At 39.4% G+C, this 48,190-nt stretch carries 31 protein-coding genes (1 of these 31 only partly in view); 25 read left to right on the plus strand and 6 right to left on the minus strand.

What is annotated here, in order from left to right; translation table 11 throughout:
* The 5 genes from BMY66_RS11350 to BMY66_RS11365 all read left to right on the plus strand — a co-directional run.
* A protein-coding gene (locus BMY66_RS11350; RefSeq protein WP_090395242.1) for an ABC transporter ATP-binding protein crosses the window boundary here: on the plus strand, positions 1–1,725 show its 3' portion. 186 nt of this gene lie to the left of the window's left edge; 1,725 of the gene's 1,911 nt are visible here — the last part of the coding sequence; the start codon falls outside the window, past its left edge; the stop codon is at positions 1,723–1,725.
* A 468-nt stretch (positions 1,726–2,193) separates the two neighbouring features.
* A complete protein-coding gene (locus BMY66_RS11355) occupies positions 2,194–2,766 on the plus strand; it encodes a winged helix-turn-helix domain-containing protein (protein WP_090395243.1) in 573 nt (190 codons plus the stop codon).
* Positions 2,767–2,808: 42 nt separating this feature from the next.
* Complete coding sequence (locus BMY66_RS11360; RefSeq protein WP_090395244.1) at positions 2,809–4,095, plus strand: MFS transporter; 1,287 nt, start codon at positions 2,809–2,811, stop codon at positions 4,093–4,095.
* 115 nt (positions 4,096–4,210) lie between these two features.
* Complete coding sequence (locus BMY66_RS13820; protein WP_155952521.1) at positions 4,211–4,375, plus strand: antitoxin VbhA family protein; 165 nt, start codon at positions 4,211–4,213, stop codon at positions 4,373–4,375.
* Positions 4,376–4,379: 4 nt separating this feature from the next.
* Positions 4,380–5,006: a Fic/DOC family protein gene (locus tag BMY66_RS11365; RefSeq protein ID WP_049960436.1), complete on the plus strand. Its 627-nt coding sequence runs from the start codon at positions 4,380–4,382 to the stop codon at positions 5,004–5,006.
* On the opposite strand, the gene BMY66_RS13945 is transcribed toward BMY66_RS11365, so the two are convergent.
* Positions 4,987–6,552, minus strand: coding sequence for a flagellin N-terminal helical domain-containing protein (locus BMY66_RS13945; protein ID WP_090395245.1), 1,566 nt, complete (start codon positions 6,550–6,552; stop codon positions 4,987–4,989). The genes BMY66_RS11365 and BMY66_RS13945 overlap by 20 nt on opposite strands.
* A gap of 180 nt (positions 6,553–6,732) precedes the next feature.
* Here BMY66_RS13945 and BMY66_RS13890 point away from each other — a divergent pair, with 180 nt between their 5' ends.
* From BMY66_RS13890 to BMY66_RS11395, 5 genes are all read left to right on the plus strand, one after another.
* A complete protein-coding gene (locus BMY66_RS13890) occupies positions 6,733–8,610 on the plus strand; it encodes a flagellinolysin (protein ID WP_090395246.1) in 1,878 nt (625 codons plus the stop codon).
* A gap of 167 nt (positions 8,611–8,777) precedes the next feature.
* Positions 8,778–19,277, plus strand: coding sequence for a hypothetical protein (locus tag BMY66_RS11380; RefSeq protein ID WP_090395247.1), 10,500 nt, complete (start codon positions 8,778–8,780; stop codon positions 19,275–19,277).
* A gap of 141 nt (positions 19,278–19,418) precedes the next feature.
* Positions 19,419–20,576: a class B sortase gene (locus BMY66_RS11385; protein ID WP_090395248.1), complete on the plus strand. Its 1,158-nt coding sequence runs from the start codon at positions 19,419–19,421 to the stop codon at positions 20,574–20,576.
* 44 nt (positions 20,577–20,620) lie between these two features.
* A complete protein-coding gene (locus BMY66_RS11390) occupies positions 20,621–22,738 on the plus strand; it encodes a hypothetical protein (protein WP_090395249.1) in 2,118 nt (705 codons plus the stop codon).
* Positions 22,739–22,752: 14 nt separating this feature from the next.
* Entirely contained in the window at positions 22,753–23,400 is a 648-nt protein-coding gene (locus BMY66_RS11395) for a lysoplasmalogenase family protein (RefSeq protein WP_090395250.1), read from the plus strand.
* 41 nt (positions 23,401–23,441) lie between these two features.
* On the opposite strand, the gene BMY66_RS11400 is transcribed toward BMY66_RS11395, so the two are convergent.
* Entirely contained in the window at positions 23,442–25,991 is a 2,550-nt protein-coding gene (locus BMY66_RS11400) for a hypothetical protein (RefSeq protein ID WP_090395251.1), read from the minus strand.
* Positions 25,992–26,190: 199 nt separating this feature from the next.
* Between BMY66_RS11400 and BMY66_RS11405 the strand changes: the two genes are divergently transcribed.
* Positions 26,191–28,383 carry an LTA synthase family protein gene (locus BMY66_RS11405; protein ID WP_090395252.1) on the plus strand — a complete coding sequence of 731 codons (2,193 nt, stop codon included), beginning with the start codon at positions 26,191–26,193 and terminating at the stop codon, positions 28,381–28,383.
* A 39-nt stretch (positions 28,384–28,422) separates the two neighbouring features.
* Here BMY66_RS11405 and BMY66_RS11410 read toward each other — a convergent pair whose 3' ends face one another.
* On the minus strand, positions 28,423–29,250 hold the full coding sequence (locus BMY66_RS11410; RefSeq protein ID WP_177175660.1) for an AraC family transcriptional regulator: 828 nt from the start codon (positions 29,248–29,250) through the stop codon (positions 28,423–28,425).
* Positions 29,251–29,363: 113 nt separating this feature from the next.
* On the opposite strand from BMY66_RS11410, the gene BMY66_RS11415 reads away from it, so the two are divergent.
* The 13 genes from BMY66_RS11415 to BMY66_RS11470 all read left to right on the plus strand — a co-directional run bounded on the left by BMY66_RS11415 (position 29,364) and on the right by BMY66_RS11470 (position 44,062).
* A complete protein-coding gene (locus BMY66_RS11415) occupies positions 29,364–31,577 on the plus strand; it encodes an alpha-galactosidase (protein WP_090395254.1) in 2,214 nt (737 codons plus the stop codon).
* Between the two features lie 94 nt (positions 31,578–31,671).
* Positions 31,672–32,988 (plus strand): ABC transporter substrate-binding protein, encoded by a 1,317-nt coding sequence (locus tag BMY66_RS11420; protein WP_090395255.1) that lies wholly within the window; start codon positions 31,672–31,674, stop codon positions 32,986–32,988.
* Between the two features lie 87 nt (positions 32,989–33,075).
* Entirely contained in the window at positions 33,076–33,966 is an 891-nt protein-coding gene (locus BMY66_RS11425) for a carbohydrate ABC transporter permease (RefSeq protein WP_090395256.1), read from the plus strand.
* Between the two features lie 15 nt (positions 33,967–33,981).
* Positions 33,982–34,803: a carbohydrate ABC transporter permease gene (locus BMY66_RS11430; RefSeq protein ID WP_044939063.1), complete on the plus strand. Its 822-nt coding sequence runs from the start codon at positions 33,982–33,984 to the stop codon at positions 34,801–34,803.
* A 216-nt stretch (positions 34,804–35,019) separates the two neighbouring features.
* Positions 35,020–36,495, plus strand: a complete 1,476-nt coding sequence (locus BMY66_RS11435) for a PTS transporter subunit EIIC (RefSeq protein ID WP_090395257.1) — start codon at positions 35,020–35,022, stop codon at positions 36,493–36,495.
* Between the two features lie 156 nt (positions 36,496–36,651).
* Positions 36,652–37,110: a GNAT family N-acetyltransferase gene (locus BMY66_RS11440; RefSeq protein WP_090395258.1), complete on the plus strand. Its 459-nt coding sequence runs from the start codon at positions 36,652–36,654 to the stop codon at positions 37,108–37,110.
* Entirely contained in the window at positions 37,111–38,736 is a 1,626-nt protein-coding gene (locus BMY66_RS11445; protein ID WP_090395259.1) for an ABC transporter ATP-binding protein, read from the plus strand.
* 161 nt (positions 38,737–38,897) lie between these two features.
* Positions 38,898–40,223, plus strand: a complete 1,326-nt coding sequence (locus BMY66_RS11450; protein ID WP_090395260.1) for a radical SAM/SPASM domain-containing protein — start codon at positions 38,898–38,900, stop codon at positions 40,221–40,223.
* Positions 40,224–40,237: 14 nt separating this feature from the next.
* Positions 40,238–40,738: a hypothetical protein gene (locus BMY66_RS11455; protein ID WP_143064534.1), complete on the plus strand. Its 501-nt coding sequence runs from the start codon at positions 40,238–40,240 to the stop codon at positions 40,736–40,738.
* A 288-nt stretch (positions 40,739–41,026) separates the two neighbouring features.
* Positions 41,027–41,143, plus strand: coding sequence for a Clo7bot family Cys-rich peptide (locus tag BMY66_RS13640; RefSeq protein WP_177175661.1), 117 nt, complete (start codon positions 41,027–41,029; stop codon positions 41,141–41,143).
* A 315-nt stretch (positions 41,144–41,458) separates the two neighbouring features.
* A complete protein-coding gene (locus BMY66_RS11460) occupies positions 41,459–41,944 on the plus strand; it encodes a hypothetical protein (RefSeq protein ID WP_143064536.1) in 486 nt (161 codons plus the stop codon).
* A gap of 145 nt (positions 41,945–42,089) precedes the next feature.
* The gene (locus tag BMY66_RS11465; RefSeq protein ID WP_090395263.1) at positions 42,090–42,827 is read left to right on the plus strand and encodes a LytR/AlgR family response regulator transcription factor; all 738 of its coding nucleotides are present in this window, start codon (positions 42,090–42,092) and stop codon (positions 42,825–42,827) included.
* Between the two features lie 170 nt (positions 42,828–42,997).
* Positions 42,998–44,062: a sensor histidine kinase gene (locus tag BMY66_RS11470; RefSeq protein ID WP_177175662.1), complete on the plus strand. Its 1,065-nt coding sequence runs from the start codon at positions 42,998–43,000 to the stop codon at positions 44,060–44,062.
* On the opposite strand, the gene BMY66_RS11475 is transcribed toward BMY66_RS11470, so the two are convergent.
* Genes BMY66_RS11475 through BMY66_RS11485 form a run of 3 tightly spaced genes read right to left on the minus strand, consistent with a single transcriptional unit; the run spans position 44,057 to position 46,740 of the window.
* A complete protein-coding gene (locus tag BMY66_RS11475; protein WP_044939039.1) occupies positions 44,057–44,902 on the minus strand; it encodes a MurR/RpiR family transcriptional regulator in 846 nt (281 codons plus the stop codon). The two genes, BMY66_RS11470 and BMY66_RS11475, sit on opposite strands and share 6 nt — an antisense overlap.
* Positions 44,889–46,043: an N-acetylglucosamine-6-phosphate deacetylase gene (nagA, locus tag BMY66_RS11480; RefSeq protein WP_090395265.1), complete on the minus strand. Its 1,155-nt coding sequence runs from the start codon at positions 46,041–46,043 to the stop codon at positions 44,889–44,891. Before nagA ends, BMY66_RS11475 begins: the two co-directional genes overlap by 14 nt.
* Positions 46,030–46,740, minus strand: a complete 711-nt coding sequence (locus BMY66_RS11485) for an N-acetylmannosamine-6-phosphate 2-epimerase (protein ID WP_090395266.1) — start codon at positions 46,738–46,740, stop codon at positions 46,030–46,032. The genes nagA and BMY66_RS11485 overlap by 14 nt, the downstream gene beginning before the upstream one ends.
* Positions 46,741–46,989: 249 nt before the next feature.
* Here BMY66_RS11485 and nagB point away from each other — a divergent pair, with 249 nt between their 5' ends.
* The gene (gene nagB / locus BMY66_RS11490; RefSeq protein ID WP_090395267.1) at positions 46,990–47,715 is read left to right on the plus strand and encodes a glucosamine-6-phosphate deaminase; all 726 of its coding nucleotides are present in this window, start codon (positions 46,990–46,992) and stop codon (positions 47,713–47,715) included.
* Positions 47,716–48,190 lie beyond the last annotated feature (475 nt).

Here is a 48,190-nt window from a genome sequence, read left to right on the forward strand (position 1 = left end):
GAGCTGATTGATTCATATATTTTGCCAATGATACAGACTGGCAGCACAGATTTTGGACCACTTGCAGATGCTATCAAGACTTTGATTGGATACTACGCAGTTGGTATCATCGCAATGTTCTCATACAATTTTATTATGATTTTCGTTGCCCAGGGCTCACTTAGAGACTTGAGAAACGAGATGTTTGAGAAGATGGAGGATTTACCAATCCGCTACTTCGATACACATGCACATGGCGACATCATGTCTGTTTACACAAACGATATTGATACACTTCGCCAGATGATTTCACAGAGCTTCCCACAGATGTTCAACAGTGCAATCACCATCATTACAGTATTTGTTTACATGCTTATGATGTCACCAACCCTTACAGGCGTGACAATCGTAATGATTGCTTTGATTACTCTTGTTACAAAGACACTTGCTGGTACATCTGGAAGATACTTCCGCAAGCAGCAGAAGGCCCTTGGTGCAGTAAACGGTAACATCGAGGAAATCATGAACGGACAGAAGGTTGTTAAGGTATTCTGTCACGAAGAAGAAGTAATGGAGAAGTTCAACGGACTTAACGAGGAGCTTTTCGAGAACGCTTATCGTGCAAACAGACTTGCAAACTGCTTAGGCCCAGTAAACATGCAGCTTGGTAATGTAAACTACGTTATCTGCGCAGTTGTTGGTGGAACACTTGCCCTCAACGGATGGACAGGACTTACACTTGGAGCGCTTGTTTCATTCCTTCAGTTTACTCGTTCATTTATCATGCCAATCCAGCAGGTATCACAGCAGTTCCAGTCAATCGTTCTTGCTATGGCCGGTGCTGAGCGTGTATTCGAGCTTATCGACCAGGTACCAGAGACAGACGATGGCTACGTAATGCTTGTTAATGCAAGAGAAGAGAATGGCGAAATTGTTGAGTGTGAAGAGCGTACAGGAATGTGGGCTTGGAAGCACATCCACAAGGCAGAAGGTACAACAACTTATCAGAAGCTTGAAGGTGATATCGTCTTTGATGACGTAGATTTTGCTTACAACCCTGACAAAACTGTCCTTCACAACATCAAGCTTTTCGCAACACCAGGCCAGAAGATTGCATTCGTTGGTGCAACTGGTGCCGGAAAGACAACTATTACAAACCTTATCAACAGATTCTACGATATCGCTGATGGAAAGATTCGTTACGACGGAATCAACATCAATAAGATTAAGAAGGCGGACCTTCGCCGATCACTTGGTATCGTACTTCAGGATACACATTTGTTTACAGGCACAATTGCTGACAACATCCGCTACGGTAAGCTTGATGCTACTGAAGAGGAAGTTATTGCAGCAGCAAAGCTTGCCAATGCAGACGGATTTATCCGTAGATTGCCTCAGGGTTACGATACAGTAATCAAGGGCGACGGCGGCAACCTTTCACAGGGCCAGCGCCAGCTCCTTGCAATCGCCCGCGCAGCTATCGCAGATCCACCAGTACTTATTCTTGACGAGGCAACATCATCTATCGATACTCGTACAGAGAAAATCGTACAGGACGGTATGGACAAGCTTATGCACGGCCGTACAACATTTGTTATCGCCCACAGACTTTCAACAATCAGAAACTCTGATTGCATCATGGTTCTCGACCAGGGACGCATCATCGAGCGCGGTAACCATGAAGAACTTATCCAGGAAGGCGGTAAGTATTACCAGCTTTACACCGGTAAGATTCAGAATGCGTAAAGCTTTGGATTTTGGGCTGCCTCAGGCCTGGTTTCAGGCTGAGTGAGTTGAATAGATTTTGAACCCTTCGCGGTGCTTCGGCGCCGCGGAGGTTTTTTGTTGTGTAGGGGAGTGTAGTTCGTGGCGCATTTGGCTGTGTGGGGGAAATAGGCCTGATTTTGGATGCTGGTGATTATCGGCTATATTGGTTGACAAGTTTGATTTCAGCAGGTATAGTATCAAACGAGTTTTTGAAAGATTTGTTTTCATATAACAATCTAATTTGTGGGTTCATGTATCGAACCCGAAATCCCATTAATACTTTAAATTAAATCAAATCATCGTAGATATACTCTCAGTCTGCCCGCACCAAGCCGGTAGCCTGAGGGAATGGGCTTTTCGTGCGCCCGTAGTAACAAATATGTAAAAATGATTGACGTTACATAAAATGTAACGTATAATGATGCAAACAAAATTACGAGGATAACTATGAAAGAGATAATCCTGGATACACCAGAAAAGAACAAAATTTATATGAATCCACAGCGCCAGCGGTTGATTCGTCTGATGCAGGTTAGCGGGGAAGCGATGACGCCGAAGCAGCTTTCAAATGAGCTTGGAATATCACCATCGGCGGCCACAGCCCACATCAAAAAGCTGGAAAGCCTGGGGGTACTGAGGCTTGATCACACGAAAAAGATAAATGGAATCACCGCCAAGTACTATGCGCTGGAGGATGTGAACATCTCCCTGAAAACTAATGAACAGCAGGATGATAGCGTAGTAAATGAGCAGGAAGTGTTCCTAAACTACATGATGAATGAAAACTGGCAGGGGTTCCTTGAATATAAGAGAAATCTTTGGGCTAGAGGCGAGAAAACCACAGACGTACATGCACCGGTCACGGGAGATGTGATAAGTTCAGTAGCGTTCCTCACAGACGAAGACGCCGCAGAGCTGAAGAACTATATAATAGATTTCCTAGCAGCCCACGCCGATAAACAACCAAATACTAAGCCATGGAGCACAACACTCCTGGCCTACCCAGTAGATAAGAAGTAACAAAACCAGAACTGTAAACAGCACACACAACGAGGTAGAGACATGAAAATTTTAACACAGTACAAAGGATTGACGAGGGCAAATTATGCATTAGCAATCGGAAGAATGGTCACAAACATGGGTGCTATGATTATGCCAATGCTTACGCTGATATTGAACCAGAAGTTCGGGCTGACTGCATCTAAGACAGCCTTATGGATAATGCTAGCGGGCCTGATCAACCTACCAGCGAATCTGATCGGTGGCCAGCTGGCAGATAGAATCAGCAAGAAAGCAATGATAATTGCTTGCGACTTGGTATCCATAACTATTTATCTTATCTGTGGAGTAAAGGCCTTCAACTTTGCATCCTTCATTATGATAATGGTGGCAAGCTTTTTCCAGACAATCGAAGGCCCAGCCTATAGCGCGCTAGTGGCCCTTGTTACCCCACCGGGCAAGGAGGATAAAGCCTTTTCCATCCAGTACATGGGCGCAAACGTTGGCTTCATTCTGGCTCCAATCATCGGAGGCTTTCTGTTCAACAATTACCTGTGGCTGTGCTTCATTATCGATGCGGTTACAATTGCCATGTCAACAGTGCTGATTATTCTGTTTGTAGATGAAAAAGGATACCAGACAGAAGAAGCAGAAACTACAACAAACAAAGCACCAGTAACCCAGGTAACTCCAACAACCCAGGCAAACCCAGCAGCTAAAGGTTTCATCAGCATGCTTATAAAGACTAACAAACCTGTAATCCTTTTCATGCTGGCCTTCGCATTGTACGAAGGTGGCTATAGTCAATTCTCGTACCTGATGCCAATCGACTTCGCCAAGTATCACGGAGATATGGGAGCTACCATCTACGGAACAGTAATGAGCGTAAGCTGCTTCCTGGTAGTCATCCTGACACCGATAATAACTCAAATAGTTGAATCAAGAAGCAACCAATGGAAGCTAGTTGCAGGCGTAGCCGCTCAAATCCTTAGTTTTGGCGTATTTCTAGTAAGTCTTGGCCACATTCCAGCCTACTATATCGCCATTGCAATCTTCATTGTGGGAGAAATCCTTACAATGCTTTGCTTCTCGCCATATATTGTTCAATCAGTGGGGCCAGAGTACAGGGGCCGAGCATTTGGTTGGATAAGCTTCCTCGGAGCCTTGGCTAGCGGTTATGTCATGTGGTACTCAGGCAGATATGTGGATGCAAACGATGATAGAAACGCCTGGATTTTCACCATCGTCATCTGCGTGGTAGCCCTCGCCCTATCGATTTTGCTTGATTTCGTCACCAAAACCAGGCCACAAACCGAAAATGCCACTCAAGCGGCCAGTTATAAACAATAACAAAACAATTAAAAAATGTGATATAATAAACCCATAGATTAACCACCAATTAACAGTCGTTTTAGAATAATAGGTGAAAAATATGGTTTTTAATCCGATAAATAAGGAGAGATTAATGTCTACAGATGAGAAGATAGCTAGCGTCTCTGCCTCGTTTGCAATGGAGGACATGATACTCACACCGCAGGAGCTTGAACGCGGGAGAATGATCATTGAAAAAGAGATTGATGTGGAAGATGTGGTCCGCGAAATCACATCTAGGTATGTTTCAGTAGGATAAGCCTATGATGGATGAATATTACCGCTATGAGTACGAGGATAACGGTCAGTATTGTTATCCCCACACTCACATTCTCAAAAACAAACTTGATATACACGACAAGGAGCAGCTCTTCAAAGCAGAACAGGAGCTTAGCTCCGCGCGGTACTTTGAAATCAGCCAGCGCCCGATTCCTGGAGATTTTTCTTTGCAACATCTTTGTGCCATTCACAGGTACTTGTTCCAGGATATTTACGAGTGGGCGGGGAAGATTCGCACAGTAGATATTTCAAAGGGCACGATCTTTTGCCTGACGCAATTCATAGAAATAGAATTTAAAAAGGTTCACGATTGGATTATTGCCAATAATTACCTGAAAGATATAGATGATAAAGAAGTGATGGCGAAAAAGCTGGCTTACCTGATTGGCGAGATAAACATGATTCATCCTTTCCGCGAAGGCAACGGCCGCGCCCAGCGCGTATTCATCGAATACATCTGCAAAAACAGCAATCACTTTGATATAGATTTTTCTAAAACAACTAAAAATGACATGATTCTGGCCAGCAAAGAAAGCTCCGTCCTGAACTACGGTCCATTCGAGGAGCTTTTGTATAAATGCCTGGTAGAAATCACTGAAGAAGATTCATAACTCCTTCGGTAGAATGGTTGGCTTGCGCGAGCATTGCCTGACCGGCCTGCTGAAGGATATTATTTTTTGAGAGACTAACCATTTCTTTTGCCATATCTGTGTCGCGGATTCTAGATTCTGCGGCTTGGGAATTCTCCGTAACATTATCTAGATTCTTTATAGTATGTTCCAAACGATTCTGATATGCTCCCATCCTTGATCGTTCATCGCTGAGGTAATTGATAGCGAAACCGATTCTTGTGATTGCATCCTCCGGACCATTAGGTACCATGAAATCGACTGTTGTAATATTCATAGCATCACAAGAAACATTAGGAAGAAGGATGTAAATCTTGTTGTCCATGTCTGCTTCCGCACCGCTGTGAATATTGATGTCTGCACTGCGACTTGAAGGTTTTGTACCGTAAGTTGCATCAACGGGAACTGTTTCAGCGTAACCGAGCCCGAAAAGTCCATATCGCGAGGTGGCACGAGTGTTATAAGAATTTACATTTTCCCATCCCGCACCAGTTGAAGCACTAAATTTTTCAAAAGTAACCTCAGTAACGGTACCGGTTGAATCAATTGAAGACCAAACGGTTGCTTGAGAAGCAGAAGAACGGTCATCGTATATTACAAGTGTACTGCCTTCGATGGCGTATTTTGTATAGTGATTATCTGGATTGCCAAGTTCGCCGGAAAAATCTTTTGTTCCTTCCATTATCCTATTCAAAACATCTGCAGCGGATGTGGCGCCTTTTATACCGATTGTATAAATGTGGTGCTGTCCACTTTGTGTCGCAGTATTTGTTTCGGAAGTGGCATCAAACTTGATACTATATCTGTTTTGACAAGAACAACAGGTAGAATATATACCTTTACCATCCAGCTGTGACACAGAATCTGCAGAAATGCCAGAGAAGTCAATATATGTTGCAGAGTGTGGTATGGTTGCGGTGCCAGTAAGCTCTTCATCAGAACCTTCTAGCTTGTAGGTTACATTAACTGTTGTGTTGTATGTGCTTGCCATATAGCCGTTAGTCAATGAAGCATTATCTATGCCGTTTTGTAACCATTCAGGTAAATCTGCACCTGAAGTTATAGTCTTTGTGTAGGCAGGAGTAATCATATCGCCCTGAATATTAACAGGGAGACCCTTAAGAACAGGAATTTTATTGAAAAATGTTCTAGAACGAACACCGTCGATTTCTTCTTTAATCTGATCAAGCTCGTCTTGGCATGTTTGACGGTCTGCCTGAGAAAGTGTGCCGTTTGCGGCGTGGATAGAAAGCTCATTGGCGCGCTGAAGCATGTCATGAATTTCTGACATAGCACCGTCCGCAATTTGAACTAGGGAGATGCCATTTTGAGAATTAACGGAACCTTCATTGAGACCACGAATTTGCTTTCTCATTTTTTCAGAGATAGCAAGACCTGCAGCGTCGTCTGCTGCACGGTTGATTTGATAGCCGGAAGAAAGCTTTTCCGTTGATTTCTCTATGAGGCCAGTAGTGTTACCAAGAACTCTGCTGCTATTTGATGATTGTAAATTGTGTGTAACAACCATTAAATAAATCTCCTTAATTAGTAACCAGTTATCTTTGATATCGACATTACATATTGAAATATTATAGAAATAATAAAGTTACAAAAAATAATTATCTGAGGTCATTTTTCTATAAAGAAAGCCGACATATGAAGTGTAACGTGGAAAAAGCCTAGAAAGGCGATACAAAGGGTGCGATTAATGGTAGTACAACACAATATGAACGCTAGTAATGCTAGCCGTATGTACAACTTAACAAATGATTCCCTTGGAAAGAGCATGGAAAAGCTTTCCAATGGATATCGTATTAATCGTGCAGCAGATGATGCTGCAGGCCTTTCTATTTCAGAAAAAATGCGTCGCCAGATACGTGGATTGAATCAGGCTTCAACTAATGGTGGTGATGGCATATCTTTGGTTCAAATCGCAGATGGCGCTCTCAATGAAGTGCACGATATGCTTCAGCGCAGCAACGAGTTGGCGGTTCAAGCAGCAAACGGTACACTGTCAGACAGCGACCGCAAGAACATCAACGCCGAAATTGAAAAGATTAAAGATGAAATAAATTCCATTACAGCAAGAACAAAATTTAATGATATACAGGTGTTCAGCAAGGATGGCTTTGTGCCAAAACTAAAGTCAATCGACGCTACATCAACACAGGAAACAGCAGTAGATAAGCTGGCTGCGAAGATTTCTGATGAGTATTTTCCAAACGCAGTAAGTCAGATTTTGTCTGCATTCCCATCTCTTGGAAATAAGATAAATGAGCTGGCATCAGGGGATAAAACACCTTATGATACAAAGCTTTCAATTGAATATATAGATGGAGTATATGGAACCTTAGCATATATGAGCGCAAGCTTTAGAATACTAGGCTCAACACAGGAATTTGCATCAGGTACCCTCGGCATGACCGTGGACGAGGCGGATTTTCCATCATTAAATTTAAGCGATTCTCAGTTGCAAGAATTAGAAAGTACCATCGCTCATGAGACCATGCACGGTATTATGGATGTAGCGATGCCAAGTGGAATGTATAGTCGCGATGGTTCTGCAAGTGATATGCCAACCTGGTTTGTTGAGGGTACTGCTCAGTTGGCAGGCGGCGGCTATACAACAGGATGGAATAACAGTCTCATAAATTTGGCTGTGAAGCTTACAAGCGCAGAGGATACCAGCCAGGATTCTGCAATCGCGGCATACCTGAGCCAGGGCGGTGACTATACGGTCGAAAGTAGACCATATGGTCATGGATATTTGGCGGCAGCCTATGCTAGTTACCTTGCAGCAGATGGCAATGGTGTGTCAGTAAGCAATCTGCGAAATGGTGCAGATAAGATTTTTGGAGCCTTGATTGATGATCAAACAGGCAGCTTCAGTTCGATTGTATCAGAGCAAACTGGAGTTGCAGTAAGCGATATCATTAGTGCTATTGATTCGGGAAGTACGTCAAGCTTTTCGGAAAAACCAGACAAGCTAAGCGCTGTTGAATTTGTTCGTCAACTATCCTATTACAGTGTGGGAGGCGCTGGCTCGCTCATAACTGACGATTTGAAGATTGGTGGAACAGCAATCCTTGGCGATACAGCTAATAAGGACACTCAACCAATACGAATTACGAATGTTGAAAAGAATTACAGCACACTTACATCCACAACCACAAGCGGGGGAAATGCCAATGTAATTCTTCATCTGGGAACAGATGCTGATATGACAAACAAGCTAGAAATCAGGCTTTATAACATGAATTGTGAAGCACTTACAATCGATACAACAGAGGTTTTGACGGAGGATACAGCCACATCGGCAATAGATGAATTCGGCAAAGCAATCAGGATTGTCAGTGGTGTTCGTAGTTATTTTGGAGCCATGCAGAATCGCTTGGAACATACCATCAAAAACCTTGACAACGTAGTGGAAAATACCGATGCAGCAGAATCTAGAATTCGCGATGCAGATATGGCAGATGAAATGGTGACTCTATCCAAGGATAAAATCCTTGCCCAGGCAGGCGAATCAATGCTTGCTCAGGCAAATTCAAGTACAGATGGAGTCATGGCACTATTACAATTCTAAACATTCAGTGAAAGCGTCCATTTTGGGCGCTTTTTTCACATTAAATTAACATATTTTTTCCTGAAACAAGCTAAAGTTAATAATAAGAAGTGCCGATAATGAAATCGTAAAACTATATTTACGTCTATTTTTGCGTGCAAAAAGCACGAGAAAAGGGGAATTGGCCTATGAACAACAGCATGAATATCTTGAAAAGGATGATGGCATTTTTGCTAGCCATGTTGCTACTTACAACCATGATGGGAGATGATTTCTCATCACTGGCAGATAGCGATTTGGACATGGTAACAGAAACCATCCAAGACGACGGGGCGGCAGCCGACGTAGAAACGACGGAAGGAGAAACTGCGGATACCGCTACGCCTGAGCCAGAGGTAACGGAAGAAGTGACAGAACCGGTTGAGACAGAACCGGAAGTGACAGAGCCAGAAGTAACTGATCCAGAAGTCACGGATGAAGTAACGAATTCAGAAGAAATAAATATAGACGATTCCCAAAATATAGATAAAACGGATGAGATTTTACCAGAGGAAGAGGTTCCTGAGGAGGACGCAGCAGAAGAGTGCGAGCACGATTGGAAAGCTGTGTCTAACGATGACGGAACACACACTTGGGTTTGCACAAAGTGCGAAGAGCAGGGCGAGACAGAAGACTGCGAATTCGGCGAAGACGGAATCTGCATCCACTGCGGATATGAGCAGCCAGCAGAAGAGGAAGAGTGCGACCACGAGTGGGAGTACACTTCAAACGATGATGGAACACACACAAAGCGCTGCACAAAGTGCGGTGAAGAAGAGGTAGAGGACTGCGAATTCGACGAAGATTGGGTTTGCGTTCACTGCAAATATGAGGATATGTCACTTGAGTATCAGGAATACTCAAAGACAATCCACGGTGTAAAGGTAACTGTAGCCGGCGAAATGCCAAGAAAGTCAAAGGTTACTATCTACACAAAATCACTTAAAAAAGTAAACGACATTGTAAATGAAACAATAGATGAAGGCACATTCGAAGCATACGAGGCCTTCGATATCACAATCTACGACCGTCATGGAGACAAGTATCAACCAAAGGACGATGGCAACTCAGTTTCAGTAACATTCGAAGGTGTCTCAGAGCTTGCCGACACTCCAGACGAAGAAATCGTTGCATACCGCATCGAGGACGACCAGGAAACAGTAACAGAAATTCCAACTGACGTAGCAGGTGAGGATGTTAGCTTTGATGCAGAGCATTTCTCAACTTATGTAGTTGGTTCTATTAATACAGAAAGCTACATTACGATATATCCTGACTTGATTGACGGAATAGGATATTTAAAGGAAAACGATGTAGCTTCAACATATACAAGTCCATATATAAGAATTAAATCTGCTGATTTTAGAATATATGCTGATACAAAAGGCACATATACTTTCACAGCTACAGTTTATAAAAACGTATCAACATCAAAGGCTTTAAGTTCTGCAACAGCAGTAGCGACTGGAACTAAAGACGTTACAGCTTCAAGTATTGGTTGGATTGATGTATCTATACCAGTAACAGTTAAATCTGGAGCAGATGAATACATCGCTTATGGAGACAACTATGCTGTAATCATCGAAGCAACAGCTACTCCAAATGGCTATGTAGATTTTGGATATGGAAATGGAAGTGTTGAAACATACATCTTAGAAGATGGATGGGAAAACGATGCTCCAGCGGGAGTATTTACAGAAACAACAAATATAAATGACTCGACTAACTATAATGTGGAAGTAGTTGAAACACCTAGTGATTCATATACTATTACAAGCATAACAGGACCAGACCCATCAAGTGCAACATCATCAGCTGAACAGTTGAATCCTTATACAACTGACACATATTTATATAGTGTAGGCGATACAGGAACCTTTACCGCTACATTATCTAATACATCAGCGACTAGAACTATAACATGGTCGACATCTAATAGTGATGTTGTTTCAGTAAATGCAACAACAGGAGCATTTGAAGCAAAGAAGTCTGGTGAAGCAAAAATTACAGCTACTTATAAAAGCAGCACGAAATCAATAACTGTAAAGGTTATCGAGTTTACAATTGCGGATTCAGATGACGGCACGACACCATCAGTTGATTATGCAGGTGAAGCAATTGTTCCAACAGTTGTAGCTTATTCAGATAAAGACCAAAATAAAACAGTATCAGTAGAAAGAAGTGCTTCAAACAATACTAATGCTACAACAAACGCGAAGTTAGCAATCAGCTACACACCAGTTAGTGGTAAAACATATACATTTAACAGAACATTTACGATTAGTAAGTTAGCCCTTTCTTCAGCTGCGTTTACCGATGCGACTACTATGACGATAGAGAGCGGCGCAATAACAGCTATTGACAATATTGATCCAACAAATGCTGTATATGGAGTAAAGGCTAAGCCAGTATTCGGAAAAGATTTTACTGCAACATATACAACTGCAACTACAATAGCAGGTAAGACATATACTGTTTCCATAGTTGCAACAAGCGATGGCAATTTCTCGGGAAGTACAAAATGGACTAAGACTGTAACAGCAGATGCTGGGTTAACAGTAGAATTTAGTAGCAATTCAGCTTTAGAAAATTGCACTTACACAGGAGATAAACTTGCGCTTGCGTCAGGATGGCCAGAAGTAGTCTTTAAAGATTCTGAAGGACAAGTAGTTGATTATGTAAATTCAGAAACTGCAGATTATGTAATAACTGATAGATCAGGTGCTACAAGTGATGCTATTTTAACTAATGCAGGAGAAAAAACAATCACATTCACAATCAAGGATGGATATGGATTGGCAGGTACAACCCTTTCACTTGATTTTGAAATGAAGAAAGCAGACATAGGTGCTGCTACAATTAATTGGATTAATCCTACATTTAATCATGATGGAAATGAACATAAAGCTAAAGCAGGCACAGATTTTACTGTCATATTCAATGAAAAGACTGTAAGTGAAGACGAGTACTCAGTTTCATATGATGAGACAGCTGATTATGTAAATATAACAGGTTCATCAAAGATACCTACAGTAATAATTACTGGTGCAGGTAAGAATTTTGATTCAGAGAGTAAACTAGAAGGAACCTATAAAATAGTTGCAAGCTATGCCAACGATATGAGGATTCGTATAACAGTTGGTTCGAACAATTATGACGGTACAAAAGAAAATAATTATGTAATTCCATATACTATGACATACGACGGTTCAAGCACTAGACCATCTACAATTCGTATGTATATGAATGGGACATACTATACTGTTGATACAGATTTTACACTAACTATATTAGATAAAAATTCAACAGAATTAACACCAAATGCTGGCACAAAGGTAATTACTGCAACACCAACATCTACTGGTGCGTTAAAAGATTATGTTAGTTCACCAATAACAGCTTACTATGAGATTGGTGCCAGATCGTTAACAACTAGCATGGTTGATTTATCAAAACTTTCATCAAAGACATACACAGGAAGTGCGATAACATTGACTACTGCAACATCATCTTCATCATCTACAGATAACTATGATATTAAAGTATCATATGGTTCAACTGTACTTACAGAAAGCAAGGATGGTGGAACAACTGGTGATTACATACTTACATGTGAAAACAATACTAATGCTGGAACAGCGACATTCTATATAGAAGGCGTAGGAAACTTTACTGGAAAACTTACATCATCAAGCTATAAGTTTACGATTGATCCAGCTGAACTATCATTAACTAATACAGATGTTACAAAAGCATATGTTACATGGAAGGATTCAGTAAGTAATTTAGTATATAACGGTAGTGAATTTACACCTGCTGTAAAGTTTATTATTGGCTCAAATGATATTACAAATAAGATTACTGAAAATGTAGACTATACAGTTAAATATGATAACAATATCAGTGTTGGAACAGAAACAGCAACAGTAACAGTAACTGGTAGCAATAACCTTACCGGTTCAGTTATATTGAAGTTTTCTATTCTTAGCAACACGTCTAGCGCCTATACAATTAAAATAAAAGGCGATTATGAAGCAACGTATCTCGGCGAGGCTAAAGATGTTACAGCCGGAAGTACAATAACAAGATATTATACTAGTGATGTTCCAATAACTTATACAGGAACAGCTTTTAATGGTAGTGTTGCGGTATATTTAGGAAGTACAAAACTAACATATAAGACCGACTATAAGTATTCCTATATAAATGCTACTAATGCAAAGATTTACAAAGAAGCAGATGGTAATTCAAACCCATATTTATACATTACAGGCCAAGGTAACTATAAAGGCAGCAATGCGATTGTTTATTTATCAATCAACCCAATCGACATTTCAAGCGATGATGTAACTGTTACATTAAGCGAAAAAAACAACTTCGAAAAAGCCTACACAGGCAGTGACGTTGCCCTTGAAGACCTGGTTGTATCTGTAAATAATAAAGAACTTACAGTAAGTACCGATGGAGGAACAACCGGAGATTACACAGTGACTTACAATGCTACTGATAAGAAATCCGCAGGTGAAAAAACTATCACTATTACTGGTATAAATAATTATAAAGGCGCCGTTGATAAAACATACACAGTCGGTACAGATATTAGCCAAGGTAAAGTATCTATCTTAGGTGCATACTATGACGCAAACAATAATGTTCAAGGCGAAGATTATGCCTGCATATTGGGAGAGATTTCTACATTAGAGGCTAACCCGGTATCTCTCATGTGGAGAAATAGTCAGGCTCCAAAGGTATTGTTATACGACAAAAATGGTACAAAGATTTATGATGCTGACGACGATACCGTAGGAACTGGAAATGTATCTACTCCAACTATTAAAAGTAGTTTAGACTTAACAGGGGACAAGTTATATGATGCAAGAGAAGCAAAGGGAACAGGTGCTTCCAACCTAATTACTATGGTTGTATCCGGCGATACCAGCATAGGTTTCTATGGAACTGCAAAGATTTGCTATTATATCAATCCTCAGCCATTGGGTGGACAGAGAGTTAATGCTATTGCAACAAAAGAGCAACATTATACAGGTAGCGACATAACCGTAGATCCAGCATTTATATTTACATATTCTTACAGTGATACAAAACAGGTTTATACAACGGTAGAAGCAGGCCATTCTATGGCATTAACTTCTGATGATTATACTTGTGAAGGCAATATTGGCTCAACAGTAGGTACTAATGCAACTTTAACAGTTACAGGTGTTGGAAATTATAGTGGCGATGCGTCTTTAGGATTTAAGATTGTAGAAGGTTATGAGAACGTATATGTTGACACAATCGCAGAAACTCAGTTAGTAGGAACAACTAATGCGGCTTCAAACGAATTTACAATAGCTGATACAGCACATAGATATATGTACACAGGTGAACCTATTGAACCTAAGATTATTGTTACTAATATGTCGGGTACACCTTTGAGCTCAACTGAATACAGCATTACTTATGCTAATAACGTGGAACCAACAACGGCTGACAATTTAGCTACTGCAACAATAACTGTTAATAGCTCTAACTACGCAACAAAGACAATTACAGTTAAGTATGCAATTAATACAAATGCAATCACGGGCTTTTATGGAACAATGAGTGATGTTACATACACTCAGACAACTCTTGATTTGAATGCAATCAATACATTAATTAACACAAATAAAGTCGAAGTACATTTGTATGAAACAAAGGGTGGTAAAGAGCTTACTAGAGGAACTGATTATGAAATAATTGGCGTCGAAACAACGTCGCTTCCTTCATATCAGACTAGTTATTTGACAGTAAAAGGTCTTAATACATACAGTGGAACAGAGAAGATTTACTTCAATATTGTATTGGATTTGACATCGACAACAGGTTCAAATTCTTTGGCAAGTGTATCCTTTGCATCTAGCAGAAATTTGCTTGTCAACGAGGATACAATAGTTCCAACAATCAAGTATAAGACATTGAATTCAACAGAGTATGATGGAACTATTCCTACAACTATTTCTATTGATGGAAAAGATGAACCTACATATTCTATAGCAAGAACAAATCCGGGAGAGCCAGGTGAAGATCCAGCAGTATCAGTAACTGGACAGTACCTCTGCGTAAATACTGCATCACATGTACTAGCAGCTGATGGTTCCGAGATTTACTTCTTGGCAGATTTAGCAACATACTCAGGTATTTCATTAAAGGCAACGACTATTGAATACACAGGCTCAGTGCTGGACCCAACTACATTATTCAATGGATTATTAGGTAATGCAGGTTCGGCAGATACAAATGGCGATTATACAATAAGCTACAACTATAAAAAGACATCGTCAGCAACAGAAACTTCAAATCCAGATGATGCCAAAGAAGTTGGTGTATATAATGTAGTAGTAACAGCAACAGATAATAGTAAGTATTATGCAAAAGACTCTAATACAGGAGCACGCTTTACTTTCTACATTAAATACAATCTAACAAATGCAACTATCAAGATATATGATGAAGCTAACAATGAGATTACAGAAACTTCATACACAGGAAGTGCATTCTCAATAGTTGATCATGTAAAAGTATTTGTAAAAGATACAAGTGAGGCATCAAAGACAAAGGTTATTTATCACAAGGCATCGAGCTTAGATAGTAATGCGTATATTTCTGTTACACCAGCGACAGTAACAAACATAGACACTTATACTATTAAGGCTCAAAAGGCTACTGGATATGATGATGTTGTATATGGTGAAAAAACATTACAATTTGATGTTTCAGGAGTTAGCTTAAAGACAAAGGGTACATTTACAATTACTACTCCTGATGATGGCTTTATATACACAGGATCAGGAATTGAGCCTAAGGTAACAGGAACAGTTGATGTAGGCGGAACACCAAAGACACTTACAGAAGGAAAAGACTTCTCTGTAACTTACTACAATAATACAAATGCAACTAATGGTGGTGATAAGGCATACATAGGTATTACTGGACTTGGTTCTTATAAGTGCCCAACATTCTATCCAGATAGTCTTAAGTTTGAAATAGAAAAACTTGACCTGTCAGATACAGACCATGTAGTTGTAGAGGTAGAAGATGCGACCTATAGCGGTTATTTCCTTGATCCAACTACAGGCGGAGATAAGGTTAAACTTACACCAGACTATGCTGTTTACTATGTTGATAAAGCTAATGGAATCAAGAACAAGCTTCAAGTCCAGACAGGAACAACAACTACAGGTGATTATTATGCACCAGGTGTTGTAGATGGATCGTTCTATTCAAATAATACAGTAGCAGCAAACAGCACAGATACTAATGCTCCTAAATTAACAGTAACTGCCGGTGCTTCTGGCAATACAAAGAATAGTGCATCAGGAACATTCAATATCAAAAAGCTTGATTTGAATAGTGGTTCAGTTTCCTTTGCACAGAGAACTGCAGAGTACACAGGTGGAGAAATAGATGTAGCCAATATTGTAAAAATGACAACAAGCTACACTGATGCATCAGGAAATGTAGTAACAGTTCCACTTACACAAAAAGGTGCATATCAAGCAGTGGATGATACTAAGTGTGACTACAATGTAACGATTAAGAAGGGTAATACAAATATTACCAATGGTAAGGTTACAGAGGTAGGAACTTACACTATTGAAATTAGTGGTTTAAATAGCTGTGAATCAAGTATTACTGATACATTTACAGTAACTGAGCGTTCACTTTCAAGCAATTATCACTACTACTATAGTGCTGGAAATGGATTCCAAGGAACTTGGACATATAAGAGTGATTTGGATACCAACACTACAACTGCAGAACCTGGATATATTACGACAGGTGGTCTTAAGGACTCAGCAGGTAACATAACTGATACTCTTACAATTATGGTATATGATGTGGTTACCAAAGATGCAAATGGTGGCGATAATGTACCAAAGATTGCCATTACAGATGTTTACAAAGGCGCAGGAACAAATGGCGCAGATGTAACCTATGAATTGGTTCAGAATAAAGACTTTACTCTATCTGTAGAAAATGCAAAGGATACAGGTTCTGCCGAGTGGAGTGCAACGGTTACAGATGATAAACATGCACCAGTTGCATCAACATCACCAAAAGTAATTATCACCGGTAAAGGTACATATACGGGCACTTTGGAATTACCATTTAATATTGGTAAGAATCTTAATAATTTAGGAATAACTGTAACATATAGGTATGGAAGCAACACTTATGAATACAATACTTCTGAGAATAATCCAGAGAAGTTTAAAGATCAGTGGACATACGATTATGATTCTAAAGCCCACAAGCCAGTAGTAGTAAGTGTTGGAAGTATATCAGCAAAGAATTACACAGTTACATATACAGATGAAAGTGGAAACACTGACGCATGTATAAATGCAGGTTACAAGAAAATTGTAATAACGGGTGAAGGCGATTACTGTGGAACAATAACACAGACGTACAAGGTAAATAAGAGAAAGATTAGTGATTCGACTACTTCTCTATTTGAGACTCAGAATCCAATGCAGTCATCTGATGGAATGTTGCAGTTCACAATTTCAGGAACAAATCTGTCAAGAATGACAGCTGCTGATGTTCAAACATATCTTGTGGACACAGGAAAGATTAAAACAACTGATACTGACAATCAGGGTATATTTGTAGGATACTATTACACTACTTACGATGGCGCTACAGTTAAACCAACCGTAAAGATAGAAGATTTAGGATTAAATACAGTTGTAGATAATACTAAAGATGTAAAGATTACATATGAACCTGATTGTGGTACCGCATCTACATTTATTTACGAAGGAAGTACATTAAAATACACCACTAGCACAATTAACATAGAGTTTAGGACAGATAACGATGCGGAGAATGTAGGAAACTATTATGCTCCTACAAATCCTATTACATTTACAATAAAATTCATTATTCTTGAAGATGCGCTAAGTGACTTTGATGTCAAGTTTGTAAATGGAACAGATGATAACATGTATGATTATGCTGATGGTGACGAGATTGAACCAGAGGTAACAGTATTTAATAATAAGAGAGAACTTGAATTAGGTACAGATTATACTCTTAAATATGATGATAATGTAATGCCTGGTAAGGCTACAGTCAAAGTGACAGGTATAGGTAATTATTCAGGGGACAAGAGCTTGAATTTCTACATAACAGGAGATTTAAGCAAAACATCTGTATACTATTACGATGAGAATAATAACTTCGTAAAAGCTGGAGATGATATTGGACCAGTTCAAACATATCACGGTGAAGGTATTACAAAGGGTGATCCACAAATGTATCTCGTATTAGAGCGAGATGGTGGAAATCCTGTAGATGATAAGCTTACCTATGATGTTGAGTATAGCTGTGTTAAATCCGATTCAGGCACTCGAACAGGTGAGGTTACATATAGAGGTATTACTGATGCTTCCAAGGATATCTATTGGTCAGGCGACAAGACAGTAACATTCAATGTTGATTTTGATATTTCAAACATTGGTATTACAAACTATAGGTCTGAATATCAGTACACAGGATATCCAATAATACCTGCATTTAAGCTTGACTATAGTGAGTCAGTTGCCTCAATAGAGGATATCACCTATAAGCGTGATGGAAATGTAATTACTTATACAGGAAAAGGTGAGACTGTTACAGAAGCACCAGACTTTGTAGAACCTGGAACAATTGAAGCTACAATCAACTATGAAGTAAATGGTGAAGCAGGATCGAAGACTATTAAGTACAAGATTACACCAAGAAATGTTTCAGTAGCTGAAAGTGATACAAGCTATTGTACAGTAGTATTGGCAAGTGAGCAGAGATATACAGGATTACCAGTTATCCCTTCTTACACAATATTTATTACATCGTACAATTTACAGACAGATAAGAAGCAGATTTTCAAAAAGCTTGTTAAATACGATTCAGAAACTGGTGTTGGTGATTACGAAATCAGCTATCCAACAAATAAGCCTTATTACAGTACTTCGAATGAAGATTTTTACACATTTACACTCACAGGTAAAGGTGGAAGACTTACTGGCACCTACACAAAGAGCTACACGATAAAGCTTCAAAGTGTTGCTAATCTTGTAGTAACAAGTAAGACTTCTGAATCAATATCAGTAGAATGGGTACGTGATATATTCTCTGATGGAACAACATTGACTCTTGAGAAGATTAATTCATCTGGAGATTATGAGGTAATCAAGATTGCTGGTGCAGCAAAGTCGACGACATATACTTTTACTGGATTAACAGGAAGTACAACTTACAGAGTTAGTGCGACTGCATATGCTAATGATCCTGATGGAACAACATTACACAGTGAAGCCGAAACAGTAGAAACAACAACAGATATTTCTACATCAAGCTTTGATGCAAACAGTTATGAAACAGGTAATGCAACATTAACATGGAGCACAACTGGTAATGTAACAATTTACTACATTTATAGAGCAGAAGATGAAACAAGCGAAGGAAAGTTAGTAGCAATCCTTCCTGCATCTACTGGAGCTTACACAAATACTAAGCTTACTTCAGGTCAGACATATTACTATCATATAGATGGTTATGGTCGCGTAAATGGAGTGCGTCAAAAGATTACAGAGTCAGAACATAAGCCAGTAACTATCAAATAATATGTAGAATGAAGGCTCTAGGGCAGTATGCCCTAGGGCCTTTTTATATATTGTCGAAAAATTTTTAATCAATTAATTGTGTGTTCCTATTGAATTTGATACAATATATTGTAGTATCATGTGCAATAGGAAGAACGATATATGTCAGACAAGAAAAGGTTTAGTATTGGTGGGTTTGAGTTTGAAACTCACTATGAATATCGTGCAGCCCAAGAGGACGTTAAGAAAATAGAGTGCATCAATGAGGAGCTTGATATACAAGATCCAGAGGTTGCCCTACGCCTATATAATGATATTCGTGATGGCATCATTACATTCAACAGTCCAATCGGTGCTCAGTACACAGAGCACGTGGCAGATATTGTGGCAAACAAATCCGCAGGACTTCTAGACGATAGAGAGATAATCGAAGAGGCAGCAACCAAGGCAAAAAGCTCCAGACGCCTGGGACTTATATTCGTAGCCATGGCGGTGGTACTCATTGGAGTATATGCTGGGGTAGAAATAAAGGACGTTTACGAGACCAGAAAGATAGCTGCAGAGATACAAAATCGAGAAGATAATACCCAAAACACTAATATTTCACAAAATAACGTTAATATTGATAATGATAATGACGATATAGATTCTGTGGAGGACTCAAATGCAGCAGCTAATGAAATCACAGAGGATTTGATAGAAAGTCCTTGGGATAAGAATTATGCAGCAGATGAGCGAGAGATTCTTCCAGATATGAATGAGCTATACTCGCAAAATAGCGATTTCGTAGGGATTCTTGAAGTCGTTGACACGGATATCAACTATCCGGTATGTCAAACTCCAAACGACCCTGAATATTATTTGAGAAGAGATTTCTATGGAGAAACGAGTACCGCCGGTACTTTATTCGTCGATTATCGTTGCGACATAGTTAATCCGACCACTAACACCATCATATATGGTCACAATATGAGATCTGGAACCATGTTTGGTGGATTAAAAAGATACTTAGACTATGATTATTATCAGTCGCATAAGACGATAATCTTTAAAACTCTATACGAGGAGCAAGAGTACGAAGTTGTAGGTGTGGGGCTGTCAGCAGTGGGTTATGATGATGACGACAGCTACAAATACTACGATTTCATCGACGCAGTTACAGGCTCAGAGCTCCAGGAGTTTTTAGATAACATCCAAAGTTTATCGGTATACGACGAGACAATCGACATTAGTTCTACGGACAAGATTTTGACCCTTAGCACTTGCAATAGCTACACCGAAGACGGTCGCATGTTTGTAGTTGCAAAGAGAGTCAAATAAAAAATAACAGAGCCTAAAAACTTGGATTTAGGGATGGGAATGCTATGGTGAAAAAGAACAAGGGATTATTGAAAAAAATAGGATGTATTCTTATTAGCGCATCTATTCTTCTGACGGGCTGGACCTTCTTTGGCAGCTCAATTTCGATTGCAGACGGGGACACGACTATCGTGGACGAAGTTCTGAATGAGGACCCAGATACAACTGAAGAAGATGTTGAAGAGGTGGCAGAGACCGAGGAGACTGAAGAATCAGAAGACGCAGCTGATGCTTCAGATGAAACAACTACAACCTTCAGCACTGATTCATTAGAATTATATAGCTTACCAGCTGCTTCTCTTGGTACATCGCTTGCATCAACAAATGATGACGGTACATATACAGCAGATGACGGTGCTACTTATGCTGATAGTAGCATGACAGAATTAGTAAAAGTCCCAAAATCAGTTGGTACATCATTTACAGTTCCTAGCTCTGTAACAGTAATTGACGCCGGAGCTTTCGATGGAAGCGATGTTAAAAATCTTACATTTGAAGATGGAACAAAAATCACATCTATTGGAACGCATAATTCTTGGCCAAACACAGGCTCTGTAGATGATATGACATATGTTTCTTGCTTAGGATGCTCTTCAACGTCAGTAGTAGTAACCTATTTCCAGGATTTACAGGACGCAGGAAAGTTTATCGAGATTAATTTTGACAACTCAGGAACAACAACAACATTTACTATTACATATGACTATATTTTATTAGCAAAAGATGGTACAGTTCTCAGAACAGAAACTGGAGTTTCAAACGAAACAGTTGTTGCAGGAAAAATACCAAATGGAGTCACAGCTACAACATATACAGATGCTAATGGTGTTGAGTATGCTAGAGTGACAGATTTAGATCCTGATTTAGAGGTTGCGACAAAGAATAGACCTTATGAATATACATTCCAAGCTACAATAGATACATACGAGATTACTATCATATATCAGTTGAATGATGCTGATGGTAATAAAGTAAAAGATGTTACTGCTAAAACATTAGATTTAGCTTCAGGCTCAACACCTACATACACAGCAGAATCAACATACACAGACGGCACAACAACTTATAACCTTACATCTAGCCCAACATTCGAAGAAGTTACAGGCCCTGCAACATATACATACGTATACACAGCATCCTCATCCGGTGGAGAGTCAGGTGGTGGCGGAAGCACAACACCTACCTACACAGTTACAATCAAGGGTAACTTCTACGAGAACGATGGCACAACATACATCGGCGAGCGTACAATCACATCCTACACACAGGAAGCTGGCAAGGTTATCACAGCTCCTACAGTAGATGGCTACACAGCATTTGGCACAACAACATACACTGTCACAGCTTCAAACAGCCAGACAGCCACATTTACTTATAAGAAGACCACAGCATCTTCATCTTCTACAAAGAAGTTTAAGGTCACAGTTTACGACGTATTCTACGACCAGACAATGACAAAGAAGATTGAGACAAAGACACGTCAGACTGATACATACTCTCAGGGCGACACATTCAGCTATGATCCAAAGACATACTCTGGATACGAATATGTAAGCGCAGAGAACCAGTCAGGCACAGTCAACGCAGACAGAACAGTTACATTCAAGTACAAAGCAACAACAGCTTCTGGCAAGACAACAAGCAACTCAAAGTATTCAGTTACAGCTGGTGCAAACCAGAAGGTACCATCAAATGTAGGCACAGTTACAATCACATGTGACGGCCCACTTGATAAGATTGTAGCAATCAAGGTTGATGGTGTAACACTTGCTCAGAACCAGTTTACTGTAGAGTCAGGCTCAACAATCCTCACTCTTACAGCATCATATGTTTCAAGCCTTTCAGCTGGCGACCACGTAGTCAGATTTGAGTACACAGACGGCTGGGCAGAGACATTACTTACAATCACAGGAAAGACAACAACTACAGTTACTTACAAGGTAAGCAGCGACGGTTCAATCTCTTCTGGACACACAAAGGATACAACACCTACCACAGCAGATGGATTCGATAGCAGATATTTACTTTGCTTAGCAATCTTCTTACTTGGAGCAGGTACAATTCTTTTCAGCAAGCAGAAGAAGCTTGAGGCTATTCTTGCAGGTGAGAGAGACGACGAATAAGTCGGGTGAAAAATATGATAATAGAAACTATTATTTATGTAGCACTTATAATTGCATTATTTGCTGTATGTGATAATAGATTTTCAAGGAGATACTATGTCCCATTAAAGGTGATCTGTAGTATCTCCTTTTTGGTTATTCTATTTATCAATCAGTGGTATTCGGAAAGATTAGGACTGCTTCTGTGGGCCCTATTAGCCTGTTTTATAGGTGATTTGATGATGGGCCTATACAATACCTATAGTCGCAAGCAAGCCATGGAAATAGGCATTATAGCCTTTATGCTGGGCCATGTAGGCCTGCTTAATTACATGTGCCGCATCACGGTAGGCACCAATGTGCTTGTGTACATCGTGCCAGTGATTCCATGCCTGATACTTATTGGTATGCAGAAGTGGTGTCACCTCCATATGGGCAGCCTCTTTGTGCCATGCATAATCTACTGCTACTTCGTATCCACAATGACATTAAAGGCCCTGGAATGCGGCCTCAACGGCACCCCAATCCTTGGCATCGCGGGAATGCTTTTCCTGTTCAGTGACTTCACAATACTATTTCTTTATTTTTATCATTATAAAAACCGTGGTAACAAGAGGATAGTGCATTACATAAATTTGGGTACGTACTATATAGCAATATTGTTATTTATATTTAGCCTATAATAAAAGCCAGTATGTGGGTAACATACTGGCTTCATTATAGTTTATTGTATGTATGATACGAATACATTTCCGAAGGACTCGAAATATGTACTAGCTTCAGCAAGACTCATCTTTTGATTCTGGCTAGTCATAGGATCAAAGTAAATAATTGAGCTTGCATCATATCCTACGATAAGCACTGCGGTGTCATCACCGGTGTATGCGTACACAGGTGTGCCAAGGTTTACATAGTAGAGCACCTGGCTAAGCGACAATCCTGTTAAATCAAGAATGTCGTAATCCTTTAATGTCTTTGAAAGCACCGAAATAGGTGTTTCTCCTGATTCTAATAGTGTGTGCACCTGCACATTTTCCCCAGCCTGAACAAGCATAGCTGAAAGAGCTCTGGCGCTGCCGGAAGCCTCCGAATCACTTGAACCAACAGCGATTCCTGTGATTGCATTCTGATATGACTTGCGGCCTCGTTTCCACACATATTTAGGCGTGTTATCAAGTACGATTCCCATGTTTTCATCGGCCTCAGTAATGGCACGATTCAAATCATCAGTGGCCAGCGAAACCTTGCTGCCTACATATACAAAGTACTGTGTAGAGCTTGTGGCAGAGGCAACAGAGATTGAGTGGCTGCCATCAGCAAGTACCAGGCCAGGCACATCGTAATCAACCTTGCCAAGCTTTTCATCTTCCTCTAGCTCAGCCATGGTGAGAACAACAACCTGTTCCTTTGCATCGTCTGATATTGTGCTAACATCAACGGCTTTGTTTTGCTCACCAGCACTGTTTTTGATGGTGTCCCCATCAGCGGAGGTGATAATTCCTTCGGAATCTATCTGAATACGCTCCAGATAAATTGTGTAGGACTCGATTGAAACATCTGTAATATAGTAACCGCTCTTCTGATATGTCATCAGCTCACGTCCTGAGCCAGAAGAGATATCTGCGATTGTCAGTTTGTACATTGGATAAACAGTAGAGCCGGCACCGTCAGTAGTGATGTCGTTCTCATTTAAAGTACCGTAAATCAAATCGTCATCCAAAAAGGCCAGTGGCTTCAAAAGCTGTCCTGTGCCTGCTGTAATATCGTAAGAATCTCCAGTCTCCAAATCCATGATGTGGATTGAATCTGACATATCCTCCTGATCCATCCAAGCCAGGTATCTGCGGGATGCAGACACAGCGTATTGAGCATCATCAAGGCCTGTCATCAGCTCCTTGGTAGTAAGCTCGTTTAGATTCATATATAGAAGAGTTCCATTTACCATGATGTAGAACTGGTTGTCAGCTGTCTCGTACAAAAGCTCAGAGAAGTTGGCGTTCAAAATCTGGTAAGAGCTTGTAGAGGTGATGAACACCTGCTCAGTGGAAGTATCTTCGATTGCATCGTAGTGGTAAAGGTTGATACCACATTCGCCTTCGTGGCTACCGGAATTCATGTATCCATACACAACATAGTCCATTGTTCCAGATTCATCGATGTTCAAAAGAAGAATCTGGTGTTGGTCATAAATAGAACGGCTGTCAGTAGGGTCGTCCACAAAGCTGAAAATCTGCTTTAATGTGCGGTCTGTCTGATTGTATTCGTAAAGTGAACCATTCTGTACAAATGAAACGATGGTACCAGTTTCGTTTGACATGTATTGCAAATCAGGATCAGTGATGCCGATGTTCAGCACATTTTTGCTATATGAAACGGACTGGTCATCCAAAATCTGTTCCATTGTTCTGTCGTATGAAAGCAGATACAATCTGTCGGAAGTATAGCGGATTCTAAACTCCTCCACGCATGTGTAATATTCTGACTTGCCTGAGTTATCTCTATTTAATAGGTAAGTGAATGTGAGGCTGATGTAGTTGCTGCTGATATCAGTGAGAGCTGTATTTACATCACCAACCTGTGTGCCATCAAATCCACCATAGGAAATCTGAGCAAGATTTGAATTGATAGTAACGTGGTTCAAATCCTCAGTTGCCGAAGATGAAGGCTCGATATATGTAGCTAAATCTGTTGCATCCTCTGAAAGAGCAGTGTTGTGGAAATACTGAGCAAAATCTAATATCTCTTCTTCGTTACATCCTTCTGGCTGCATGATTCTGGTGTAGTAGTAGATTTCATCATCACCGCTTGTGATTGTAAGAATAAGAAGATATTCTTCGTTCTTTTCAATCAGGTTTTCAGCCTGGAAGCTGGCGGTAAGAATGCCGTCCTTAGATGTGAATTCCAGCTCGTTATTCGAAATGTTTCGCTGTGTATCCAAAGAGCGTATCTCATATGATAATCCATCTACATCGTAACCCTTGGAATCAACTGTGATAGATACGTTTCTTTCAGAGTCCAAAGGGATAATGGCGTCTCGCATGTAGGCTGGGTCCATCTCTGTCACATAGCCGTGAAGCTCTGTTGTAGCATCACCCAGATAATCGATGGTGACAGTTGGCAGCGTAGGAGAGGACTGGGCGGTCACTTCCTGGGGCTCGCTGATATTTGTGACTATCTCGAAAAACACCACTGAAACCACAAAAACAACCACTAAAATACCCACTCGCTTAAGGATTTCTGTAGGGATGCCCTTCTTATAGAATTGTAACTTCATATATTCTCGCTTTCTTGATTAAATATCTTTTAAGTGTTATAATCCGTTGGAATTTTGATTTTAAGATATTCAGATGTCCTATCTTTAATAAGAAATGATTTTCTTTGATAGGCTCTGAATATTTAACATTTTATCACTATTTTTTCATACTGTCTTGATTAAATTAGATTAGATGTAATTTGTGCTAATCGGAGGATTCATGAAAAGATTTTTTTCAAAAATAAAGTCTGGCTTTGTATGGCTGGGAAAGAACATAAAAAAGCCATTTATCAAACTGGCTAATTCAAAGGCTGTTCAGTCTTATCTAGGAAGTAAATTCCATAAAACATGGTTGATGTTGTGGGATAAATACTCATTCTGGATGCACATTCCACTGGCTATGCTTCTGATATTTGTTATGGAGTGGATGTCCCGTCATTCATTCACAGAGGCATGGGGCTTCGTAGTTAATCACACAGGACCTTACCTATTCAATTCATATTGCATATTCGTAGCACTTTCGATTGTGTTCCTTAGCAAGAGACGTGGTTGGTGGCGAGTATTCATCAGCATGATATTTATAATCCTTGGTATTATAAATTGCGTCATTCTGTTGAACCGTGTTTCACCATTTGGCTACACTGATTTATACATGATCAGCGATTTGCTTACCATGCAGGATTCCAACTACTTCTCAGCACAAGAAGCTATGCTTGCAATCGCAGCCTTGGTAATCTACATAATCATCATGATTATCTACTTGAAAAAAGGCAAGAAAAAGCAGAACGGCAAGCCATTCTGGCAGAGATTGATACTTGTGGTGGCCCTTTGGGTTTCCCTTTATCCATCTACATTGCTTCTTAGAAACTCAGGAATCATGACATCCTACTTCGGCAACCTTGCCCAGGGATATTTGGATTACGGTTATTTATATGGCTTCTCTACTTCGGTTCTTGACCGTGGTATGAACCGCCCATTTGGTTATTCAAAGAGCAAAATCGAAAGTATCGTTGATGAAGATTCTGCTTATGTAAGCACACTTGAGATTCCATCTGAGGACGACTCACAGCCAAACATCGTTGTTATCCTGCTTGAGTCATTCTACGATGTATCTGAGGCAGATTTCATCGAGACAAGTGAGGACCCAATTCCTTACATTCACTACCTTGAGCAGAATTACTCTACAGGCCACTGTATCGTACCTGTAGTTGGTGCCGGCACATGTAACTCTGAGTTCGAAGTTCTTACAGGTCTTAGTTGCAACTTCTTCGGCCCAGGTGAGTACCCACAGAAGACCATCCTTAAGGAGACAGATGTTGAGAGCTACGCTGATGTTCTTTCAGAAGATGGCTACAGCACTCACGTTGTCCACAACAATGGTGGTAACTTCTATTCAAGAGCAAACGCATTCTCCATGATGGGATTTGATACATTCACATCTAAGGAGCTTTTAGATATTACAGATTACACTCCACTTGGAAACTGGCCTACAGATGACATCCTTATTGATGGTACTCTCGATGCCATGAATTCCACACCAGAGAGTGATTTCGTATACACAATCACAGTTGAAGGCCACGGTGCCTACCCAACTTACCAGGTTGAGGAAGATCCAGCTATCAAGGTCAATGCAGTTGGCAAGACAGAAGAAGAAAACTGGGCTTGGGAATATTACATCAACCGTATCTACAACGTAGACGATTTTGTTAAGCAGTACATTGAGGCACTTGATGCCAGAGGTGAGGATACACTTGTCATTATGTTTGGTGACCACCTTCCAACTATGGGTCTTACAAACGATGAGGTTGCCACAGGTGACCTTTACCAGACAAAGTACTTCACATGGAACAATTTCGGTATGGAAAAGGTCGACGAGGATTTAGCTTCATACCAGCTTGTATCAGAGTTCTTAAACAGACTCAACATTCACAACGGCAACATCAACGCTTACCACCAGACAGCAATGGCTGAGGGCAAGGTGCGTGGAACTAGCGAATACATGAACGACTTACGTATGCTTCAGTACGATATCATGTACGGAGATCGTTACACATACGAAGTTGGCACAGAGTACGGCCCTTCAGACATAATCATGGGTGTAAATGATGTCACAATCGACAGTGCATACTTCTTCAACGGAAGGCTGCACATCTACGGTGATGAGTTTACTAAGTGGTCTAAGGTATACGTAAATGACGAACAGGTTTCAACTAAATACGAATCTGGACAGGTTCTTTCAATAAAGGCTTCTGACGTACAAAACGGCGATACAATCAAGGTTTGCCAGGTAGGTAGTTCAAACACCATCTTCCGCGAATCAAATGAGTACACCGTATTCGATCCGAACTATGTAGAGGAAGAAGAGGAAGCAGAATTAGAAGAATCTGAAACATCAGAAGATGCAGATGAATAAAATAAGGTCGCAAGGCATTAAGCTTTGCGACCTTTGTTTTTATGTGTGATTGCTGCGATATTCGCTAGGCGATAGATTGCTGTATCTTTTGAATGCCTTTGAAAAAGTGAAGGAGTCAGAATACCCTACATTAAAGGCAATGGTATTGACACTTTCATTTGATTTTAAAAGCATTTCGGAAGCCTTTTTCATGCGGTAGGTGGCCAGGTAGGATTGAGGTGTGTAGCCGGTGGCATGTTTGAACACACGGGTCAAATAACTCCTGTTTAATCCACAGGCATTGGCGATGTCTTCCACATTGATTGGCTCGGAATATTTCAGCCTGATATATCTGATGGCGTTCTTTACATAGGCAAGGCGAGGGTCCACCTCAGTTGACTCAGTCTTGGTGCTGGACTTTGCCACGATGCAGCCAAACAGTTGATAAACCATGGCATAGCAATAGCACTCGTTATCATAATTATCGTATATACGATTTATACAATCTATGATTTCACTGGCATCCCCATTTGGAGTAAAGATTGGCTGCTCCAGAGAAATTCCTGCTGAATTAAAAAGCTCTGTAACACGTGGTCCATCTACATGTATCCAGGTGTACTCCCAAGGGTCATTGGAATCCGCTTCATAATAGGCTTTCACCTTGGCAGGAATCAGGAAGCCTTGGCCGGCATGAATCTCATATTTCTTATCATTCATATACAGATATCCCACACCGGAAATAACATAGTGAAAGATAGTTCTAGTGCGGATGATAGGGCCATAATTATAATGTGGCTCACATTTATATCGTCCCACCTCAAACAGATAAAAATCATTTGAGGTAGTGATGTCTACAAATCGACATTTATCAACGCCTCTAATTTCCATATGATTCTCCCAAATGTCACATAGTGACATGAACATGAATAATTGGAACATCTTAATTGTTCTACGTAATCAATATAATGATTATAGCAAAAAAGAAGGGCAAAGGAGAAAATATGGGAATAATTTTTAATGATCAGGAAAAGCAATTTCATATATTTAATAAATCGCTAAGCTATGTAATCGGTATTTGTCAGGATGGAGATATAGGCCAGCTTTATTTTGGAAAGCCTATACATACAGACCAGAAACTCACAGATTACCAATCATATGGCATCAGACCGCTGTGCTGTAATGAAAAGGATGATGAGAAATACACCAAGGAACTGGCCCTTTTGGAGTACCCAGCCTTTGGCGATGGAGATTTCGGCTCAAGTGCATATGAAGTGCTTCAGGAGAATGGTTCTAGAGTCACAAAGTTTACCTACCAGTTTCATAGAATCTATAAGGGCAAGGCACCTATTCCAGGCCTTCCAGCCACATACACAAATGAGGATGATGAGGCAGAGTCATTAGAGATTGTTTGCAGGGATTTGATATCTGGCCTTGAAGTGACTTTGTGCTACACAGTTTGGGAGAATTATTCTGCCATCTGCCGTCATACGAAGCTAAAGAATACTGGAGACAAGAAGCTAAAGCTTGAGCAGGCACTTAGCTGCAATGTTGATTTTCCAGACACCAGCTTCACATGGCTTCAGTTTGAAGGTGCATGGGGCAGAGAGCGCAGCCCAAAGGAAAGAGATATTTCATCAGGCATTACTGCCATCGAGAGCCTTCGTGGCCATTCCAGCGCAAACTACAATCCATTCGTAATTATAAAAAGAAAGAATGCAGATGATTTCCAGGGAGAGGCCTTTGGCTTCAATCTGGTATACAGCGGAAACTACATAGCAAAGGCACAGGCTGACACCTTTGGAAAGCTTAGATTCAATATGGGAATCAATCCAAAATGGTTTCAGTGGCCACTTGAGCCAGGAGAAGAGTTTAATACTCCAGAGGTTATCATCACCTACACTTCAAATGGTCTTAACGATTTGAGTCAAAACATCCACAGGCTCATGAACAACAACCTGGTGAGAAGCGCCTATAAAAACAAGCCACGTCCAATTCTTCTCAACAACTGGGAAGCTACAGAGATGGATTTTGATGAGGAAAAAATCCTTAAGATTGCCAGAAAAGGAAAAGAAGCAGGTGTGGAGCTTTTCGTCCTTGATGATGGCTGGTTTGGAAAGAGAAATGACGATTTCGCTGGCCTTGGAGACTGGTACGTAAATGCCGACAAGCTTCCAGATGGCATCAGCGGATTATCAAAAAAGATAAATGATCTTGGATTAAAATTCGGACTTTGGATTGAGCCGGAGATGGTAAACGAGGATTCTGATATGTACCGCCAGCATCCTGATTGGGTGCTTGCAGCACCATACCGACCACGCACATTAGGCCGCCATCAGATGGTTCTGGATTACTCAAAGCCAGAGGTTGTAGACAATATCTTTAATCAACTATACGATGTGATTACAAATGCCAGCATCGATTACATCAAGTGGGATATGAACCGTTCAATCACCGAGTGCTACAGCCAGGATGTGGCAAGAGATAAGCAGGGCATGGTTTATCACAAATACATCATGGGCGTGTACAGCTTGTATGAAAGATTGAGAAAGGCATTCCCACATATCCTGTTTGAATCATGCGCTAGCGGTGGTGCCAGATTCGATGCAGGTATGCTTTACTATGCGCCACAGGCTTGGTGTTCTGATGACACAGACGGCCATGAGAGAGTGAAAATCCAGTACGGCACCAGCTACGGCTATCCAGTGTCTATGGTGGGCTCACATGTATCGGCATCACCAAATTTGCAGACACATCGCGCTATGACAATAGATGATAGGGCGAATGTGGCTTACTATGGCACATTTGGTTATGAGCTTGATTTGAATGAAATATCTGAAGAGGATTTCGAAAGTGTAAAAGAGCAGATCAAGTTTATGAAGGAGTACCGTGAGCTGTTCCAGTACGGCAATTATTACCGTCTACAGTCTCCATTCGAAAACAACATCTCGGCATGGATGGTTGTTTCCGATGACAAGCAGACAGCAATCGTTACAACTCACAAAACAGAAAATATTCCAAACTGGGGAATAGAGAGAATAAAGCTTCAGGGGTTAAATCCTGATATCGTATATACGATAAATGATAAGGATGATATTTATGGCGACTACCTGATGAACGCAGGAATTTCTCTTATGAAAAAGGAGAGAAACTGGTATGAGAGTGATGGAGACTACACAACTCACATGTATATCCTAAAAGGGAAAGTCACAAAATGACATCTTTTGGAATAATTAATCCATATAAAGATATGCTAAAGAAAGCTAATATGAATTTAGAATAAAAATCGGCAAAACCGAAAGGGAGGTTATTATGAAGGTAAAGAAAGTAACTAGTTTATTGCTTGCTTCATTAATGGCAATGTCAATGATGGCATGTGGTGGCTCTGGGGATAGCTCATCAGATGCAGCAGCAGACAGTGGCGATGCTACAGCAACAGAGATGAAGGGAAGCGTAGAAGGCGAACTTACAGTATCTATTTGGGATGAAAACCAAAGAGCTGGTTTGCAGGAAATCATTGATGAGTGGTCAGAGCAGTCTGGCGTAAAGGCTACAATCCAGGTAGTTGGCTGGGATGATTATTGGACACTCCTTGAGGCTGGCGCTTCAGGTGGCGAGCTTCCAGATGTATTCTGGATGCATTCAAACCAGGCACAGAAATACATGGAAAATGACATGCTCATGGATTTGACAGATAAGATTGAAGCTAGCGACAAGATTGACATGGCAAATTACTACGAAGGTATCGTTGATTTGTATCAGTCAGGTGGCAAGCAGTACGCAGTTCCAAAGGATATCGATACAATCGCCCTTTGGTACAACAAAACAATCTTTGACGAGATGGGCGTTGACTATCCAGATGACACTTGGACATGGGATACATTCGTAGATGCAGCAGCAAAGCTTACAAACGATGAGCACTGGGGATATGCAATTGCACCTTCAAACAACCAGGACTCATTCTACAATGCAGTATATTCAATGGGTGGAGAAATCATCAGCGACGACAAGAAGTCTTCAGGCTATGACAACCCTAACACAATCAAGGCAATTCAGATGTTTGTAGATATGGTTCAGGACGGCTCTTGCCCAGACCTTAACACAATCTCTGAATCAGGCGCAGATGTACTTTTCGAGTCAGGAAAGGTTGCAATGGTAACACAGGGTTCTTGGATGGTATCAGCTTTCAAGGACAACGAATACACAGCAGCAAACTGTGATGTAGCAGTTCTTCCAAAGGATGCTACAACAGGTAAGAGAGTTTCAATCTATAACGGACTTGGCTGGGCAGCATCAGCAAACACAAAGAATCCAGATGCAGCATGGTCACTTATCGAATGGCTCGGCTCTAAGGAAATGCAGGAGAAGCAGGCAGAGCTTGGTGTAACAATGTCAGCATACGAAGGATGCTCAGACCTTTGGGTTAACTGCACAGATGTATTCGACTTAAGCGGACATATGGATATGCTTGATGCAGACTTAGTATTCCGTCCATATTCAAAGTACACAACAGTTTGGGAAGATATGCAGACAGAAAAGCTTAAAGAAGCTTGGACAGGCGAAAAGGACGTAGAAACAGTTTGTCAGGAAATTTGTGACAGCATGAATCAGACCCTCAGTGAGGAATAACTTCTTCTTTATTATTGTTTAAATTGCAGATAAAGGTGCAGTAGTCCATACTGCACCTTGTCTGTCTTAAAGCAGGAGACTAATGTTATGAATAAAAAAAGAGTTACAAAGCGCGAAAGAAGCGAATTTATTTGGGGATGGCTTTTCATTGCTCCAACAATGATAGGGCTAATCGTTCTAAACATCATTCCAATTTTTCAAACTATATATCAGAGCTTTTTCAAAACAGGTGATTTCGGCAAGGGAAATATTTTTGTAGGGCTCGGTAATTATCAAAGGGTTTTCTCAGATACTGAAGTATGGCAGGCACTGTGGAACACAATTAAATATGCAGTAGTTGAGGTACCAATCTCTATCATTATTTCGTTAGTATTAGCTGTATTTTTGAATGGGAAAATAAAAGGTAGAAGTGTCTTTAGAACCATCTTTTTCCTGCCAATGGTTGCAGCTCCAGCAGCAATCGCTATGGTTTGGAGATGGTTATATAATTCTGAATTTGGACTATTGAATCATATCTTGCCAGGAAAGACCAACTGGATTTCAAATCCAGACATTGCAATCTATTCAATTGCTATCATCGGTATCTGGTCAATCATCGGCTACAATATGGTTTTGTTTTTGGCAGGCTTGCAGGAAGTCCCAAGAGACTACTATGAGGCTGCATCTATAGATGGAGCAAATGGAGTACAGCAGTTTTTCAGCCTTACAGTTCCACTTATTTCTCCAACAATCTTCTTCGTATTGGTTACAAGAGTTATTGCAGCTATGCAGGTATTCGATGTTATCTACATGGTAATTGACAATAACAATCCAGCGCTCTTTAAAACACAGTCACTTGTTAGCTTGTTCTACAAATACTCATTTACACAGGGCAACAAGGGCTACGGAGCAACAGTTGTGGTAGTGCTTCTTGTAGTAATTATGCTTTTGACTGTATTGCAGATGGTTGGTCAAAAGAAATGGGTTCACTACAACTAATGTGAGGTGAGAAAAATGGGACGTAAAAATAAAATAATTATTTATATAATTCTAATAATCATGTCATTTATAATGCTGGTGCCATTTGCATGGATGGTGCTCACAGCATTCAAGACAGTTGGCGAATCTACTCAGATGGATCCTTTCGTAATCTTTCCATCAAAGCTTAGGGTAGAAAACTTTGTAAAAGTTCTTCATAACGTAAACTTTGGAAGACTGTATTTCAACACAATAATGATGATTGCCCTTAGAGTTTTGTGTGCCGTATTAACAGCTACGCTTGCAGGATATGCATTTGCAAGACTTCAGTTTAAGGGCAGAGATTTCATGTTTGGTTTAGTTCTTTTCCAGATGATGATTCCATCACAGATTTTCATCATTCCACAGTACGTAATGGTAAGTAAGCTTGGCTGGACCAACTCCTTACTTGGACTTTTATTCCCTGGTCTGGTATCAGCCTTTGGAACCTTCCTTCTTCGCCAGGCCTACATGGGCTTGCCAAAGGAACTGGAAGAAGCAGCCCGACTGGATGGCTGCAACATTGGACAAACCTTTCTCTTTATCATGGCTCCCCTTACAAAATCAGCCATGGTAGCCCTTGGAATCTTTACAGCAGTATTTGCTTACAAGGATTTGATGTGGCCAATGATTGTTTGCCCAGATACAAACAAAACAACCCTTGCAAGTGCACTTTCAAAGATGCAGGGACAGTTTTCTTCAAACTACCCAGAACTTATGGCAGCAGCATTAATCGCATGTCTCCCAATGATTGTTCTTTATGTCATTTTCCAAAAGCAGTTCATCGAAGGTATTGCTACATCAGGTGGAAAGCTTTAATAAAAACTCAATACATGAAAGGAAGCCCAAGCGTATGCTTGGGCTTCTTTTGTGTGAAAGTACTGTCAGGGAAACTGAAAGCGTGTCTATAAACATGAAAGAGGTTTCAGAGTAGGGCGATTTCATTGACACAGATTTTATTCAATGACTATAATCAAGTTAGTACTTAATAAGGAATCTTATTAGGGAGTTAGGGGATAAAAAGGAGGATAATGTATGAAGTTTTTACAAAAACTTGGAAAAGCCCTTATGTTGCCCGTAGCGGTATTACCTCTATGTGCTCTTTTGATGGGTATCGGATACGCTTTATGCCCAGCAACAATGCAAGGAGGAGATATCACCGGTGCAAAGATGCTTATCGGATTGTTCCTGGTAAAAGCTGGCGCAGCGTTAATTGACCACATAGCGATTCTTTTTGTTATCGGTGTAGGTGTTGGTATGTCAGATGACCATGACGGTACAGGCGGATTAGCAGCTCTCGTTTCATGGTTAATTATGACAACACTTCTTGCTACAGGATTTGTTACAACAATCATGCCTTCAATCGCAGAAAGTGCTACACGTTCAATGGCGTTTGATAAGATTGAAAATCCATTTATTGGTATTTTAGCTGGTGTAATCGGATCAATGTGCTACAACAAATTCAAGGGCACAAAGCTTCCAGATTGGTTAGCATTCTTTAGTGGGAAGAGAAGCGTAGCAATCATATCAGGTTTGGTTTCTATCTGTGTTTCTGCTGTATTGCTTTTTGTATGGCCATTACTTTTCACAGGCCTTGTAGCAATCGGTACTGGAGTTTCAAAGATGGGAATCGTTGGAGCTGGTATCTACGCATTCCTTAATAGACTTCTTATTCCAACAGGTCTTCACCATGCACTTAACAACGTATTCTGGTTCGATACAATCGGACTTGGTGATTTAACAAACTTCTGGGCAGGCAAGACATCTGCAGATGTTTCATGGGATTTAGGACTTTACATGTCAGGCTTCTTCCCATGTATGATGTTTGGTATTCCTGGTGCTGCAATCGCAATGATTAGACGCGCAAAGACAAATCAGAAAAAGGTTGCAATTGGTCTTCTTTCATCTGCAGCAATTTGCGCATTCGTTTGCGGTGTTACAGAGCCATTCGAGTTTGCATTCATGTTCCTTGCTCCAGGTCTTTACGTAGTATACGCACTCCTCTATGGTGTATTTACAATTATCACAGGCTTGGTAGGATTCAGAGCAGGCTTCTCATTCTCAGCTGGCGCGACAGACTTAATCTTCTCTGCATCACTTCCAGCTGCTAAGAACACATGGATGATTATTCCACTTGGCATCGCAGCATTTGTAGTATTCTACCTTGTATTCTATTACATGATTGGAGCATTCAACCTCCAAACAATTGGACGCGAGGATGACGAAGAACTCTTCGGTGAAATTGATAAAGATGCAAAGCTTTCAGATAACAACTACGCTGCAGTAGCTACAAAGGTTTTAGCTGCTCTCGGCGGAAAAGAAAACATCACATCAGCTGACTACTGTGCTACAAGACTTCGTCTTGAAGTAAAGGATCAGTCAGTGATTGATGAAAAAGCTGTAAAAGCTGCTGGTGCTGCCGGCATGATTCGCCCAGGCAAAACCTCAGTACAGGTAGTCATCGGAACTCAGGTACAGTTCGTATATGACGAATTCAAAAAATTACTATAATTCACATTCCCATAACTCCATTCTAGAATGTAAAAAGGCCACAGCGAAAGCTGTGGTCTTTTTCTGTGCTGTTCATCAAAAAAAGAACGTAGTTTGTCAAAGCAGTATTGAGAATAAATATCGATTAAGTAACATATTTAATATAAGGAGGCAGAAATGAATTACGTAATAAGGGAAGCTTGTATTGAGGATACAGATGAGATTTTTCGATTATGGAAATGTTTGGCAGAGGATCATACATTCAAATTAACTGGGGAAAAGGTGAACTTTGATGATGTTGAAAATAATTATGCCAACTTGATAAATGATAAAGACACAATCATATATGTTGCAGAAAGTGAAAACAAAATAGTTGGATTTATTGAAGCATATAGAAAAGAAAGACTGCACGATTTTGATGAACCAAGTATATATGTTTTGCATTGTTATATAGAACCATCATTTAGAAATTCAAGAATGGTGCATAGATTTTTGGCAACGGTGATGCAAGTAGGAAAAAAAGAAGGAATCCAGCATATATCAGCGCATGTTTTTGCAAGTAATGAGAAGTTTTATAAAAACATAAAGGTTTTAGGCTTTAACGAATATAAAACATTATTTTTAAGGGAAATATAGATGAAACAAAATAGGTACATAGCTTTTATTGCTGGGTTACTGAATAGGTATAAAAGAAAAGAATGCTTGGGGCTATTAGTTACTTTTTTATATTCAGGTATGGTTTACATAGGTCCTGTGTTATCCCAATACATAATAGATGATGTTTTATTTACCAAGGAGTACATAAGACTTACAAAGTGTTTTGGCTTATTTTTTATTGTTCTAATATTACAGCCTATATTGTCATATATACAAAGTAGAATATTCATCAATATATCAGAACGAATTACAAAGGATTTACGAAATGAAATGTATTCGGGAATTATCAGTAAGAGAATTACTTTTTTTTATGACAATAACGATGGTGAAATATTGTCTAGGATAATAAATGATTCTAGAATGCTAAGCGATTTTGTATCAGATGTGTTTGTTGTATTACTGAAAAACAGCTTACTGATTTTATGTGTGCTTGTTGGAATGATGGTGATATCTGTTCCAATCACATTATGCATTGGGGCTATCTTAATAGTAGGAATTGTAATTATTGATAAATTAAGCAAAGAAAATATAAGGCTTTCATTAGAACGTCAGGAATCATTGGATGATGTGACAGCTTTAATAAGTGATAGTGCAACAAACATATTATCCATTAAAATATACGAACTTCAAAAAATAGCTAGAAAGCTATTTGATGAAAAGATAGAGCTCAATAAGCGTAAAAACATAAGAATAAGAAATGCCAATACATTGTTTGCATCTCTACTGGAAGCAATGACGGTTATATGCATTATGCTAATTTATGCAATCGGAATAGGCTATTATGCAAAAGGAACATTGACCATAGGAAATATTGTTGGATTGATACTTTACTTTCAACTTATAGTAGGACCAATTATTAGTTTGCTAAATTGTAATCTTGATTTTAAAGCAATCCAACCAATCATTGATAGAATAGATGAATTTGTGCAGGAAGAAAGTGAAGAAGAGAGGAATAACACATCCTCTGATGAAAAAAAAGAAGAAAAAAATGTCATTGCTATAAGAAATTTAAAATTCAGATATGACCAATCTGAAGAGATATTCAATGGCTTAAATGTAGATATTGGTTTAAACAAAATATCATGTGTAGTAGGAAATTCAGGTTGTGGAAAGACTACATTGAGCTACCTGATTATGGGAATGCTTAATCCAGATACAGGCCAAATATTAATTGATGGTAAAGATAGGGCCAACTCAAATAAAAAGATATCTTATGTGCCACAGAACAATCAATTATTTAATGTATCTATAAAAGAGAATATCCGATTATTTGATCCATCTATTTCAGATGAGCAGATATATGAGATATGTAAAAAGCTAAATATATATGACGATATATGCCGATTGAAAAATGGATTTGAAACAATTATCACAGACAAAATTAATATATCCGGAGGTCAAGCTCAACGAATATTAATAGCGCGAGCATTAATTAAAGAGGCAGACATAATCATAATGGATGAACCAACATCAGCGTTAGACGTAGGAAACCGGGAATTGATAGGTAACGCATTAAAGGAATTAGTACCGGAATACACATTTGTGATTATTACTCATGATGAGCAACTAATGGAGAATGCTGACGAGGTAATAAGAATTGGATGAAAGGAGACAGTATGAAATACATAGTAAAAGCAAAGAGAAGTAGAAACTTAATATCTACAGATGCATATTGTTATAAATGCGTACAGTGCGATTATCAGTGCGACCCTCATTATGTAAAGTACTAGAAAGAATAACTAAAAAGGAGAATAGGGAAATATATTATGAAAAAATCTAAGTATAACATTATTAATGAATTGGAAAATGGAGTTAAACTGGCATTTAATTCCTCAAGCTGTGCATTGGCAGAGGTGGAAGATGATTTCATTAACATATTAGATGAAATCGAAACAATAGATGTTAATACGCTATCGCCAGAAAGAAAAGAACTAGTTGAAGATATGAAAAAGGGTAATTTCATAATTGAAGATTGCGTAGATGAAATTGAACAACTTAAGTTTATAAATAAAAGAGGAAAATATTCAAATAACTCATTTGGACTAACAATCGCACCTACATTATTTTGTAATTTCAAATGCCCTTATTGTTACGAGACGCCACAGAATGAGCAAATGTCTGAGGAAGTACAGAATGGAATAATTGAATTAGTAAAAGAGAATGCAAAATATCTTGGAGATTTAAGTGTTACATGGTATGGCGGAGAACCATTAATAGGAAAAGATGTGGTATTTGCTTTGTCAGCAAAGCTTATTGATTTATGTAAGGAGAATGGAATTGAATACTCCGCATTCATGGTTACAAATGGATATTTGGTTACCGAACAGGTAGTGGAAAAAATGAAAGAAGCTCAAATAATGAGCTGCCAAATTACAGTTGATGGTCCAGAGAGAATTCATAACACAAGACGTATTTTGAAAGATGGAACAGGAAGTTTTAATCAAATCATTAAGAATATAAAGCTGCTTAAAAAGAATGATATTAATGTAAATATCAGAGTGAACATAGATAAAACAAACTTGGAATATGTGGAGGAGCTGCTTACATTTTTGGAAGAAAATGGTTTACAGGATTTACATATCAATTTTGGACAAGTAACAGCATATACTGAGGCTTGTAGTTCTATTGCTGGAAATTGCTTATCCACAAAGGAATATTCCTCTGCAAATATCAATTTACAAAAATTATTACATAAGCATGGATTCAATGCAGATGATTATCCATATTATCCAGGAATAAAGAGTAATTATTGTTGTGCGGATCAGATAAATTCATTTGTTGTTGACCCTAAGGGATTTATTTACAAGTGTTGGAACAATATCGGTTCAGAAGAAGACGCTGTAGGAAATGTACTACGTCTTAAGGATCCTAAAGTGGAGGAGACGATGAGAAGTATAAAATGGGTTGAGGTTAATCCATTCGAAGGGGAGTGCTTATCATGTAATCTGTTACCTATATGTATGGGTGGTTGTCCTTATATGAAATTAAAGGATGGAAAAAGCGCTAATTGTGAAAAGTGGAAATATCATTTTAATGAAATGATTAAGTATACATATGAATATAAGTCATTAAAGGAAAAAGAATGTGTATAGAGAAAGGAGTTAAAATGAAGAGTTTAGTAGCAATGCTAGTGGGTCTGAATATACTTCTGTTTGCAGGAGTAGGTTCATGGTTTGGATCATGGTTTGGTGGAAATAACGACAACTATGACAATGAAAAAATATTAATAAGAGACGGTAGTAGCTATTCATACTGGGAAAAGGATGGTGTCGCAGATTCAGAAACTGCCAGCATTAAGTTTTCATTTACTGGAAACGACGTAATCTGGAAAATGGATGCATCCAAAGCAGCAAACGTAGAATGTGCGTACAACGTAAATATTTCATCTGGAAAATTCAAAATAATAGAAATAACAACTGATAAAAAAATAAAAACTTTATGGGAAAACACAGATGGAAATAAGGCTAATGGTTCATTTACGATTTCGCTTAATAAGGGAACCAGTAGAATCAAAATTGTAGGTAAGAAAGCTAAAGGCTCACTTACAATGACATTAACACCAAATGAAAATGTTAATGTTGAAGCGATTTCTTATTCGCAGGAATAATAATGTGTAGCTACATTTATTATAAAAAATGAAAGGAGAGACTAGGATATGAAATATATTGTATTGAATGAAACAATTAAAGAGGCATTTTGCTATGCTTGCACAAAGCAAAGGCATAATGATTGCCGTAAACAGTGTTTTGATAAGGGGTAAATATGCGTTACATAATATTATCAACAAATAATGTTCAAGGATACTGCTACACATGTACAAAATGCGATGTACAATGCAAAGGGCTTTTTGAATGTGTAGAATGTCCGAATGTGGCTTATGCTTAAGGAGGTAAAAATGAGATTTATTGTTTTAAACGAGAAATTCACAGTTGCTGGATACTGCTATGGCTGCGGTGGACAGTGTGTAAACGTTTGTGGTACTCAGTGTGTAAAAGATAGGACCAAAAATTAATAGAATGAGGGTAAGCAGATGAAGTATATAGTATCAACAGATAAGTCATACAAAGAGGCATACTGCTTCGCATGTGTTTCTCAGAATGTTAATAAATGTGATAAACAGTGCTTGGATAAGGGCTAGTTAGTATAAAAGTGAATAGAAAATGGAGATGGGGCATGAAATATATAGTGTTAAAAGCTAATAAAAATGTAGATTCATATTGTTATTCTTGTAGTAAGAAATGTCATGTGCAGTGCCTCGAACGTTAATATGATAATAACGAATAAAGAGCTGCGAATATACTATTCACCAGAGTTTTGTCTATATTTGATGAAAGGGATTGGAGATAAGATTAAGCATATCAGAGATATGTTTGATTATAGGGATAGTATAAACATTACCGTGACATCTCAAAACGAAATTAAAAACCCTTTACCAGATTGGGTAGTTGCCTTTGCATATGATAATACGATTTATATATTAGACAAACTACTAGATGCTCCAGTGCATTATCAGCAAGAAATTATTATTCACGAGTTTGTGCATTTAGCAACGGAGAGATATAAAAAAAACATGCCACTCTGCTTGTATGAGGGAGTGGCAATGTATCTAGCAGATCAAAAGGAAAAGCTAGTAGACATTATAGAAGTGAGTGAACAAATTGATTTAAATAATGTTGATTATAGCAATCCATTATTATATGTTTATTCATTTAATATTACTTATATGCTTGTGCAAAAATACTCATTATCAATATTGGTAGAGCTAATAAAGAATGGTTGTATTAAAAAAATATACAATTATATATCAAAGTAAAAGGAGGATAAGAAAATGTGGCCTGATATCGGAATTTTTCCACCAAGACATTAAAATGGTTAACGTAAAAAGTCTGGCAAATGCTGGACTTTTTATTTATCTTGAGGCATATTTATAGTAATATTCTAATAGAGGAATAATGTGAATGAATAATAAATTTACAGTTGTAGTCTGTGATGACAACAAAGAAAACAGAGATGAGATAAAAAAATATGTCTCAAATTTCTTTTCGTCAAAAAAAGCAGAATATGAAATAAAGGAATATACATCGGGTGACGAGCTGATTGGTTCTTTAAAAGAAGAAAAGAATCAAATAAATCTGGTGTTTTTAGATATAGAAATGCCTGGAATCAATGGGCTTGAGGTGAAAAATATTCTTTGTGATGATGAGAAGGTAGAAAGAATTGTTTTTGTCTCAAACCATATAAATGTGATGCAGGATGCTTTCGGCATGAAGGTCATGGGATTTGTCGTAAAACCGATAACAGTAGATAGCATTAATAAATGGCTCACTCATGTATATAACGTCTATTCCCAAGCAGTGAGAGTGGATTTTGGAAACAATAGAGTAAGAGCGACAGAAATATCATATATTCAGGCAGATGGCAATTATACAAAAATAGCGTTAAACGACGGAACTGTAAGCGATTTAATGCATGTTTCAATTATAAATTGGATAGACGAATTAGGAGATTCATTTGTCAGATGTCATAAGTCATTTCTAGTAAACATGGATTACATTCTAAAAATCAAATATAAAGAATTGGTTTTGACGAATGGAGTAGTACTGCCTGTTGGGAGAAAGTATTATAACGAGTTGAAAGATGATTATAGCAAATATTTGGTAAATAATATTAAAGGGAGATTAGGTTGGGGCGAATAATTTACGCGGTATTATTAGAAGGCCAATTCTTATTCTTTTATACCATTATTTTGAATATAAAATTCATAATGCCTAAATGGAAAAAGCTTATAGTGGGACTGCTTATTGTCCTTTGCGCTGTATGGCTGTACAAGACTGGAATCGTTACATTAGATTTGTTTTGTTTCATAATGGGATTATCGTTTCCGATGATATACGATATTGATTCAAAACAGGCATATGGAATGTATTTCCCTATAGTAGGAATCTGCGCCTCATGTAACACTATATGGGATTACTTTTTGTATGATAAAAATATAGTGAATGGATTTGGAATTAGAAAGATTCTATGCCTAGGAATAACTTACGTTATTTTACTAATATTATACGGACTAAAAAGGTATTATAAATATCGTGTTGAAATGAACTTCACAAGAAGCGAGATGATACTTTTTAACGTATATACGATATTTATAGGTATATCTATGGGAGGCCTTGGAATACTCCAAAGGGGGCAATATAATCACAGCACTTTGCAGATATATATAGTTGCAACAACTATAATTTGCGTTTTGATATATTACCTCAGCATAAAATCTATACTTTTGAATCGAAGGATTCTTGAAGAGCAAAATAAACTAATACATCAGCAGGTTTCTATACAATCACAGAAGGAACAGGTAGAGGCAATCATTGAAAATGAGCAAAGACTTCATGCCTATCGACATGATTTAAATGCTCATCTAAATGCTTTATATTCCTTGTCTCAGAAAAAAGATATAGAGGGAATTAAAGAATACTGTGAAAAATTGCTGGAGCATTCTAAGACATTAAACAATGTCATTATTTCAGGAAATACTGTAGTAGATGGTATTTTAGGACGCAAATTAGAAAAGTGTGATGAACTTGGAATAAAATTGAATTTGCAAGTGTCATTACTTCAAAAAAATAAAATCGCAGATTATGAGCTTTGTATTATCTTTTCAAATATATTGAACAATGCAATTGAAGCTTGTGAAAAAGGGGATACAATTGATTTAGTAAGCTATCCATACAATGAATACTTATGCATAATAGAAAAAAATCCAACACATAGAACACTTAGTATTCAGGATGGAACAATTCAAACAACAAAGAGTGATAAGATATCACATGGACACGGCTTGTCAAACGTAAAAACCGTCGTAAATAAATACGACGGTAAAATGAATATAAAAGATGATAACGGTGTATTTAGTATTGAAATACTCTTATAACAACGAGTTTTTCTCAATCTCCAATGCTGATAAAGTACGCTTGTATTTCTCAGCCTTAAAGAAAGAGTCATTTGCAAAATAGTAAGAGTATAGAACGTCTATTAATATCAGCAGAGATATTTGTGGGGAAATCTTAGTGCCTTTTTCAAGCTCCTTGAGGTAGGCAACTTCAACGATTTCATCGCAAAGCTCTGCTAATTTTTTGTCTTTTGAAGCGGTAAAGAGAACCACTCTGGCACCGTTTTGTTTAGCTTTTTTGATGCCGTCGATAACTACCTTTGTAGTTCCGCTGATAGAAAAAGCCAAAACTAAAGAACCTCTTTTTACTAAAGAGGCATTCATAGCAATCATCTGGGAATCCGTAATTGCGATAACATCTAGACCAAGTCGCATGAAGCGAAGCTGGAATTCGCGGGCTACATATCCGCTAGAACCCATGCCGTACACAGGAACAGTGTATTCGGTGTTGCTGAGCTTGGTGGCGATGCGTCGCATCTGATCTTCATCAATCAAATCGAAGGCTTTCACCATAATGTCTTTATAGTTTTTGCGAACAGAGCGAGTGATATCAGAGATTTCTTTTTCTTCCTTTTCGGTGAAGTAATCCTTGAAATCCAGCTCGTACATGTAAACAAATTCTCGGTAGCCCTTGAACCCGCATTTCTTGGCAAAACGTGAAAGTGTAGCCTCAGAAACGTATAGCAGCAAGGAGATATGCTTTGATGAAAAATCGCTGATTTCAGTGTTCTCCAAAAAGTAATCTGCAACCTGCTGCTCTGATTTAGTCAAGTTATCGTAAGCTTCTCGAATTTTATCTTTAGTTGTATCAACTGTTGACATATTTACCTCTTACTATGACTTTTTTAATACTTAGATCGGATTTATTAATTATAACAAAATCCGCCTGTTTGCCAATAGTGATGGAACCGACGGTGTCGTACATACCAATAGCTTTTGCTGGATTTCTAGAGGCACACAAGATAGCATCTGCAAGAGGAATGTTCATTTCCTTTACAGCTGTCATCATACAGTCGAAGAGGTTAGTGGCAGAGCCGGCGATAGTGCCATCGTGAAGTGTAGCTCTGCGGCCCTTTACAATTACAGGCTGGCCGCCCAGTTCGTATTCTCCATCAGGAAGTCCTGTGGCACGCATAGAATCACTGATCATAATAAGTCTGTCAGCACCGAACACCTTGTACATCATATTTACTGCAGCAGGATACACATGGACACCGTCGCAGATAAGCTCTGGAGTAACATCTTCGTTTTCTGCAGCAGCACCTATTGGACCAGGTGCACGGTGTGTAAATGCTGGCATTGCATTGAACAGGTGAGTAATATGTTTTGCACCGCGCATAAAAGCTTCCTTGCATGTGTCATAGTCTGCTGTGGTGTGGGCCAAGGATATTCTTGTTTCGTCCTTTGCCTTATCGATGAACTCCATTGCGCCATCAGTTTCAGGGGCAATATCGCATAAACGAACTGAATTACCGCTGGCTACGTTTATACGGTGAAACATATCGTAATCTGGGTTTTGTATATACTTAGGATTCTGAGCGCCCTTCTTTTCAGGTGAAATGAAAGGGCCTTCCATATTTATGCCGTGAATAGTAGCAAATTCTTCCGTGTCATTATCGTATTTACGATAGTCTGCAACAGCCCTAGCAATAGTAGTAAGAGTCTCTTCCGGATATGTCATGGTTGTTGGCAGGATAGAAGTGACGCCTACGCTTGCCTCGTATTTTGCCATGGCAGCAAGAGCTTCCTTTGTACCATCACAAGCATCAAAACTCATGCATCCATGGAGATGTATATCACACAAACCAGGGATAACATAGCAATCGCTGGCATCAAATATTTCTGTATCGCTAGATGAAGCAACATCCTGGCCGATATCTGAAATCAACCCATCCTTACAAACAACATCAACTTCATCAAATTTTCCGTCTTCCAAAAACACGCTACCGTTAATTATTTTCATTTTTAATCTCCTTGATTGAATCGGTAAATCGTTTTGTAATCAGCTGTGGCCTGGTGATTGCGCTGCCAATAACAGCGCAGTGACATCCAAGCTCAAAGGCCTTTTGAAGCTGAGCTACCTCCCAAATGCCGCCTTCGCAAATTACAGGAATACTGAGTGTGGCGACAAGCCTTTCAAGCATGTCAAAATCCGGTAATTGTTTGCCGGCAGTTTCTTTGGTGTAACCAGCAAGAGTAGTGCTGACAATATCGAACCCAAGCTTCTGGGCTTTAACACCTTCTTCAAAAGTAGAGCAATCTGCCATAAAAAGCATATCCGGATACTTTGCGCGAACTTCCTTGAAGAAGCTGTCTAGTGTAATGCCACCTGGCCTGATTCTATCTGTGGCATCAGTAGCAATGATATCCACCCCAGCCTCAGCGAGAGCATCGATTTCTGTCATGGTAGGAGTGATGTAGATTTCTGAATCATCGTATTCTCGCTTCCACAATCCAATAATAGGAACATCAGTAGTCTTTTTTATCTCAGCAGTGTCATCAGGCCCGTTTACTCTGATTCCAACTGCGCCGCCTTCCACAGCCGCCTTCGCCATCCTTCCCATAATGAAGCTACTATGGAGAGGCTCGCTTTCAAGGGCTTGGCAGGAAACCACTAATCCACCTTTTATTTGATTTAAAATTTGAGAATTATGATTCATAGGTAACTCCTTATGTCTCTATTGTAAGAAACATATTTCTATTCCTCAATGATTTAGCATGTTTATGAAAGTACTAACATCAAATTTATATCATCGGATTATTTATATGAAAGCCGTTTCAGAAGTGCTCCGTTTAATTGACGCTAAACTCTGGCGGTCCATATAATGAGTTTACAAAAGAGATAGCGCAAACTCTAAACACATATTGTTAGTACAATAATAACATAATAAAACTGAGGTATTTAAGAAATGAAGATTTATAAAGAATTGGATTACGATGCTGTAAGCAAGAGAGCAGCGGCCCTTGTAGCAGCTCAAATAAAAGAAAAAAATGACAGTATCCTTGGCCTTGCCACTGGCTCATCACCAGTAGGCATGTACAAGGAACTAGTAGAAATGTACAACGCCGGCGAATTATCATTCAAAAACGTTCGCACCGTAAACCTGGACGAATACGCAGGCCTTGCAGACGATGATGTAAACAGCTACCACTACTTCATGAATCAGCACCTATTCTCAAAGGTAGACATCGACCCTGCAAACACCCACTTACCAAACGGAATTGCAGCAGACCCTAATGCAGAATGTGCATCATACGAAGCAATGGTACAGTCCCTTGGTGGAGCAGACCTTCAGGTCTTGGGCCTTGGCGAAAACGGACACATTGGCTTCAACGAACCAGGCACACCCTTCACCGAAGTCACTCACCTAGTAGACCTAACCGAAAGCACCATCCGTGCCAACTCCCGCCTCTTCGAAAAAATCGAAGACGTCCCAAGACAGGCCTACTCCATGGGCATCAAAACCATCATGAGTGCCAAGCGCATCCTACTCATCGTAACCGGCACCGCCAAAGCAGAGGCCCTGGCCAAAGTCCTAAATGGCCCCGTCACCGAAAACGTGCCAGGCTCAGTCCTCCAAACCCATCCGGACGTAACCGTAATCTGCGACGAAGCCGCCGCATCCCAACTCTAAACCGCACCCTACGGCCCCAGGTACCACACCCGGGGCTCTTTTTATGCCCGCACCCGCCTCGCCTGCTGTGTGTAATGTGGCTGGGCTACATCTGCACTTTATGTTGTGTATCCGCCCCGTCTAGGGGACAGGTTTGGTATCTTATTTACGCCGACAGCGCAAGGATTATAGTTTTTCTTAGCATCACAAGGGAGCATTAAGTGCGTGTCCTTTAATTGGTTTTGCACTTCGAAGCCACTGTGGGTAGAGGGCAGACACTTGAAGTCTACGTATTAGTCTCCACACAAGGCTTAGGATAATTGCGCTCATACTCCGTTTGCCAAGAAAAATTTAGAAAGGGGATTTTGGATGCTTAGGCGCCGCCCTTTAACTCAGTCCGTTTCGTTGTCGGGCACTCGGCGCCGTCCATGGCGCCTCACGCCTATTCATCGCAAAATACCCCTTTCAAATTTTCTAGGCTCACTACAAATGTCGC

This window comes from Pseudobutyrivibrio sp. C4 (genome assembly GCF_900111635.1).
GTDB classification, from domain to species: Bacteria; Bacillota; Clostridia; order Lachnospirales; family Lachnospiraceae; genus Pseudobutyrivibrio; species Pseudobutyrivibrio ruminis.

Excerpts from the sequence above, each read along its gene's own strand:
- BMY66_RS13945 (WP_090395245.1), bottom strand. The coding sequence starts at position 6,552 with ATGGTTGTTACACACAATTTACAATCATCAAATAGCAGCAGAGTTCTT.
- BMY66_RS11415 (WP_090395254.1), top strand. The coding sequence starts at position 29,364 with ATGGGAATAATTTTTAATGATCAGGAAAAGCAATTTCATATATTTAAT.
- BMY66_RS11400 (WP_090395251.1), bottom strand. The coding sequence starts at position 25,991 with ATGAAGTTACAATTCTATAAGAAGGGCATCCCTACAGAAATCCTTAAG.
- BMY66_RS11460 (WP_143064536.1), top strand. The coding sequence starts at position 41,459 with ATGAAAGGGATTGGAGATAAGATTAAGCATATCAGAGATATGTTTGAT.
- BMY66_RS13890 (WP_090395246.1), top strand. The coding sequence starts at position 6,733 with ATGGTAGTACAACACAATATGAACGCTAGTAATGCTAGCCGTATGTAC.
- BMY66_RS11395 (WP_090395250.1), top strand. The coding sequence starts at position 22,753 with ATGATAATAGAAACTATTATTTATGTAGCACTTATAATTGCATTATTT.
- BMY66_RS11475 (WP_044939039.1), bottom strand. The coding sequence starts at position 44,902 with ATGTCAACAGTTGATACAACTAAAGATAAAATTCGAGAAGCTTACGAT.
- BMY66_RS11485 (WP_090395266.1), bottom strand. The coding sequence starts at position 46,740 with ATGAATCATAATTCTCAAATTTTAAATCAAATAAAAGGTGGATTAGTG.
- BMY66_RS11430 (WP_044939063.1), top strand. The coding sequence starts at position 33,982 with ATGGGACGTAAAAATAAAATAATTATTTATATAATTCTAATAATCATG.
- BMY66_RS11455 (WP_143064534.1), top strand. The coding sequence starts at position 40,238 with ATGAAGAGTTTAGTAGCAATGCTAGTGGGTCTGAATATACTTCTGTTT.
- BMY66_RS11470 (WP_177175662.1), top strand. The coding sequence starts at position 42,998 with ATGGGATTATCGTTTCCGATGATATACGATATTGATTCAAAACAGGCA.
- BMY66_RS11380 (WP_090395247.1), top strand. The coding sequence starts at position 8,778 with ATGAACAACAGCATGAATATCTTGAAAAGGATGATGGCATTTTTGCTA.
- BMY66_RS11440 (WP_090395258.1), top strand. The coding sequence starts at position 36,652 with ATGAATTACGTAATAAGGGAAGCTTGTATTGAGGATACAGATGAGATT.
- BMY66_RS11355 (WP_090395243.1), top strand. The coding sequence starts at position 2,194 with ATGAAAGAGATAATCCTGGATACACCAGAAAAGAACAAAATTTATATG.
- nagB (WP_090395267.1), top strand. The coding sequence starts at position 46,990 with ATGAAGATTTATAAAGAATTGGATTACGATGCTGTAAGCAAGAGAGCA.
- BMY66_RS11435 (WP_090395257.1), top strand. The coding sequence starts at position 35,020 with ATGAAGTTTTTACAAAAACTTGGAAAAGCCCTTATGTTGCCCGTAGCG.
- BMY66_RS13640 (WP_177175661.1), top strand. The coding sequence starts at position 41,027 with ATGAGATTTATTGTTTTAAACGAGAAATTCACAGTTGCTGGATACTGC.
- BMY66_RS11385 (WP_090395248.1), top strand. The coding sequence starts at position 19,419 with ATGTCAGACAAGAAAAGGTTTAGTATTGGTGGGTTTGAGTTTGAAACT.
- nagA (WP_090395265.1), bottom strand. The coding sequence starts at position 46,043 with ATGAAAATAATTAACGGTAGCGTGTTTTTGGAAGACGGAAAATTTGAT.
- BMY66_RS11420 (WP_090395255.1), top strand. The coding sequence starts at position 31,672 with ATGAAGGTAAAGAAAGTAACTAGTTTATTGCTTGCTTCATTAATGGCA.
- BMY66_RS13820 (WP_155952521.1), top strand. The coding sequence starts at position 4,211 with ATGTCTACAGATGAGAAGATAGCTAGCGTCTCTGCCTCGTTTGCAATG.
- BMY66_RS11405 (WP_090395252.1), top strand. The coding sequence starts at position 26,191 with ATGAAAAGATTTTTTTCAAAAATAAAGTCTGGCTTTGTATGGCTGGGA.
- BMY66_RS11390 (WP_090395249.1), top strand. The coding sequence starts at position 20,621 with ATGGTGAAAAAGAACAAGGGATTATTGAAAAAAATAGGATGTATTCTT.
- BMY66_RS11425 (WP_090395256.1), top strand. The coding sequence starts at position 33,076 with ATGAATAAAAAAAGAGTTACAAAGCGCGAAAGAAGCGAATTTATTTGG.
- BMY66_RS11365 (WP_049960436.1), top strand. The coding sequence starts at position 4,380 with ATGATGGATGAATATTACCGCTATGAGTACGAGGATAACGGTCAGTAT.
- BMY66_RS11360 (WP_090395244.1), top strand. The coding sequence starts at position 2,809 with ATGAAAATTTTAACACAGTACAAAGGATTGACGAGGGCAAATTATGCA.
- BMY66_RS11410 (WP_177175660.1), bottom strand. The coding sequence starts at position 29,250 with ATGGAAATTAGAGGCGTTGATAAATGTCGATTTGTAGACATCACTACC.
- BMY66_RS11445 (WP_090395259.1), top strand. The coding sequence starts at position 37,111 with ATGAAACAAAATAGGTACATAGCTTTTATTGCTGGGTTACTGAATAGG.
- BMY66_RS11465 (WP_090395263.1), top strand. The coding sequence starts at position 42,090 with ATGAATAATAAATTTACAGTTGTAGTCTGTGATGACAACAAAGAAAAC.
- BMY66_RS11450 (WP_090395260.1), top strand. The coding sequence starts at position 38,898 with ATGAAAAAATCTAAGTATAACATTATTAATGAATTGGAAAATGGAGTT.